This window comes from Blastochloris sulfoviridis (assembly GCF_008630065.1).
Taxonomy (GTDB): Bacteria; Pseudomonadota; Alphaproteobacteria; order Rhizobiales; family Xanthobacteraceae; genus Blastochloris; species Blastochloris sulfoviridis.
The window spans coordinates 1-41,652 of the sequence record NZ_VWPL01000030.1; the positions used below are offsets into that span (position 1 = coordinate 1).

Annotated in this window: 37 protein-coding genes, 2 tRNA genes and 2 pseudogenes; 16 read left to right on the top strand and 25 right to left on the bottom strand. The window is 68.9% G+C overall.

Going from position 1 to position 41,652, the window contains the following annotated elements; genetic code table 11:
- Positions 1–46 precede the first annotated feature (46 nt).
- The gene (locus F1193_RS17810) at positions 47–475 is read left to right on the top strand and encodes a transposase (protein WP_425457242.1); all 429 of its coding nucleotides are present in this window, start codon (positions 47–49) and stop codon (positions 473–475) included.
- A 534-nt stretch (positions 476–1,009) separates the two neighbouring features.
- On the opposite strand, the gene F1193_RS13690 is transcribed toward F1193_RS17810, so the two are convergent.
- The 9 genes from F1193_RS13690 to F1193_RS17685 form a co-directional block, all read right to left on the bottom strand.
- Entirely contained in the window at positions 1,010–1,705 is a 696-nt protein-coding gene (locus F1193_RS13690) for a response regulator (RefSeq protein ID WP_150098368.1), read from the bottom strand.
- Positions 1,702–4,440, bottom strand: coding sequence for a sensor histidine kinase (locus tag F1193_RS13695; protein WP_150098369.1), 2,739 nt, complete (start codon positions 4,438–4,440; stop codon positions 1,702–1,704). The genes F1193_RS13690 and F1193_RS13695 overlap by 4 nt, the downstream gene beginning before the upstream one ends.
- 3 nt (positions 4,441–4,443) lie before the next feature.
- The gene (gene kdpC / locus F1193_RS13700) at positions 4,444–5,031 is read right to left on the bottom strand and encodes a potassium-transporting ATPase subunit KdpC (protein WP_150098370.1); all 588 of its coding nucleotides are present in this window, start codon (positions 5,029–5,031) and stop codon (positions 4,444–4,446) included.
- A 15-nt stretch (positions 5,032–5,046) separates the two neighbouring features.
- Positions 5,047–7,086, bottom strand: coding sequence for a potassium-transporting ATPase subunit KdpB (gene kdpB / locus F1193_RS13705; protein WP_150098371.1), 2,040 nt, complete (start codon positions 7,084–7,086; stop codon positions 5,047–5,049).
- 8 nt (positions 7,087–7,094) lie between these two features.
- Entirely contained in the window at positions 7,095–8,786 is a 1,692-nt protein-coding gene (gene kdpA, locus F1193_RS13710; RefSeq protein ID WP_150098372.1) for a potassium-transporting ATPase subunit KdpA, read from the bottom strand.
- A gap of 10 nt (positions 8,787–8,796) precedes the next feature.
- The gene (gene kdpF / locus F1193_RS13715; protein ID WP_150098373.1) at positions 8,797–8,889 is read right to left on the bottom strand and encodes a K(+)-transporting ATPase subunit F; all 93 of its coding nucleotides are present in this window, start codon (positions 8,887–8,889) and stop codon (positions 8,797–8,799) included.
- 1,437 nt (positions 8,890–10,326) lie between these two features.
- Positions 10,327–12,132 (bottom strand): site-specific integrase, encoded by a 1,806-nt coding sequence (locus F1193_RS13720; RefSeq protein WP_150098374.1) that lies wholly within the window; start codon positions 12,130–12,132, stop codon positions 10,327–10,329.
- Between the two features lie 268 nt (positions 12,133–12,400).
- Positions 12,401–12,477, bottom strand: a tRNA-Met gene (locus F1193_RS13725).
- Complete coding sequence (locus F1193_RS17685; protein ID WP_281287254.1) at positions 12,468–12,602, bottom strand: hypothetical protein; 135 nt, start codon at positions 12,600–12,602, stop codon at positions 12,468–12,470. Before F1193_RS17685 ends, F1193_RS13725 begins: the two co-directional genes overlap by 10 nt.
- Before the next feature lie 82 nt (positions 12,603–12,684).
- Between F1193_RS17685 and F1193_RS13730 the strand changes: the two genes are divergently transcribed.
- The 3 genes from F1193_RS13730 (at position 12,685) to F1193_RS13740 (ending at position 15,490) form a co-directional block, all read left to right on the top strand.
- Positions 12,685–13,668, top strand: coding sequence for a FecCD family ABC transporter permease (locus tag F1193_RS13730; protein ID WP_150098401.1), 984 nt, complete (start codon positions 12,685–12,687; stop codon positions 13,666–13,668).
- Positions 13,665–14,459, top strand: a complete 795-nt coding sequence (locus F1193_RS13735) for an ABC transporter ATP-binding protein (protein WP_150098375.1) — start codon at positions 13,665–13,667, stop codon at positions 14,457–14,459. The genes F1193_RS13730 and F1193_RS13735 overlap by 4 nt, the downstream gene beginning before the upstream one ends.
- Positions 14,460–14,581: 122 nt before the next feature.
- Positions 14,582–15,490 carry a helical backbone metal receptor gene (locus F1193_RS13740; RefSeq protein ID WP_425457241.1) on the top strand — a complete coding sequence of 303 codons (909 nt, stop codon included), beginning with the start codon at positions 14,582–14,584 and terminating at the stop codon, positions 15,488–15,490.
- 55 nt (positions 15,491–15,545) lie between these two features.
- Here the strand turns inward: F1193_RS13740 and F1193_RS13745 are convergent, their stop codons facing one another.
- Both F1193_RS13745 and cobD read right to left on the bottom strand, forming a co-directional pair.
- A complete protein-coding gene (locus tag F1193_RS13745) occupies positions 15,546–16,892 on the bottom strand; it encodes a lipopolysaccharide biosynthesis protein (RefSeq protein ID WP_170263655.1) in 1,347 nt (448 codons plus the stop codon).
- 383 nt (positions 16,893–17,275) lie between these two features.
- Positions 17,276–18,367, bottom strand: a complete 1,092-nt coding sequence (gene cobD / locus F1193_RS13750; RefSeq protein WP_150098378.1) for a threonine-phosphate decarboxylase CobD — start codon at positions 18,365–18,367, stop codon at positions 17,276–17,278.
- Between the two features lie 17 nt (positions 18,368–18,384).
- On the opposite strand from cobD, the gene cbiB reads away from it, so the two are divergent.
- Positions 18,385–19,374: an adenosylcobinamide-phosphate synthase CbiB gene (gene cbiB / locus F1193_RS13755; protein WP_150098379.1), complete on the top strand. Its 990-nt coding sequence runs from the start codon at positions 18,385–18,387 to the stop codon at positions 19,372–19,374.
- Here cbiB and F1193_RS13760 read toward each other — a convergent pair.
- Positions 19,358–20,887 carry a cobyric acid synthase gene (locus F1193_RS13760; RefSeq protein ID WP_150098380.1) on the bottom strand — a complete coding sequence of 510 codons (1,530 nt, stop codon included), beginning with the start codon at positions 20,885–20,887 and terminating at the stop codon, positions 19,358–19,360. The genes cbiB and F1193_RS13760 overlap by 17 nt on opposite strands.
- A gap of 178 nt (positions 20,888–21,065) precedes the next feature.
- Between F1193_RS13760 and F1193_RS13765 the strand changes: the two genes are divergently transcribed.
- Genes F1193_RS13765 through cobJ form a run of 3 tightly spaced genes read left to right on the top strand, consistent with a single transcriptional unit; the run spans position 21,066 to position 23,215 of the window.
- Positions 21,066–21,695 (top strand): precorrin-8X methylmutase, encoded by a 630-nt coding sequence (locus F1193_RS13765; RefSeq protein WP_150098381.1) that lies wholly within the window; start codon positions 21,066–21,068, stop codon positions 21,693–21,695.
- Between the two features lie 45 nt (positions 21,696–21,740).
- A complete protein-coding gene (locus F1193_RS13770) occupies positions 21,741–22,466 on the top strand; it encodes a precorrin-2 C(20)-methyltransferase (protein WP_150098382.1) in 726 nt (241 codons plus the stop codon).
- A complete protein-coding gene (cobJ, locus tag F1193_RS13775; RefSeq protein WP_150098383.1) occupies positions 22,463–23,215 on the top strand; it encodes a precorrin-3B C(17)-methyltransferase in 753 nt (250 codons plus the stop codon). Before F1193_RS13770 ends, cobJ begins: the two co-directional genes overlap by 4 nt.
- A gap of 30 nt (positions 23,216–23,245) precedes the next feature.
- On the opposite strand, the gene F1193_RS13780 is transcribed toward cobJ, so the two are convergent.
- Complete coding sequence (locus F1193_RS13780; RefSeq protein ID WP_246164403.1) at positions 23,246–24,517, bottom strand: DNA polymerase IV; 1,272 nt, start codon at positions 24,515–24,517, stop codon at positions 23,246–23,248.
- Positions 24,518–24,536: 19 nt separating this feature from the next.
- Positions 24,537–24,806, bottom strand: coding sequence for a DUF3572 domain-containing protein (locus tag F1193_RS13785; protein WP_246164405.1), 270 nt, complete (start codon positions 24,804–24,806; stop codon positions 24,537–24,539).
- Between the two features lie 166 nt (positions 24,807–24,972).
- Between F1193_RS13785 and F1193_RS13790 the strand changes: the two genes are divergently transcribed.
- From F1193_RS13790 to F1193_RS13800, 3 genes are all read left to right on the top strand, one after another.
- Positions 24,973–25,344 (top strand): response regulator, encoded by a 372-nt coding sequence (locus F1193_RS13790; RefSeq protein ID WP_150098386.1) that lies wholly within the window; start codon positions 24,973–24,975, stop codon positions 25,342–25,344.
- A gap of 8 nt (positions 25,345–25,352) precedes the next feature.
- A complete protein-coding gene (locus tag F1193_RS13795) occupies positions 25,353–26,726 on the top strand; it encodes a PleD family two-component system response regulator (protein ID WP_150098387.1) in 1,374 nt (457 codons plus the stop codon).
- A gap of 538 nt (positions 26,727–27,264) precedes the next feature.
- Positions 27,265–27,504 carry a hypothetical protein gene (locus tag F1193_RS13800; protein ID WP_170263658.1) on the top strand — a complete coding sequence of 80 codons (240 nt, stop codon included), beginning with the start codon at positions 27,265–27,267 and terminating at the stop codon, positions 27,502–27,504.
- Between the two features lie 212 nt (positions 27,505–27,716).
- Here the strand turns inward: F1193_RS13800 and F1193_RS13805 are convergent, their stop codons facing one another.
- Both F1193_RS13805 and F1193_RS13810 read right to left on the bottom strand, forming a co-directional pair.
- A complete protein-coding gene (locus F1193_RS13805) occupies positions 27,717–28,067 on the bottom strand; it encodes a helix-turn-helix domain-containing protein (RefSeq protein WP_150098389.1) in 351 nt (116 codons plus the stop codon).
- A 319-nt stretch (positions 28,068–28,386) separates the two neighbouring features.
- Positions 28,387–28,848: pseudogene (locus F1193_RS13810) on the bottom strand (MT-A70 family methyltransferase); the annotation flags it as partial.
- A gap of 278 nt (positions 28,849–29,126) precedes the next feature.
- On the opposite strand from F1193_RS13810, the gene F1193_RS13815 reads away from it, so the two are divergent.
- Positions 29,127–30,977, top strand: a complete 1,851-nt coding sequence (locus tag F1193_RS13815; RefSeq protein ID WP_150098390.1) for an HAD-IIIC family phosphatase — start codon at positions 29,127–29,129, stop codon at positions 30,975–30,977.
- Positions 30,965–31,735 (top strand): ChbG/HpnK family deacetylase, encoded by a 771-nt coding sequence (locus tag F1193_RS13820; RefSeq protein ID WP_150098391.1) that lies wholly within the window; start codon positions 30,965–30,967, stop codon positions 31,733–31,735. Before F1193_RS13815 ends, F1193_RS13820 begins: the two co-directional genes overlap by 13 nt.
- Here the strand turns inward: F1193_RS13820 and F1193_RS13825 are convergent.
- The 6 genes from F1193_RS13825 to F1193_RS13850 form a co-directional block, all read right to left on the bottom strand.
- The gene (locus F1193_RS13825) at positions 31,723–33,051 is read right to left on the bottom strand and encodes a lipopolysaccharide biosynthesis protein (protein WP_150098392.1); all 1,329 of its coding nucleotides are present in this window, start codon (positions 33,049–33,051) and stop codon (positions 31,723–31,725) included. The genes F1193_RS13820 and F1193_RS13825 overlap by 13 nt on opposite strands.
- A gap of 23 nt (positions 33,052–33,074) precedes the next feature.
- Positions 33,075–34,010 carry a glycosyltransferase family 2 protein gene (locus F1193_RS13830; RefSeq protein ID WP_150098393.1) on the bottom strand — a complete coding sequence of 312 codons (936 nt, stop codon included), beginning with the start codon at positions 34,008–34,010 and terminating at the stop codon, positions 33,075–33,077.
- Positions 34,011–35,429 (bottom strand): O-antigen ligase family protein, encoded by a 1,419-nt coding sequence (locus tag F1193_RS13835; RefSeq protein ID WP_150098394.1) that lies wholly within the window; start codon positions 35,427–35,429, stop codon positions 34,011–34,013. It abuts the gene before it with no gap.
- A 264-nt stretch (positions 35,430–35,693) separates the two neighbouring features.
- On the bottom strand, positions 35,694–36,884 hold the full coding sequence (locus F1193_RS13840; RefSeq protein ID WP_150098395.1) for a glycosyltransferase family 4 protein: 1,191 nt from the start codon (positions 36,882–36,884) through the stop codon (positions 35,694–35,696).
- A gap of 343 nt (positions 36,885–37,227) precedes the next feature.
- Positions 37,228–37,303 (bottom strand) — tRNA-Lys (locus F1193_RS13845).
- A 266-nt stretch (positions 37,304–37,569) separates the two neighbouring features.
- Entirely contained in the window at positions 37,570–38,373 is an 804-nt protein-coding gene (locus F1193_RS13850) for an enoyl-CoA hydratase (RefSeq protein ID WP_150098396.1), read from the bottom strand.
- Between the two features lie 80 nt (positions 38,374–38,453).
- Here F1193_RS13850 and cysE point away from each other — a divergent pair, with 80 nt between their 5' ends.
- Together cysE and F1193_RS13860 are read left to right on the top strand one after the other, a co-directional pair.
- Positions 38,454–39,305, top strand: coding sequence for a serine O-acetyltransferase (gene cysE / locus F1193_RS13855; protein ID WP_150098397.1), 852 nt, complete (start codon positions 38,454–38,456; stop codon positions 39,303–39,305).
- Between the two features lie 37 nt (positions 39,306–39,342).
- Positions 39,343–39,555 (top strand): DUF3126 family protein, encoded by a 213-nt coding sequence (locus F1193_RS13860; RefSeq protein WP_150098398.1) that lies wholly within the window; start codon positions 39,343–39,345, stop codon positions 39,553–39,555.
- Between the two features lie 238 nt (positions 39,556–39,793).
- Here the strand turns inward: F1193_RS13860 and F1193_RS13865 are convergent, their stop codons facing one another.
- A complete protein-coding gene (locus F1193_RS13865) occupies positions 39,794–40,090 on the bottom strand; it encodes a HigA family addiction module antitoxin (RefSeq protein ID WP_126398744.1) in 297 nt (98 codons plus the stop codon).
- Between the two features lie 10 nt (positions 40,091–40,100).
- The gene (locus F1193_RS13870) at positions 40,101–40,382 is read right to left on the bottom strand and encodes a type II toxin-antitoxin system RelE/ParE family toxin (RefSeq protein WP_150098399.1); all 282 of its coding nucleotides are present in this window, start codon (positions 40,380–40,382) and stop codon (positions 40,101–40,103) included.
- Between the two features lie 156 nt (positions 40,383–40,538).
- Between F1193_RS13870 and F1193_RS13875 the strand changes: the two genes are divergently transcribed.
- Positions 40,539–41,078, top strand: a complete 540-nt coding sequence (locus F1193_RS13875; RefSeq protein WP_150098400.1) for a lipocalin family protein — start codon at positions 40,539–40,541, stop codon at positions 41,076–41,078.
- Positions 41,079–41,416: 338 nt separating this feature from the next.
- Here the strand turns inward: F1193_RS13875 and F1193_RS13880 are convergent.
- A pseudogene (locus tag F1193_RS13880) lies at positions 41,417–41,652 on the bottom strand (IS256 family transposase); the annotation flags it as partial.

Below are 41,652 nucleotides of genomic sequence, written 5' to 3' on the forward strand. Positions count from 1 at the left end.
TGGCGGCGGAACGGCTCGGGCCGTTGATACCTCCGGCCTCGCCCGGCTGCCCCGCAAGACCAACATGCGCGCTGCGATGAACGCGATTCTTTATCTGCTGCGCACCAAGTGCCCGTGGCGCGACCTGCCGAAAGACGGCTTTCCGCCCGCTCGACCGTCTAAGGCGCCTTCCGCAAGTTCCAGCGTGAGGGTGTGTGGGACGCGATCTGGACCGAGTTGCACTTCGCGGTGCGCCAACGTGGTGCGCCAACGTCTCGGACGCGAGGTCAGCCCACGGCTGCGATCATCGACAGCCAGTCGCCGAAGTCGGCGGAAAAAGGGACGGCAGAGACGACGCGGTGAGCGAGGCGGCGGCTCCTCACGAACGACGAATCGAACCACGCCTTTCATTCGAGCGCCTGCGCGACCTGCGGATCGAGGTCGACTTGCTCATCAACTTCCTCCGGTCGGTTTCGAGAGGGAAGACAGTCGATGAAGCGGGCGTGCAAGAATCGGCAGGGCGATGCAAAGCCCGGTCATGACGGCAGCAACCCGGCTGGAATTGAAATCTCGGAACGGAGGATGTAGCCGTGATACATCCCTCGGGATCAACCGATGGGCGATCACGTCGAGATATTTCAATGATTTAGGTTGGATTTGGTAGCGGAGGAGGGATCCGCTATCCTGACCTGAACTTTCCGAGCACTCTCGCCACGTTGCGCGGCAGACCGTCTCGAATGCCCGTCCCTTTTACGTTTCCTGGGTCTGTATCGCAAGGCTGTAGAGATTCGCTATCTCGAGACCAGCGTGCCTGCGATGTATTGTGGAATTGCGTGCCAATAACATTCACTGCGTTATGCGAGAGCACGCACGGGAGCAGGAGGAACGTCGCGGCCGAGGCCTGAAACTCTCCAGACTCCGGCGCTGGAGATGCACGTCACATTGACGTCGGAGGACGAGTGACCGTCAGCGGCTCAGGAGTCCGCTTCAAGGGAACGCCGCAGGCTCGACCGCGCCCCTTTGTGGCGCGTCAGTCTCCGAGCAGCCGGTAGCCGACGCCCGGTTCGGTGACGATGAACTCTGGCGCCGCCGCGTCGTCGCCGAGCTTGTCGCGGATGTGGCCGACGGCGATGCGCAGATAGTGCGCATCCGCCTCGTGCGCCGGCCCCCACACCGTGGTCAGAAGCTGCTTGTGCGTCACCAGCCGCCCGGCGTGGCGGGCGAGCAGCGCCAGGACGTCGAACTCCTTCTTCGTCAGCTTCACCTCCGCCCCGTCGACCAGCACGAGGCGGCGGGCGAGATCGACCGTCAGCCGGCCGGCCTTGAACACAGCGCTCTCGCTGTCGGGCGCCCGCCGGCTGCGCAGCAGCGCCCGCAGCCGGGCCAGCAGCTCGCCGGTGGCGAACGGCTTGGTGACGTAGTCGTCGGCGCCGGCGTCGAGGGCGGCGATCTTCTCGGCCTCGGCGTCGCGCACCGACAAGACGAGGATGGGAACGCGCGACCATTCGCGGATCGCGGCGACGACCGCCTTGCCGTCCATGTCCGGCAGGCCGAGGTCGAGGACGATGGCGTCGGGCGCGGTGGTGGCGGCGCGCTCGATGCCGGCGCGGCCGTGGTCGGCCTCCTCCACCGCGAAGCCGGCAGCCGGCAGCGCGATCCTGAGGAACTTGCGGATCGCCGCCTCGTCCTCGATCACCAGGATGCGCCCGCCCGCCGCCTCGGTCATTTCGACTCCTCCGGCTCCGCCTCTGCGGTGTCCTCCGGCTCCACCTCGGGCTTTGCCGCCGGCAGCGCAAGCTCGATGGTGGTGCCACGCCCGTCCGTCCCCGGCACGGCGCGGACCGTGCCGCCGTGCGCCTCGACCAGGCCGCGCACGATGGACAGCCCGAGGCCGGTGCCCGCCGGCTGGCCGTCGCCGTGCCGCACCCGGTAGAACAGATCGAACACCCGCTCGGCGTCCTCGGGCGGAATGCCCGGCCCCTGGTCGCTCACCGCGACGAACACGGAACCGTCCACGGCCCAGCCGGCGATGCGGATCGGCGATTGGGGCGGGGCGTACTTGGTGGCGTTCTCGACAATATTGACCATCGCCTGGCCGATCAGCACGGCATCGGCGTCGAGCGGGGGGAGGTCGCGCGGGATGTCGACCTCGATGGGATGATCGGCGATGAGGCGGGCGAGGTCGGCCCGCACCTGCCCGACCAGCTCGCGCAAATCCACCGGCGTGCGGCGCAAGGTCAGCGCGCCGTAGCCGAGCCGGGTCATGTCGAGCAGGTTCTGGACGAAGCGGTTCAGCCGCCGTGCCTCCTCAAGGGCGGTCGACGTCAGCTCTCGGCGGTCGGCGGCCGTGAGGCCGTCGTCATCGGCGAGGCCGGTGAGGGCGCCGATGACGCTGACCAGCGGCGTGCGCAGATCGTGGCTGACGGAATTGAGCAGCGCCGAGCGCAGCTTCTCGCTCTCGGCCGCAAGGCGCGTCGCCTCAAGATCGGCGGCGAGCGTCAGCCGCTCGACCGCGACGGCGACCTGGTCCTCCACCGCAATCAGCAGGCGGCGCGTGTCCGGGTCGAGCGTGCGCGAGCGGTCGCGAAACCACACGCCGACGACGCCGATCGCGCTTCTGGCGGTGGCGAGCGGCACGAACAGCCACTCGGTGGTGGGCAGCGTATCGGTGCCGGCGCCGGCCGGCTCGTTCCTGTCGAACGCCCACTTGGCCGCCATTTCGGCGCGCGGATCGAGATTGTCCTCGATCGAGGGGTGGCCCTGCACCTGCTCCAGCCGGCCCTCGGCGCTTGGCATCAGGATCAGCGAGCGGCAGTCCAGCGTGGTGGCGATGTGGGCGGCGGCGGCCCACAGCACGTCGTCGGCCTTGGTCGCGGAGGCGATCTTGCGGGCGAAGTCGTAGAGCGTCTCGGTGCGGCGCTGGGCCGCGCGCATGCTCTCGACCTGGGCCTTGAGGCGGCCGGCCAGCGTGCCGGTGAACAGCGAGCTGACCAGGAACACCAGCAGGGCGACGATCGACTCGTTCTGCTCGACCTGGAACGAGAAATAGGGGGTGGTGAAGAAGAAGTTGTAGGCGAGGAAGCCGGTCACCGCCGCCAGCAGGGCGCCCGGCAGGCCGCGGCGGACGCCGATCACCAGCACGCCGAACAGGTACACCACGGCCAGCGACGCCACCGGCACGAGGTTCCACATCGGCCAGGCGAGGGCCGTGGACAGCGCGGTGACGAGTAGCGTCTCGATGCTGATCCGCGCCCATTCGCGCCAGCCCGGTGCGAGCAGCGTGGCCGCGAGCGCCTTCTTGCGCTCTGCACGGGCCTGCGGGGTGACGATGGTCACCTCGAAGTCGGTGGCCTGCTTGACCAGCCGCTCGAACACCGGCTCGCGCAGCCAGCGCAGCACGGCGCGCCAGCCGGCCTGCCGCGGGCGGCCGATGACGAGGCGGGTGACGTTGCGCTTGCGGGCATAGGCCAGCAGCTCGGCCGTGACGCCGGATTCGGCGTACAGCGTCACGGCCTCGCCGCCGAGCTGTTCGGCGAGGCGCAGCGCCGCCCGGAGGCCATCGCGGGTGTCGTCGCCCAGCGTGTCGTGGCGGGGCGTCAGCACAGTGGTGGCGATCCATGGGATGCGGGCGCGGTCGGCCATCCGCCGGGCGGTGCGCACCAGGGTCTTGGCCACCGGCGCGTCATTGAGGCAGACCAGGAGGCGATCCTGCGTCGGCCACGGCCCGCGCACCGCATTGGAGCGCATATAGGCGATGACGTCGGCATCGACCCGGCTCGCGGCGGTGCGCAGCGCCAGTTCGCGCAGCGCGGTCAGGTTGCCCTTTGAGAAGAAGTGGTCCAGCGCCCGCCCGGCCTGGCTGGGCACATAGACCTTGCCGGCCTTGAGGCGTTCCGTCAGTTCCTCGGGCGTCAGGTCGATCAGCTCGATGTCGTCGGCGCGCTGCAGCACCTCGTCGGGCACCGTCTCGTTCACGCGGATGCCGGTGATGCGGGCGACGGCGTCGTTGAGGCTCTCGATGTGCTGGACATTGACGGTGGTGACGACGTCGATGCCGGCGTCCAGCACCTCCATCACGTCCTGCCAGCGCTTCGGGTGGCGACCGCCCGGCACGTTGGTGTGGGCCAGCTCGTCGATCAGCGCGACCGCCGGCTTGCGGGCGAGCAGGGCGTCGATGTCGAGCTCGGCCACCATCCGGCCGCGATAGAGGACCGAGCGGCGCGGAAGCTGCTCCAGCCCCTCCAGCAGGGCCGCGGTCTCGGGCCGGCCGTGGGTCTCGACCAGGGCCACCACGACGTCGACACCTTCTCGCTGACGCGACCTTGCCTCCTCCAGCATGGCGAAGGTCTTGCCGACGCCGGGCGCCGCCCCGAAAAACACCTTGAGTCGACCGCGCCCGGCCCGGTTCGCCTCCGCGAGCAGGGCGTCAGGGTCGGGGCGGTCGTGGTCGGAAGGCGGCATGGCTCAGGGCTTCATCTCGTCCAAGGCGAGGTTCAAGGCCAGCACGTTGACGCGGGGCTCGCCGAAGAACAACTCCCGCGGCTCGATCGAGCGTTCGACCAGGGCGCGGACCTCGGCCTCGTCGAGGCCGCGGGCGCTGGCCACCCGCTCGACCTGCGCCAGGGCGCCGGCCGGCGAGATGTGCGGGTCGAGGCCCGAGCCCGAGGCGGTGACGAGGTCGGCCGGGGCCGGCTCCAGGCCGAGCGCGGCGGCGCGGGCGGCGATGGCATCCTTCAACGCCCCGGAGCTCGGCCCGAGGTTCGAGCCGGTCGAGGCGCTCGCGTTGTAGGGCGCCTCGACCGTCTTGGTGGCATCGGTCGGATCGGCGGCGGCGGTCGCCGACGGCCGGCCGTGAAAATAGCGCTCCGAGGTGAAGGACTGGCCGATCAGGCTTGACCCCACCACCTCGCCATCGCGGACGACGAGGCTGCCCGCCGCCTGGTTCGGGGCGATCATGCCGGCAAGGCCGGTGATGGCGAAAGGATAGGCGAGGCCGGTGAGCGCCGTCAGCAGGACGAGGAGCACGATGGCGGGGCGCAGGATGGCAAGCATGGGTGCTTTCTTCCCTCAGGCGAGATGCAGCAGGTCGACGACGAGGTCGATCGCCTTGATGCCGGCGAACGGCGCGACGAGGCCGCCGAGGCCGTAGACCAGCAGGTTGCGCGACAACAGCGCCGACGCCGAGGCCGGCGTATAGCGCACGCCCTTCAAGGCGATCGGGATCAGCGCCACGATGACCAGCGCGTTGAAGATGATCGCCGACAGGATCGCCGACTGCGGCGAGCCGAGCCCCATCACGTCGAACACCGCGAGGCCCGGATAGGCCACCACGAACAGCGCCGGCAGGATGGCGAAATACTTGGCGACATCGTTGGCGATCGAGAAGGTGGTGAGCGCGCCGCGCGAGATGAGGAGCTGCTTGCCCACCATCACGATCTCGATCAGCTTGGTGGGGTCGGAATCGAGGTCGATCAGGTTTCCCGCCTCCTTGGCCGCAGGCGTGCCGGAATTCATGGCGACGCCGACGTCGGCCTGTGCGAGGGCGGGCGCGTCGTTGGAGCCGTCGCCGCACATGGCGACGAGGCGGCCCTCGGCCTGCTCGCGGCGGATCAGGTCGAGCTTCCGCTCCGGCGTCGCCTCGGCGAGGAAATCGTCGACACCGGCCTCGGCGGCGATGGCGGCGGCGGTCAGCGGGTTGTCGCCGGTGATCATCACGGTGCGGATGCCCATCCGCCGCAGCTCGGCGAAGCGGTGGCGGATGCCGGGCTTCACCACGTCCTTGAGGTGGATGATGCCGAGCACACGTCCGTCGCGGGAGACGGCGAGCGGCGTGCCGCCGGAGCCGGCGATGCGCCGCACCACGGCATCGAGCGTGGCATCCGCTGGCCGGCCGGCGTCGCTGTTGATGGCGTCGACCGCGCCCTTGCGGATGCGTGTGCCGTCGGCGAGATCGGCGCCCGACATGCGGGTGTGGGCGGTGAACGGCACGAAGCTGGCCGTCGCCTTCGCTGCGTCGTCGTGGAAGCCGAAGCGCTTCACCGCGAGGTCGACGATCGACTTGCCCTCCGGGGTGTCGTCGGCGAGCGACGACAGCCAGGCGGCCTCCGCAAGTTCGCGCTCGGAGACGCCCGGCGCCGGCTCGAAGGCCGCCGCCATGCGGTTGCCGAAGGTGATAGTGCCGGTCTTGTCGAGCAGCAGCACGTCGATGTCGCCGGCCGCTTCCACCGCGCGGCCGGACTTGGCGATGACGTTGGCCTTCACCAGCCGGTCCATGCCGGCGATGCCGATGGCCGAGAGCAGGCCGCCGATGGTGGTGGGGATCAGCGTCACGAACAGCGCCACGAGATAGATCATCGGCACGGTGGTGCCCGACCAGCCGGCGAAGACCGGCAGCGTCACCACCACGAACAGGAAGACGAGCGTCAGGCCGGCCAGCAGGATGTCGAGCGCGATCTCGTTCGGCGTCTTCTGGCGCCTGGCGCCTTCCACCAGCGCGATCATGCGGTCGAGGAAGGTCTCGCCCGGCTTGGCGGTAACCTTGACCTTGATCCAGTCCGACACGACTCGTGTGCCGCCGGTGACGGCCGAGCGGTCGCCGCCCGATTCCCGGATCACCGGGGCGCTCTCGCCGGTGATGGCGCTCTCGTCGATGGAGGCGATGCCTTCGATCACCTCGCCATCGGTCGGGATCGTCTCGCCGGCCTCGACCAGCACGAGGTCGCCGGGCTCCAGCAGCTCGGCGTCCTTGAACTCGTAGAGATCGCCGACGCCGAGCAGCACCTTGGCGCCCGTTGTCGTGCGGGTGGCGCGGAAGCTGTCGGCCCGCGCCTTGCCGCGGCCCTCGGCCACGGCTTCGGCGAAATTGGCGAACAGCACGGTGATCCACAGCCAGGCGGTGATCTGCAGCCCGATCCACAACGCCGGGCCGCCGGTCATGGCTTCACGCGCCACCAGGATCGTCGCCAGCGCCGAGACCACGGCGGTGGTGAAGATCACCGGATTGCGGGCGAGGCTCCGCGGGTCGAGCTTCCTGAACGCCTGGATCGCGGCGGGACCGAGGATCGCGGGCGCGAGGAGGGCGATGTCGGCAGGCGGGTGCTTGCTCATGGAACGCCTCAGAAGCTCTTGCCGGCCAGGATCGACACCTGTTCGGCGATCGGGCCAAGCGCGAGCACGGGGAGGAAGGTGAGGGCGCCGACGATGACGATCGTGGCGACCAGCAGCGTGACGAACAGGGGACCATAGGTCGGGAAGGTGCCGGCGGACGGCGGGGTCGTCTTCTTGGCGGCGAGCGAGCCGGCGATCGCCAGGATCGGCACGATGTAGCCGAACCGCGCAAACAGCATCGCGATGCCGAGGAACGTGTCGTGCCATGGGGTGGCGGCGTTGAAGCCGGCGAAGGCCGAGCCATTGTTGCCGGTTGCCGAGGAATAGGCATAGAGCAGCTCGGAAAGCCCGTGCGGCCCGGCGTCCTGCACCGAGGTCTGGGCGGTGCCGGCGGCGATCGCCAACGCCGCGAGAACCAGCACGCCGATCGGCATGATCATCAAGGTGAGGGCGGCGAGCTTGACCTCGCGCGCCTCGATCTTCTTGCCGAGATATTCCGGCGTGCGCCCGACCATCAGGCCGGCCAGGAACACGGTGAGGATCACGAACAGCAGCATGCCGGTGAGGCCGACGCCGACACCGCCGAACACCACCTCGCCGAGCTGCATCTGCAGCATGGCGACCAGCCCGCCGAGCGGTGTCAGCGAGTCGTGCATGGCGTTGACCGAGCCGTTTGAGGCCGCGGTGGTGAACGCCGCCCACAGCACCGAGCCCACGATGCCGAAGCGGACCTCCTTGCCCTCCATGTTGCCGCTCGCCGGATCGATCAGCCCCGCGTGCAGCGGATTGCCGATGCGCTCGGCGGCGTAGAGGCCGGCGACGGCGACGACGAGCATCACGCCCATGGCGGCGAACAGCGCCCGGCCCTGGCGGGCATCGCCCACCATGCGGCCATAGGTGAAGCAGAACGCCACCGGGATGAGCAGGATCGAGATCAGCGTGAAGAGGTTCGAGATCGCGGTCGGGTTCTCGAACGGGTGGGCGGAATTGACGTTGAAGAAGCCGCCGCCATTGGTGCCGAGCTGCTTGATGGCGATCTGGCTTGCCACGGGACCGAGCGCGATGGTCTGCTCGGCGCCCTCCAGCGTGTTCGCGCTCACCGAGGCGTCGAGCGTCTGCGGCACGCCGAGCAGCACCAGCGCCAGCGCCAGCACGATCGCGAGCGGCAGCAGCACGTAGAGGATCGAGCGCACGAGGTCGCGCCAGAAATTGCCGAGGGTGCGCGCCTGCCGGCTGGCGAGGCCGCGGGCGACGGCGGCAGCCACCGCCATGCCGCTCGCCGCCGAGACGAAGTTCTGCGTCGTCAGCCCCACCATCTGGGAGAGCAGCGACATGGTGGTCTCGCCGCCATAGCTCTGCCAGTTGGTGTTGGTGACGAACGAAATCGCGGTGTTGAAGGCGAGGTGGGCCGGCAGCCCGTCGAAGCCCTGCGGGTTGAGCGGCAGAAGGTGCTGGAACCTGAGGATCAGGAACAGCACGGCGAAGCCCGCTGCGGTGAAGGCGAGCAGCGACAGCGTGTAGGTCGTCCAGTGCTGCTCGGCCTTGGGCGTGACGCCGGCCGGCCCCAGCAGCGCCCGCTCGGCGAAGCTCAGATAGGTGATCTCGCCAGTGTAGACCTTGGCCATATAGAGGCCGAGCGGCATGGCGAGCACCACCAGAAGCGCGAGGGTGAGGACGATCTGGGTGAGGTCGGCGATCATGGTTCGCTCCTCAGAACCGCTCGGGGCGCAGCAGCGCCAGCACGAGGTAGGCCGCAAGGCCGAAAGCGACGGTGAGGCCGAGGGTGATGTCGAAGCCGGTCATGACCCGCCTCACAGTCGCTCGGCGGCGAACACCGACAGGCCGAAGAGGCCGAAGCCGGCGAGGCCACCGATTAGGAACACGATGTCGAAAACCACGGGTGGCTCTCCCATTGACGATGGCGGGAGGCTAGGCGGAGCGACCGTAAAGGCGCGATGGGGAAAGCGGCCAGCGGCCGTAAAGCCGGCGTAACGAGCTTATGCATCCGCCCAAAGCTGAACGCGATGCGTCAGCGGGAAGAGGCCGCGAATTTTGCCGACGCCCAAAGTGAGCAGCATCTGGTGGCCCCAGCGAACGCGCCGCAGATGCCATTGGCCACAGCCCTGCCTGCATCCTGTACCCTGCATCCTGCGATGCACAGGTGTGCCCTCTTCAGCCCTCTTCAAAATGCAACAAACCGCAACAATTCGTAGCAATTCGTGGCAAATCTATTCAAAAGCATTCGAAGGGTTTCGAAGGGTTTCGAAGAAGACGGGGAAAACCTCGATGAGGCGGTCTCGGCGGATGGGTTGGTGGTGAGGCCGGCGGAAGAAAAGGCATCGCACTGGCAATTGCGGAGCGTCTCTGCCGAATGCTTGGAGGGCGCAAAAACCCACTTCCCTCTCGTCGAGACGAGGCGAGCAAGGTTCGCGCACCTTCCCGCGGCGCGCTTGCCGAGCGCTTGCCACGGCGCTGGCGGGGCGGTCAAGGCGCCCGCCCGCGAAGCGGCGCACCGCAGGCGCGGCCTTGACGGCCGCCGCCGCGCCGTGGGCCGATGGCAGGCACGCGCCTGCCGTGGATCCGCGACCGTCTTCCGTCAGGCCGGCGAATTCTGCACGCAAAGCGCGTGTGTCCTATGCCGCCGGTCTGCGGGTACCGAAGTTACGCCGAACCAAGGTAATCTGCGGGCGGGCAGCGCAGAGGCTGCGTTTATCTTGCCGAACAATTAAAGATAGCAAATAGTCTGCATTTTGCGCTTAGGGCGGCGATTTGCACTCGAAGTGCGTGTGGTGTGGAGGGGGTAATTTTTTGGGTTTTTTTGGTGTCTCGATTGGGGCATTGGGGCGCGTTGGTGTCGGTTTAGAGGTTTCCAAATACCCTCGCGCCGTGAACCATGATCAAGGCGCGTTGCATGCCGCAATTCGAACCGGGATCTTCGCCAAGCTCCCTTGAAAGTGCCGTTTTACCTTGGGGTCCACGGGGGCTCGCCCCCTGGCATTCCTGTGGGCACAGCCCACATGCCTTGCAACCGCTGACGGTGCTCTTTCGTGACCTAAGGATCCGGCGCCGGCCAAGTGATGATCTTTGCCATCGGAGAATCCGGCGTTGATTTCAACCGCGGCGGCCAATGCCAGAGGCGGCACGCGCCTCCATCTTACGACCACTCGCCAAGTGTAAACGACAACCGGAACAAACCCGTCGGAACCGGCGTGGAGAGCCGCTCGACGTCTGAGCCAATTTCTATTCCTCGGGCCCGTCGGCGGCGATTTCAAGCGCGATCAGATCCAAAACATCGACCTTTTTCAGTTCCCCCTTGTCGGCGCGCGACTTGGCATCAAGGAGCAAATTCGAGATCACGTCGAGCGTCGGATCCTCGATGCTGTTGATGACCTTCGCAATCCCCAAGGACAATTTGCGTGCCCCGTAGGTCAGCCGAGACCGCCCGTCGTGTGCATGTCCCATGACGAGGTGGCGGGACCGTTCCGCAAGCTTGCCCGCCTCATCAAGGCGTTGAGCGAAGGTGTGCCGCGCCGAGTAGAGCGACAGCCCCTCCCGCGTGAAGCCGAATAGCGTCCGAACGTATTGCCAACTGCGCGACAATGCGTGGCCGGGCTTCGTCTCGCCGGTCCGCTTGGTCAGAAGCTGCCACTCGGGGAATAGGCGCGTGTGGCCCGCGGCCGCCACGGCGTCACGCCGCTCGATCAGCCCAAGTTCGATAACCCAGGGCAAGATCGGGATCATGCGCCGGGAACTGGCTGTCTTGACCTTGTGGCGCGTGAGATCGATGAACCAGACGCTGCCGTCCTCGTCGGGAAACTCAAGGAGGTTCTCGCAATCGATGATTGCGATCTCCGACGGCCGCATGCCGGTGGTGAACGCGAGCAGATATCCCCAGTACTGGGAATTCTGAACCAGAAGGTCGCCGGGATTCCAGATGCGGTGCGGCGTCTCGCAGCCGCAGAACAGCGGAAGCCTGAAGAAGCGTTCTGCCTCTTCAGGCGCGAAGACGTCGCGGTCCTTGGGCTTCGGATTGTCGTTGGTGACGGTCTGGAACCGATAGGGCTCTTCCGGCAGGGCCTCCTTGTCATAGAGCCAGCGGAAGAACGTATTCAGCGCCGAGTGATAGCGGTTCTTCAGGGTCCCTTCGGAGAGGCGTCGAAGTCCTGCCCAACCGTGCTTCCGCGCATACAGATATCGGGCCATGAGCGAACCGCGGTGGCCGTCCGGAACATCCTTGTCATGGGGCACATCCGCCAGCATGATATCGGCTCGCGCGAGGTCGCGGCGCGTCACGTCCGCGACCGCCTTGTCGCCGACGGCGGCGATGATGAACGGAACGGCAAGGCCGATGCGTTCCCGCGCACGATCGTCGCCGAAGCGCTTCTTCTCCTTGTTGAGGAATTTCTCGAGGGCTCGTGACAGCGAATCATTCGGCTCGGGCAGGAACTCATCGATTTCGGCCAAGTCGATCTGCCGCGGATCCGTAGCGTCGTGATCGGTGGCCGGGCATTCTGCCGGCGCGTTCCCCGCCATGTCGCCTGCGAACTCACTGTGGTCCTCGCCGGGCGCGACCAGGTCGCTGCCACTCAATGAGACAGGCGCTGTGGTCGCCTCCAGCAGCGCGATTTCCTGACCGTAGACGGCCGTTTCGGAGAGGCTGTCGGGATCGAACGGCAGGCGGCGAGGGGAACTCGGGCTCGGCGCGCTCTCGCAGGGGGGCTCGCCGGTCTCAGCGGCGGATCGCATCCCGCGACGGAACGCCTGCTCGACGGCGGTCTTCTTGTGGGCGTCCTCTGCGGCGACGTTCTCGTCGACGAAGGACTTCCACGTCTGGAAGAAGCCGGCGCAGGCCATCTCCGGGGGCAGGTTCGCCAGCCGGCATTCCGTCAGCCAAGTGCGAACATAGTTTTCGAAGGTAACCCGGGCGGTGAGAACATCCGGATCAATGGGAAATCCTCGCTTGCGGAAACTATTGATCTGTTGGTTCAGCAGCTCCCCGCGCCTGGAAAGCTCCGGGTTGTCCTTGAATTCGACGATCCAGTCCATGCAGATTGATATTCTCCGGCGCGCCGTCTTGAAGCAAGATGTGCCGAGCGCCGAACGGAACACACGTGAGCGCGTGGTCTTTCCGTCGAAGGCGGGCATGCGCACTTGAAGATAGTACCGACCGTCGCGACGGTGAAGGAAGCTGATGCGGGCCAAAGTCAGGGTCTCCTCGATGGGAGACGGTCCCTGGTCACGTGTCACGGCAGCTGATTCGCTACCCTGACACAACATACTGGCGATGCAGGGGAAATTTCAGGCCAAGAATGCATGGTAGCGGAGGAGGGACTCGAACCCCCGACACGCGGATTATGATTCCGCTGCTCTAACCAGCTGAGCTACTCCGCCACGCCAAGGCCGGCCGGAACCGCCAGCGCCGTGCGTTTGGCGATATAGGGAAGCGGCCGAACCGGTGTCAAGGACGGAAAGGCAGCCTTGGCCAGATCGGCCATCGGGTCTATGAGCGCCACCATGCATCAAGCCCGATCCCGCTCCGAGGCGGCGCCGCCGGCTCCTCCCAATGTCTGGCGCGCTGTCTGGCGCGCCCGCGCGGCGATGCCGGTGCTGGCGGCGCTGGTGCTGGTCCTGTTCGTGGTCTCGCTCGGCACCGGGCCGGTGGCGATCGCGCCCGGCGATGTCCTGGCGACGCTGAGCGGCGCTGGGAGCGAGGCCGAGCGCATCATCGTGCTGGAGCTGCGCCTGCCGCGCGCCATCCTGGCGCTCGCCATCGGCGCCATTCTCGGGCTTTCGGGCGCGGCGCTGCAGGGCCTGCTGCGCAATCCGCTGGCCGCGCCCTCGCTGTTCGGCGCACCGCAATCGGCGGCGTTCGCGGCGGTCGCCACCATCGCGCTGGGTCTCGCCGGCACGCTGTCCTACGCGCTGCCGGTGGCGGCGATCGCGGGCGCGTTCCTGTCGGTGTTCCTGCTGGTGGCGGTGGCCGGGCGCAATGCCGGCCTTCTGCTGCTCATCCTCGCCGGCCTCGCCATCTCGAGTCTGGCTGGCGCCGCCACCTCGCTGGCGCTCAATTTGGCGCCCAACCCGTTTGCGGCGCTGGAGATCGCGTTCTGGCTGCTCGGCTCGCTGGAGGACCGCAGCCTGCAGCACGTGGCGATGGCACTGCCGTTCATCGTCGCCGGTGGGGCGATCCTTCTCGCCGCCGGCCCGGCGTTCCGGACTCTGACGCTCGGCGAGGAGGCGGCGCAGAGCCTCGGCGTCAATGTGGCGCGGCTCCGGCTGGTGGTCATCCTCGGCGTCGCGCTCGGCGTCGGTGCCTCGGTGGCGGTGGCCGGCACCATCGGCTTCATCGGGCTTATCGCGCCGCATCTGATGCGCGGGATCATCGGCTACGACCCGGCGCGGCTGCTGGTGCCGAGCGCGCTGGCCGGGGCGGCGCTGCTCATGGCCGCCGACATCGCCGTGCGGCTGATCCCGGCCACCACCGACATCAAGGTGGGGGTGCTGACGGCGCTGATCGGCGTACCGTTCTTCCTCTATCTCATCGTGCGCGAGCGCGGCCGCCTCGGCGGGGGGATGGCATGACCGCGCCGGGAGTGACCGCGCCGTTTTTCGAGATTGCCGGGCTGTCGGTGGCGCTCGGCGGTCGCACGGTGGTCGATGCGGTGTCGCTCGCCTTGCCGCGGCAGGCGCTGGTCGGCATCGTCGGGCCGAACGGCGCCGGCAAGACCTCGCTGCTGCGGGCCATCGCCGGCCTCGTGCCGCACGCCGGGCGCATCGCGCTGGAGGGCGCCGAGCTTGCGGCGCTGGCGCCGGGCCTGCGCGCCCGCCGCGTCGCCTATCTGCCGCAGGGCCACCCGATGCACTGGCCGCTGCCGGCGCGCGAGGTGGCGGCACTCGGCCGCTATCCGCACGGGGTGCGCGATCCCGCCCGGCTCGATGCCGCAAGCGAGGCCGCGGTGCTGAAGGCGATGCGGCTCACCGATACGCTGAGCCTCGCCGACCGGCCGGTGACGGAGCTGTCCGGCGGCGAGCGGGCGCGGGTGGCGCTGGCGCGGGTGTTCGCGGTCGAGGCGCCGCTGGTGCTGGCCGACGAGCCGACCGCGGCACTCGACCCCCGCCACCAGATCGAGCTGATGGCGGCGCTGCGGCGGACGGCGGAGGAGGGCGCGCTGGTGCTCGCCGTCACCCACGACCTCGCGCTGGCGGCGCGGTTCTGCCACCACATCGTGGTGCTCGACCAGGGGCGGCTCGCCGCCAGCGGGCCAGCGTCGGAGGCGCTGTCGGGCGCGGTGCTGGCGGCGGTGTTCGGGGTGCGGGCGTTCGAGGGCCGGCAGGACGGGCTGCCGGTGGTGGTGCCGTGGGCGGTGCTGTGACCGAAGCCGCGATCCGTCGTCCCCGGCGAGCGCCGAAGGCGCGAGGGAAGGGGACCCATGGACCTCGACCTTCGCTGCTGAAGTCGGCAAGGCGGTGGCTCGCGCACGCATTGATCGGCGGTGTGATCTCTGGGTCCCCTTCCCGCACACGGCTGACGCCGTGTGCGCCGGGGACGACCGGTTGTGCGCCACGCCGCTTCTGGATTCTTGCGCTGGCAGCTGTTCTTTCGAGCGCCTGGATAGCGCCCGCCGCCGCCGGGCCGCACCCGCGCGTCGTCTCCATCAACATGTGCACCGACCAGCTGGTGCTGGCGCTGGCCGATCCCGACCAGATCCTCGGCCTCAGCGCCTATGCGCGCGATCCCCTGCTGTCCTTTGCCGCCGCCGCGGCCGCGAACTATCCGTCGCTGTCGGGCGGCGCGGAGGAGGTGCTGGTGCTGCAGCCCGACCTCGTGCTCGCCGGCCGCTATACGCGCACGGTGACGCGCGGCTTCCTCAAGGCCAAGGGCATCCCGCTCGCCGAATTCGACGTCGCCCGGTCGATCGCTGACGCGACGGCGCAGATCCGCCGGGCCGGCGAGCTGCTCGGCCAGCAGGCGCGGGCCGAGGCGGCGATCGCCGCCATCGACGCGGCGGTGGCGCGGGCCGAGGCGGCGCCGTATCGCCGGCTGAGCGTGCTGCCGCTGCAGCGGCGCGGCTGGGTGGCGGGCGGGCGCACGCTCACCACCGACCTCCTGGAGACGCTGGGGCTGGCCAATGCCGGCGCGGCGTTCGCCGCCACCGGCGGCTTGGTGCCGCTGGAGCGGATCGTCGTCCAGCGGCCGGATGCCCTGCTGCTGACCCGCGAGGCGGTGGCCGCCGAGGACCAGGGCTCGGCGCTACTCGCCCATCCGGCGCTGGTGGCTCTCTATCCTCCGGAGCGGCGGATCTACCTGCCCGAGCGGCTGACGGTGTGCGGCGGGCCGATGCTGGCCGAGGCGATCGACCGGCTTGCGGCGGAAGTCGATCGGCTGGGGCGGCTCGCGAAGTAGGACAGCAGCGTATTCCGCCGGTTCTGGCTGGTGCAATACGCTTCGCTATTGCACCCTACGAAGAGGCTTTCGGCGCGAAGAACACGAAGGCGTGCAGGCCGAGCCTTTGGCGGACGGTGCGGTAGAGCAGGGCCGCCTCCACCGTCATGCCGATGCACACCGCCATGGCCGCGCCATACATGTGCCAGGTGGGGATCAGCGCGAGGCAGGCTGCGAGGTTGGCGGCGAAGGCCGCGGCATAGATCAGCGTGCAGCGCTGCTGCTCGCCGGCCATGTTGAGCAGGCGCTCGGCCGGCCCCACCGAGGCGCGGATGATCAGGCCCGCCGCCAGGATGAACAGCAGCGGATAGCCGTCCTCGAAGCCCGGGCCGAACAGCCGCAGCATCGGCCAGCCGAGCGGCAGCAGCACGGCGATGGCGCCGACCGACAGCCAGAAGGTGCCGCGCACCGACTGGGCGAGGAGTTGCCGCTGCGCGTCGATGGCGCCGGAGACGTGGTGCTCGGCGAAGCGGTGGGCGACCGCGGCCAGCACCGCGAAGCTGATGAAGGCCACCGGCGCCAGCGTCTTCACCGCCGCGAAATAGGTCGCGACCTCGGCCGAGGGCCGCAGCAGCTGCAGCACGATGACGTCGGTGTAGATGAACAGCGAATAGAAGCCGAACACCAGCAGGATCGGCGCCGACACCTTCGCCCAGTGGCGCGGGTCGTAGGCGCGCGGCCCCGGCTCGACCACCCGCGCCAGCCGGTGGCGCAGCACGACGAGCTGCACGGTGGTGGTGAGCCAGGTGGCGATGAGCGCGGCGCCCATGCCTGAGGCGGCATCGGGCGCGAAGCCGGCGAGCGGCGCCGCCAGCGCCACCAGCATGATCAGCAGCGGCCGCAGGATGTAGGGCGGCACCAGCGCCAGATTGACCCAGTTGTAGGTGCGGGCGATGCCATCGACCAGATTGTTCAGCGCGTAGAACGGCAGGGTGGCGAAGGCGAGGTAGAACGGGATGATCTCGGCGCCCTCGATCCACGGCGCGAACGCATGCACGCCCGCCACCCCGAGCGCGGCCACCGCGGTCGAGGCCAGGAACACGAACCACGGGGCGGCGCGCAGCAGGCCGCGCAGCCGGTCGTGGGCCTGGGCCTGGGTGTATTCGGGAATGAAGCGCTGCACCGAATAGGCGAGGCCGAAATGGGCGAGGTCGCCGATCACCAGCGTCCAGGTCCACACATAAACGTAGATGCCGAACTCGGAGCGGCCCATCCAGCGCGCCAGCACGATCTGCATGGCGTAGGCCAGCACCGCCGAGGCGACGCGGATCAGGAAGGCGGTGGCGGCTGCCCGACCGGCGCCGGCCGCGGTCACCCGCTCGATCAGGCCGGCGGCCCGTGCCCGCCACCCGCCGCCCGCCATGGGTGGCCGGCTCCCGTCCTCGTCAACCGCCGCCATGGATGGTCCTTAAGTCGAGGATCCTTGGATCCCGTTCGCCCGGCGCAATGCGGCTTCCGCGCCATTGTTCGGAATAGCCGCCGGCCGGAAGCCGCGTTCTTGCCCTCTCCCCTTGTGGGAGAGGGTGCCGAGCGATCGAATGATCGCGAGGCGGGTGAGGGGTGAATCTTCAAGCGCGCGTCTGCACTTACCCCTCACCCGGCTCGACCTCGCTGACGCTCGGCCTCGCCACCCTCTCCCGCAAGAGCCCGCGCCCGGGCGCGCGCAAGCGCGGCCCGGGTGGGAGAGGGAATAAGAGAGCCGAGCCGATCGCCCGAAGGCGGTATTGTGCTCGAAGAAGGTTAGCGTCAGGTGCCGCCCGGCGACGAATCGAGCGCGGCGCAGGCGTCTTCGAGCCGCCGCCACGCCGCCGCATCGCCCGGCAGGCCGAAGCGGAGGCGGTGGGGCATGCCCTCGAAGCCGCGCACCAGGAGGCCGCGGCGGGCGAAATGATCGGCGAGGTCGGCCGCGCCCGCGGGCGGGGCAGGGCGCTCGGCCAGCCGGAACAGATCGGTGCCGCCGAGCACGGTGAAGCCGGCGCCGGCGAGCAGTTCGTCGAGCCGCGCGCGCTCGGCCGCCAGCCGGTCGCGGGTGGCGGCGATCCAGGCGGTGTCGTCGAGTGCTGCGGCGCCGACCGCGCAGGCCGGTCCGGACACCGGCCAGTCGCCGAGCGTGTCGGCAAATCTTCCGGCCAAAGCATCGTCGGCTGCGACGAAGCCGAGTCGAAGCCCGGCGAGGCCGAAGAACTTGCCGAGAGAGCGCAGCACGACAACGCGCGGCGGCAGCGCCGGCAGGGTGAGCAGCGACACGCCGGGATCAGTATCGGCGAACGCCTCGTCGACGATCAGCCAGCGGCCGGCCGCGCTCCAGGCGGTGGCCCAGCCGAGCAGGTCGGCGGCCACCCAGCGCCGGCCGTCCGGATTGTTGGGGTTGACCACCACGAGCGCGTCGAGATCTCGGGCGTCTAGATCTTGGGCGTCTAGATCTTGGGCGTCGAGATCGATAGCCGGAAGCGGCAGCCCGGCGAGGGTCTCGACGGCGCAGCCCGCGGCCTGCCAGGCCGCCGCGTGCGAGCCATAGGTGGGGCCGACGATGCCGACGCGCTGAACGCCAAGAAGGCGCGGCAGCAGGCGGATGGCCACCTCGCTGCCCGGCACCGGCAGGAGGCTCGTCCCGGCCGGCCGGCCGTAGCGGGCGGCAGCGGTCGAGGTGAGCCGGTCGAGGTCGGCGGCCAGCGGCAGGCGGTGCCACAGGACGGGATCGACCGGCGCCACCGGGTAGGGGTGCGGATTGATGCCGGTGGACAGATCCACCCAGGGCTGCGGCGCGGCCGGATACAGCCTTGCGGCGGCATCGATCCGGCCGCCATGAGCGCGTAGGCTCGCCGTCGACTCGTTCAACCAACTCTCCCAAACCGATGCCCGATCCGACCGACCGATTGCTGATCCTGACGCTGGCCTTGGCGATCGAGGCGGCCATCGCCTATCCCGGCGCTCTGTTCCGCGCAATCGGCCACCCGGTTTCCTGGATCGGCGCGCTGATCGCCATCTTCGACCGGACTCTGAACCGGAGCGAATTCTCGTTTTCTCAGCGGCGCTTGACCGGGATTGTCACGATTTCGAGTCTGGTCGCGGTTTCGCTCGCAGCCGGCGTGGCGATCGAGGCGCTGGCGCGGGCCGGCGGGCTTGCCGGCTTCGCCGTGATGCTGGTCGCGGTCGCAACCCTCATCGCGTCCGGCAGTCTCGACCGGCACGTCGCCGCGGTGCCGCGCGCGCTTGCCGCCGAGGGACTCGCGGGCGGCCGGCGGGCGGTGTCGATGATCGTCGGGCGCGACCCCGAGACGCTGGACGAGCCGGCGGTGTGCCGCGCCGCCATCGAGAGCCTGGCCGAGAACGCCTCCGATGGCGTCACCGCCCCGGCGATCTGGTTCCTGGCCGGTGGACTGCCCGGCATGGTCGCCTACAAGGCGATCAACACCGCCGATTCGATGATCGGCCACAAGAGCGAGCGCCACCTTGCGTTTGGCTGGGCGGCGGCGCGGCTCGACGATCTGGTCAATCTGCCGGCCTCGCGGCTGACCGCGCTGCTGTTCATTGCCGCCGCCGCCGTGGTGCCGGGGGCGTCGGCGACGGGCGCGCTCGCAGCAGTGCGGCGCGATGCCGGCCGGCACCGCTCGCCCAATGCCGGCTGGCCGGAGGCGGCCATGGCCGGCGCGCTGGGGCTGCGGCTCGCCGGGCCGCGCTCCTATGGCGGCGTGATGGTCGACGACCATTGGATGGGCGACGGCCGCACCAAGGCGAGCGCCGACGACGTGCGCCGGGCGCTGCGCCTCTACCGGGTGGCCTATTGCGGCGCCGGCGCCGTGGTGGCGGCGCTGGCGCTGCTGCCGCTCATCGCGCGAGGCTGAACAGGGCGTCGATGTCGAGGTGGGCGGCCAGATGGTCGGCCAGCGCGTCGAGCGTCTCCTCGATGCACGCCTCATAGTCGAGCGGGCTCGGCCCGGCGCCAAGGCGGGCGAGCCACGCCGTGCGCTGGCGGTCGTCGGTGAACAGGCCGTGGACGTAGCAGCCGGCGATGCGGCCATCGGCTGAGACCGCGCCGTCGAGGCGGCCATCGGCGAGCCGCACCAGCGGCCGCTCGGTCGCCGGGCCGCCGGTGCGGCCGACATGCATCTCGTAGCCGTGGAACGGCACGCCGTCGGCGACCGTCTCGCCCTGCACCGCCTCCAGCGCCTTGTCGGGGCGCAGCACGGTCTCGACGTCGAGCAGGCCGAGGCCGGGTGCGGTGCCGGGCGTGCCCTCCAGCCCGTCGGGGTCGGCGACCGTGCGCCCCAGCATCTGGTAGCCGCCGCAGACGCCCAGGATGCGGCCGCCGCGGCGGGCATGGGCGATCAGGTCGGCGTCCCAGCCCGAGGCCCGCAGCACCGCGAGGTCGGCGATCACCGCCTTCGAGCCGGGCAGCACCACAAGGTCGGCATCGGCCGGCAGCGGCGCACCGTCGCGCAGCAGCACCAGCTCGACCGCCGGTTCGAGCTTGAGCGGGTCGAGGTCGTCGAAATTGGAGATGTGCGGCAGCAGCGGCACCGCCACCTTGATGCGGTTGGGCGGGGTGACCTCGGCCGGCGGCTCGATGGAGGCGAGGGGGCCGGCGGTGATCCAGGCGGCGCGGGTGCGGCCCGGCTCGGCCGAGCCGAGCAGCGCCAGCGCATCCTCGGCCGGCAGCCGGTAGGCCAGCTCGAAGAACGGCACCAGCCCGAGCGACGACCAGCCGGTGCGGGCGGCGATGAACGCCATGCCATCGGCGAACAGCAGCGGGTCGCCGCGCATCTTGTTGACGATGAAGCCCCGGATGCAGCGGCTGTCCTCGGGTCCGAGCACGGTGCGGGTGCCGACCAGGCTGGCGATGACGCCGCCGCGGTCGATGTCGCCGACCAGCACCACCGGCGCGCCGACGGCGCGGGCGAAGCCCATATTGGCGATGTCGTCGGCGCGCAGATTGACCTCGGCCGCTGCACCCGCGCCCTCGACCAGCACGAGGTCGCTCTCGTCGCGCAGCCGGGAAAAGCTGTCCAGCACGTAGGGCAGCAGCGTCTTCTTGGCGGCCTGGTAGTCGCGCGCCTTGGTCTCGCCCCACACCTTGCCCTGGACGACGATCTGCGCGCCGGTCTCGCCCTGCGGCTTGAGCAGGACCGGGTTCATGTGCACCGAGGACGGTGCGCGGGCGGCACGGGCCTGCAGCGCCTGGGAACGGCCGATCTCGCCGCCATCGGCGCTCACCGCGGCGTTGTTGGACATGTTCTGCGGCTTGAACGGCCGCACCTGCAGGCCACGGCGCGCGAACAGGCGGGCAAGGCCGGCGACCAGCAGGGACTTGCCGACATCGGAGCCGGTTCCCTGCAGCATGAGTACACGGGCGGACATGAAACCTCGATCCTTTTGCGACCCGGTAGGCGCACAGCAGCGTCATCGCACCGCCAGGTCACGGCCGATTGACAGTGTTGTCGTTCCAGATACCAGATTTGTTCGCCAATGGTGCCCCGCCTCGGTGCGGGACATAAGCCGGTTGACGCCGCCGCCGCCGTCCTGTCGAAAGGCTCCGATGACATACGAGTATGAAAAGGACGGCGCGGCGATCTACGTCCGGTCGTTTTCCATCATCCGCGCCGAGGCGCAGCTTGGCCGCTTCGATGCCGACGAGGAACGGGTTGCGGTGCGCGTCATCCATGCCTGCGGCATGGTGGAGATCGCCGACGACATCGCGTTCGCGCGCGGCTTCGCCGCCAGCGCCAAGGCGGCGCTGCAGGCGGGGGCGCCGATTCTGTGCGACGCGCGCATGGTGGCCGAAGGCATCACCCGCTCGCGGCTGCCGGCCCGCAATCCGGTGATCTGCACGCTCGGCGACCCGCGGGTGCCGGGGCTCGCGGCCGAGCTCGGCACCACCCGCAGCGCCGCGGCGCTGGAGCTGTGGCGGGGAAATCTCGGCGGATCGGTGGTGGCGATCGGCAACGCGCCGACCGCGCTGTTCCGCCTGCTGGAGATGCTGGACGAGCCCGGAATCGACCCGCCGGCGGCGGTGATCGGCATGCCGGTGGGCTTCGTCGGCGCCGCCGAATCGAAGGAGGCGCTGCTGGCCCAGGGGCGGGTGCCGGCGGCGGTGGTGCGCGGCCGGCGCGGCGGCAGCGCGATGACGGCCGCCGCCGTCAACGCCGTGGCCTGCGACAGGGAATAGGCGCGCCGGAGCGGTCGATATCGCGCGGCGAGGAAAGGCAAGACAATGACCGGAACCATCCATGGCGTCGGGCTCGGCCCGGGCGATCCCGAACTGATGAGCGTCAAGGCGGCGCGGCTGGTGCGGCAGGCGGCGATCGTCGCCTATTTCCGCAAGCCGGGCCGGCCGGGCGTCGCCCGCACCATCGTCGAGGGCCTGCTGGCGCCGGGCTGCGCCGAGATCGCCATGGAGTATCCGGTTACCACCGAGATCCCGGCCGACGATCCGGCCTACAATGAAATTCTGCGGCCGTTCTACGAGAAGGCGGCCGACGACCTCGCCGCGCAGGCCGCGGCCGGGCGCGACGTGGTGGTGCTGTGCGAGGGCGACCCGTTCCTCTACGGCTCCTTCATGCACCTCTACAGCCGCCTCAGGGAGCGCGCCAAGGTCGAGGTGGTGCCCGGCATTCCCGGCATGTCCGGCTGCTGGACCGCGGCCGGCGAGCCGATGACCTATGGCGACGACGTGCTGGTCGTCCTGCCGGCGACGCTGGAGGAGGGCACGCTGGTCTCCCAGATGGAGATCGCCGATGCGCTGGTGGTGATGAAGCTCGGCCGCAACCTCGGCAAGGTGCGCCGGGCGCTGGAGATCGCCGGCTTCCTGGAGCGGGCGCTCTATGTCGAATACGGCACCATGGCCGAGCAGACGGTGATGCCGCTTTCGGACAAGGGCGACGACGAGGCGCCCTATTTCTCGATGGTGCTGGTGCCGGGGCAGGGGCGCCGGCCGTGAGCGGACGTCTGGTCATCGCCGGGCTCGGACCGGGGGCGGCGCGGCTGGTGACGCCGGAAGTGAGCGCGGCGCTGGAACAGGCCACCGATCTGGTCGGCTACGGCCCCTATCTCGCGCGCGTGTCCGAGCGGCCGGGCCAGACGCGCCATGCCTCCGACAATCGCGAGGAGATCGACCGCGCCCGCCAAGCGCTCCAGCTCGCCGAGGCCGGCCGCAGCGTGGTCATCGTGTCGTCGGGCGACCCCGGCGTGTTCGCGATGGCGGCGGCGGTGTTCGAGGCGATCGAGACCGGCGAGGCGGCATGGCGGGCGGTCGAGGTCGAGGTGCTACCCGGCATCACCGCCATGCTGGCGGCGGCGGCGCGGGTGGGGGCGCCGCTCGGCCATGATTTCTGCGCCATCAATCTGTCGGACAATCTCAAGCCGTGGGAGCTGATCCAGCGGCGGCTGATGCTGGCGGCGGAGGCCGACTTCGTCATCGCGCTCTACAATCCGCTGTCGCGCGCCCGGCCCTGGCAGCTCGACCGGGCGTTCGGCCTGCTGCTCGGGGTGCGCCACCCGGCGACGCCGGTGGTGTTCGCCCGCGCCGTCAGCGAGCCGGGAGAGCAGATCGAGATCGTGCCGCTCGGCGGCGCCTCGGCCGAGCGCGCCGACATGCGCACCGTGGTGCTGGTCGGCTCGTCGCAGACGCGGGTGGTGACCCGCCGCCGCGGCCCGTCCTATGTCTACACGCCGCGCCGGGCGGGGTGAGGGACGCTTCGCGGCGAGGGGCTTTTCCCCTCAGCGCCGCGGCCGGCCGCTGCCGAAGACGATGCCGCGCTCCACCGCCCCGGCGCCGAACTTCGCCCGCAAGGTGTCGACCGCCGCCTCCATGGCCGCGGTGCGCGGACCCGAGACGTCGACGAGGTCGGCCGGGTCGGCCTCGGCGATGTCGCTGAGCTCCGAGACGCCGATGCCGATCAGGCGGAAGCGGGTGCCGTCGGCCTCGCGCGCCAAAAGGTCGCGGCCGGCGTCGAAGATGCGGTGGGCGAGGCGGGTCGGGTGCGGCAGGGTGCGGGCGCGCGTCCGCAGGCGGAAATCGGCGCTCTTGAGCTTGAGCGTCACGGTGTGGCCGCCGAAGCCGGCGGCCTTCAGCCGCGCCGCCACCTTTTCCGACAGGCGCCACAGCACCGGTTCCAGTTCGTCGCGGTCGGCGATGTCGGCCTCGAACGTGGTCTCGGCCGAGATGCTCTTGGTCTCGTGCTCGGCCACCACCGGCCGGTCGTCGCGGCCGTGGGCGAGCCGGGAAAGGCGCAGCCCCTCGGCGCCGTAGAGGCGGGCGAGGTCCGTCGCGTCGGCGGCCGCGAGATCGCCGACCAGACGGAAGCCGTCGGCGGCGAAACGCTCGGCCGCCACCTTGCCGACCCCCCAGATGATCGACACCGGCTTTGCGGCGAGGAAGCGCTGGGCCTCGGCCGAGCCGATCACCGAGAAGCCGCGCGGCTTGTCGAGGTCGGAGGCGATCTTGGCCAGGAACTTGTTGGGCGCGAGGCCCACCGACACGGTGATGCCGACCTCGCGCTCGACCGCGGCGGCGAAGCCGGCGAGCACCCGCGCCGGGCTCATGCCGTGCAGCGTCTCGGTGCCGTGCAGGTCGAGGAACGCCTCGTCGATCGACAGCGGCTCGACCAGCGGCGTCAGCGCCAGCATGCGGGCGCGCACCTCGCGGCCGACCCGCGCATACTTGGCCATGTCGGGCCGGACGACGGCCGCGTCGGGGCACAGTTTCAGTGCCTTGAACATCGGCATGGCCGACTTCACGCCATAGGTGCGGGCGATGTAGCAGGCGGTCGCCACCACGCCGCGCCGGCCGCCGCCGATGATCACCGGCCGGTCGGCAAGGGCGGGGTTGTCGCGCTTCTCGACCGAGGCATAGAAGGCGTCGCAGTCGACATGGGCGATCGCCAGGGCGTCGAGCTCGGGGTGGCGCAGCAGGCGCGGCGAGCCGCAGTGCGGGCAGCGTGGCGCCGTTTCGGGAGCCGGGGCGAGGCAGTCGCGACAGAAGGCGGGCATCGCGTGTCCTGGCGCCCGCTCAGCCCGGCGCCGGGCCGGCGAGGATGTCGCGGGCGCCGACCACATGGGCCGGGGCGATATCGGCGGCGCGGGCGACCGCCATCACCAGGTCATCATCGCCGATCACGAATTCCAGCACGGCGACCAGGAACGCGGGCTCGGCCGCGGCGGCGCGGAGCGTCTCCGGCCCCAGGCCGCTCAGCGCCAGGAACAGGCCGAGCCGCTGCGGGTCGCCGGCGACGACGCCGAGCGCGGTCGCCGCGACACTTTCGGCCGCCGCGCGATCCATCGATTTGGCCCGATCCATCGATTTGGCCCGAGAACGGAAGGGATCCATTTGCCTTTCCGTAACAGTTCCACCACTAGACTGGCGAGGTAGGCTCTCCCCGTGCCGCTGCCCCGCGACACGGCGAACCCGGGGCTCAAAGTCTACAGGGCGACCCGGAGTCATGATCATGCCGAAAACCGTGCTCATCGTCGAGGACAACGAGCTCAATATGAAGCTCTTCCACGACCTGTTGGAAGCGCACGGCTATGCCACCCTGATGACGCGCAAGGGGATCGACGCGGTCGATCTGGCCCGTCAGCACATGCCCGACCTCATCCTGATGGACATCCAACTGCCCGAGGTGTCCGGGCTCGATGTCACCAAATGGATCAAGGACGACCCCAAGCTCAAGTCGATCCCGGTGGTCGCGGTCACCGCCTTCGCCATGAAGGGCGACGAGGAGCGCATCCGCGGCGGCGGCTGCGAGGCGTATCTGTCCAAGCCGATATCGATCGCCAAGTTCATCGAGACGGTCCGTCATTTCGTCGGGGAGGCCTAAGGCTTTCCATGACCGCGCGGGTTCTGGTGGTCGACGACGTTCCGACGAACGTGAAGCTGCTGGAAGCGCGGCTCAACGCCGACTATTTCGAGGTCCTGACCGCCGAGAGCGGACCGGAGGCGCTGGACATCTGCGCGCGCGCCCAGTGCGACATCGTGCTGCTCGACGTGATGATGCCCGGCATGGACGGGTTCGAGGTCTGCCGCCGCCTCAAATCGAATCCGCTCACCCATCATATTCCGGTGATCATGGTCACCGCGCTCAGCGACATCGCCGACCGGGTGCGGGGGCTCGAGGCCGGCGCCGACGACTTCCTGACCAAGCCGGTCGAGGACATCGCGCTCTTGACGCGGGTGCGCTCGCTGGTGCGGCTGAAGATGGCGCTGGACGAGCTGCGGATCCGCGCGGTTTCGACCCGCGACATCGGAATCGCCGATCCTCTGGCCGAGGCGGCGATCGAGAGCGGCCTGGGCGGGCGCGTGCTGATGGTGGACGACCGCGGCGCCGCGGCCGAGCGCATCGCCGCGGCGCTGAGCCACGAGCAGACCGTCGAAACCGAACCCGACGCCCGGCGGGCGCTGTTTCGCGCCGCCGACGGCAATTTCGACCTGGTGATGGTCAGCCTGGGGCTCGACGGCGTCGACGGGCTCAGGCTGTGCAGCCAGCTCAGGTCGCTCGACCGCACCCGCCACGTGCCGCTGCTGCTGGTGGTCGAGGCCGAGGACAATGACCGCCTGCTGCGCGGGCTCGACCTCGGGGTCAACGACTATCTGGTGCGGCCGATCGACCGGCAGGAGCTGCTGGCGCGGGTGCGCACCCAGGTACGAAAGCGCCGTTATGCCAGCCGCTTGCGCGACAATGTGCAGCATTCGCTGGAGCTTGCCATCAGCGACGCGCTGACCGGCCTGCACAATCGCCACTATCTCGGCAGCCACCTCGGGGCGGTGATCGAGCAGGCCGCCGCCCGCGGCAAGCCGGTGTCGCTGCTCTTGATCGACATCGATCATTTCAAGAGCGTCAACGACACCTGGGGCCACGACGCCGGCGACGATGTGCTGCGCGAGTTCGCGCTCCGGCTCAAGCGCTGCATCCGCGGCATCGACTTGGCCTGCCGCTATGGCGGCGAGGAATTCGTGGTGGTGATGCCGGAGACCGACCTCGGCGCGGCCGAGGCGGTGGCGGAGCGCATCCGACGCCAGATCGCCGCCGACCCCTTCGCCATCCACAAGGGCACCCGTCATCTCGACGTGACGATCTCGATCGGCCTGGCGTCCCGGATGGGGCCGTCGGATGGGGCCGAGGCGATCCTGAAGCGGGCCGACGAGGCGCTCTACCGGGCCAAGCGCGGCGGCCGGAACCGCGTCGAGGCCAACGCCGCCTGAGCGCCTGGGCGTAACCTTAAACTTTTACGCAGTTTCCGGCCCGCTGCGCCGGTGCCGCGTATTGCCATTGATTCCCGCACGCGTTGGGGTAGTTTCCCCAACGACGAGAGTCTTCGCAGGCCGCCCGCAACTGGCGCCTGCCGGCGGCTCTCCATCGATAACCCTACGGAATGCTCAGGTCCGCCGCATCTCCTGGGTCCGTGGGGTCTGGCCGGCCGGGCCGTGCGCGAGAGGCCTCCTTGCGCGCGATACCCGGCCGGCCTCCTTCGATTCCGGCCTTCTTCGAGCCCGGCTTCCTTCGAATACCGCTTCCAATCGCCTCCAGATCACAGCCCCTCGCACATCAGGCTCGTCCGCCGCGTCCAAAGCCGGGAAGGCTCGGCGCGTGACGGCTTGATGCTTGAAGGCTTGGCGGACAGGCGCTGTGTCATCATATGTGCAGGGCCGGAGGCCGGGCGCTGCCTTCGGCAGGGCGCAGGCAGACAAGGCGCTGAAGGACAAGGCGATGCGCGGGACAGCTCGAATCGGTGTGGCGGCCGTGGCGTTTGTGATGGCGGCGCTGGCCCTGCCGGCGTCGGCGCAGGTCGCCCAGCGGCCCAGCAACGGCGGGGTGGCGCAACGGCCGTCCGATTCGCAGATTTTCGGCAATCAATGGTCCAAGCCGAGCAACTGGCAGCAGGCGCCGATGCCCTATCGCAGCCCGTCCGATCGGCGGCCCGACCGGCCATGCCGGCTTGGCGAACGGCCCGACGCCATCAGCCTGTCGAACTGCCGCTAGCGCATTTTCCGCAAAAGTGGATACCGGTTTTGCGGAAGAAAATGCGACAAACCAGAAACTTAGAGCGTCCGATCTGATGCAGTCAGATCGGATAACGCTCTAGCGCATTTTCCGCAAAAGTGGATACCGGTTTTGCGAAAGAAAATGCGACAACTCAAATAGTTAAGTCAATCCGCGCGGCGCATGACACCGGGGTTTCAGCGCCGCGAGGGTCATTCGTCCTCACGGGCGGGGCCGTCCGGGTGCAGGCGCTCGACCTCCGCCAGCACGTCGGCGATGCGGCCGCACCGCATCAGTTCGATGGCGCTGGCGCCGGTCGGGCCCGACAGGGGCGCATGAAACCACGCCGACACCTCGCTGGCGGAGCGGGTGGCGGACAGGCGGTCGACGATGTAGTGCAGCTGGCCGATCGATGTGCGCGTTCCGAGGTCCGGGGCGGCCTCGCCGCGCATCCAGCGGGCGACCGTCGCCGGCGAGACGGACATGATGTCGGCGATATCCTCGCTGTGCAGCCCGCCGCGGTCGCTCAGATCGGCGAGGGTTCTCTGAACCGCCGGGGACATCGGTGCCTCCTGCCATCCTGGCATGTGCGAATGGCTTGCACACTTGTGTGTCGCGATGGCGACACTTGCATGTCGGCAGGCACATAAAGGGGTGCAGCGGGCCAAGAAGCGATGTTCTCACCCCAAGGTGGAGTTCCGGTCGGTCGCCGAGTTGTGGCGGTAGGTCGTCCAGCTCGGCGCGTAGGATCCGTCCGCCTCGTTGCCCCAGGTGGCCCAGGCCGGGCGGGTGCCGCGGCCGAACAGTTCGAGAAACGGCCCCGGCGAGCAAGGATTCGATCAGGGCGTATTGTTCGTCGGGCTTGCGGGAATGCTCGCGCTTGCGGGTGCCGAGATAGTTGACCTGGGTGCGGCCCGGTTCGAGCGTGCGGGCATGGCGGCCGCGCGTCCCGAACAGCAGCAGCTCGGTGACGTTGCGGAAATAGAAGCCGACGCCGCGGCCGTCGCTGCCGCCGTCCTTGCGCAGCTTGTGCCAGACGATGTTGGACTTGTAGGCGAAGCCCCAGGCGGCCATCACCGCCAGCCCCTCGGGCAGCAGCGCGTTGGGCACCCACAGATAGAGATGCGCGGTGGGCCGGACGATCCGCGCCACCGGCAGGGCCATGATCTCGGCCAGCGACAGCGTGCCGTAGCGCGACAGGCGGCGGTGCTCGGGGGCGACCTTGCCGGTGCGGTTGACGAACTGCCAGGGCGGATCGGCCAGCACGGTGGCAAAGGTGCCGTCTCCGGCGAAGCGCAGCAGGTCCGCCGCAGGCGAGGGCGCGGTGTCGCAGGATTCCGGCATTCGCGGGACTCCGCCGCCGAGGTTCGGGTCGGACCATCGCACACGGTGGTCCGCTCACCTATTTCATGAGCGCACGGGCGGCGGCGCAAGTCCAGTCGCGCAATCGCGCCCGCGTTTGGGTTTCCGGGTCACTGGAATGATACAGGTGTTCACTAAGACCGGATTGCGGATGATCCCTTCGGGATTTTCGGCGAACGGCATACGGCTCGAAGGCCTGATCGGCCGGCAGCATCAGATGCAGGCGCACGCCAGGATGCGGCTGCGCCCCGGGACGAAGCATGTATCAGGTCGATTGGACCCAGCGTGACCGCTGGCGGCATGAGGAGGCGCCGGCAACGCTGCCGGCGCCGCGGCTCGACCCCGCCGATGTGGCGGGCGTGATGCTGCTCCATTGGCAGGAGCACTGCGTCGAATGCGCGGTGCCGCTGTGCTATTCGAGCTGCCAGCTCTATGTCGCGCGGGCCGACCGCCGCTGCGCCCGCTTCGCCTATGGCATCGCCCGCGATCCTGCCGGAGGTGGGCCGCTCGGGTTCGGTGCCGACATCCGCTTCCGCCGCTGGGGCAAGCTGGAGGCCGAGATCACCGGCCGCCGCGTCTCGCTGCCCGCCCAGGCCGGTCTCGACCGCATCGATTTTGCGGCGGCGCGCCTCGCCGCGGCCGCGCGTCCGCTCGGCCGGCTGGTCGATCCCTCGCGCAGCATCGCCAACGACGTTCTCGACAAGCTGCGGGCGCAGGCGTTCCGCCGGATGGGCCGCCCGTGGCGCGACTACGACGCCTTCGTGATCGAGTGCTTCAATCCCGGCGAGACGGTGGTGCGGCTCAGCGTGACGATGTTCGCGGGCGCCGTCGCGGTGATGCGCCACGGCGTCGATCTTCATCCCGGCGCCAATTTCTGCGCGATCCCGATGGCGCTGCCGGCCGATCCCGGCGGCGATACGCCCTATCGGCTGATGGTTCATCCGGATGGCGACGCCGAGGCCCGGCTGATCTTCACCTGGCTCGATTTCGTCGTGCTGCGCGAAGGCGCACGCCTGCCCGAGGCCGCGCCGTCAAGGAGCGTTCCCGCCGCCAAGGTGAAGTGCGTCGCCTGGGATCTCGACAATACATTGTGGCGCGGCGTGCTGGTCGAGGACGGCGCGGCGGGCCTGGCGATCCGGCCCGAGGCGGTGGCGCTGGTCCACCGGCTCGATGAGCGCGGCATCATCCAGACCATCGTCAGCAAGAACAATCACGACGAGGCGATTGCGGTTCTGCGCGGCGCCGGACTTGAGGCGTATTTCCTCCATCCCGCCATCAATTGGGGCCAGAAGAGCGCCAATCTCCGCCAGATCGCCCAGCGCCTCAATATCGGCCTCGACACCTTCGCGCTGATCGACGACCAGCCGTTCGAGCGCCAGGAGGTGGCCAGCGCCCTGCCGATGGTGCGCACCTATCCGGAGGCGCCGCTCGACGCCCTGCTGGAGCGCCCGGAGTTCGACGTGCCGGTGACGTCGGCCAGCCGGCAGCGGCGGCTGTCCTATCTGACCGAGGTCCAGCGCGAGCGCGCGCTCGAAGTGTTCTCCGGCGACTATGCCGAGTTCCTGCGGTCGTGTGAGATCACGGTGCGCATCTTCGCGCCGTCCACCCCGCAGGAGATCGCCCGCTGCCTGGAGCTGATCGACCGCACCAACCAGCTCAATCTCTCCGGCCGTCGCCATGAGCCGCAGGCCTTCGCCGAGCTGCTGGCCGATCCGGCCGTGCTGTGCTTCGCCATCGAGTGCGCGGACCGCTTCGGCAGCTACGGCCTCGTCGGCTTCGCCAGCATCGCCGGCTGGGACAGCGTGCCGACGCTGCGGGACTTCGTGATGTCCTGCCGCGTCGCCCAGAAGCGGGTCGAGCACTGCGTGCTCGGCTGGGCCGCCCGCCGTGCCAGGGCGCGCGGCCATGCGAAGCTGAATGCCGACCTGCGCGTCACCGCCCGCAACACGCCGCTGACGAAGGTGTTCGAGGACATGCGGTTCGCCACCGAAACAGCGGAGGCCGACCGGCGCCTGCTGTCACTCGATCTCGCCCAGGCCGACCTCGACGATGACGGCATCATCGGGCTGGACAGCCGTGCGCTGGACGAGGTCGCCGCATGCGGCGCCTGATCGTCAATGCCGATGATCTCGGCCATTCGGATGCGGTCAATGCCGCCATCTTTGCGCTGATGGCGAGCGGCCACGTCACCTCGGCCAGCCTGATGATGAACGCGCCGGCGGTGGAGGCGGCGGTCCGCGAGATCGCGCGCTTCCCCGGCCGGTCGTTCGGCGTCCATCTCAACGCCACCGACTTTCCGCCGCTCTGCCGCGACGCCGGCCTCGCCGTGCTGTGCGACGGTACCGGCAGCCTGCATACGGAATGGGCGCGGGGCCGGCGCCATCTTCCCCGCCGCGCCCGGCAGGCGGTGTTCGCGGAATGGTGCGCGCAGGTCGAGCGCGCGCTTGCGCTCGGCGTACCGGTGTCGCACCTCGACTCGCACCATCACCTCCACACCCATCCCAGCCTGTTCCTGGTGCTCAAGCGCGTGCAGCGGCGCTTCGGCATCCGCAGGGTGCGGCTGGCGCGAAACCTGTTCGCGGCGGGCGAGCATGTCCGGCCGGGGTTCGCCGCCGGCACCGCCGCCTGGAACCTGGCGCTGCGGACGATCTACCGCACCCGCACCGCCGATGCCTTCACCGCCTTCCGGACGTTCCATGAGCGGGAGCAAAATGAGCGGGCACGGTCCGATCTGTCCTGGCAGGGCACGCTCGAACTGATGTGCCATCCCGGCGGCGAGATGTTCGCGGCGGAGACGCGCCTTCTCGCCTCCGACTGGCGCGAAACGCTGGCCGGCGGCGCCGAGCTCATCAGCTATCACGAGGTGTGATACGGGGCCTCGGCCACGGTGCCGGCCGCCGGCTGCGTCGCCCGCAGCAGAGCGACGCTCGACAGCGCCGCCACCGTGGCGATGGAGGCGACGATCGCCCACAGCACGCCCGCCGTGCCGAACAGCGGCGCCAGGACGAGGCCGGACGCCACGAAGACGGCGAGGCTCACCAGCCGGATGGTGAAGATCGTCCGCGTCCGCCCCAGCGCGAGCAGGCCGACGCCGGTTCCCTGGCTCGCCGCATCGATCAGCACGCCGATGGCCAGCGGCCAGACCAGCGGCGCGGCCGCGACGATCTCCGGCTTGCCGTAGATCAGGCCGAGCACCTCGGCCGGCCACATGAGCAGGACGGCGCAGTAGCCGGCCGCCAATATGACGAGGGGAGTGACGCTGAGGAATCCGAGGCGGCGCAACTGGGCGAGGTCGGACCGGGCGACCGCCTGCAGGAACTTGTGCGAGAACGCCACGATGATGGCGCCGTTGGCCTGATAGACCGGCGAATAGATGTTGATGAGGGCGCGAACCACGCCGCCGGCCGCCGGCCCGGCAAAGGCCGCGACCATCGGGATGACGCCCTGGCCGGAAAACCAGTGCACGATGTTGGCGGGCAGCATCCAGCGGCCGCTGCGCAGCATGGCCTGCGCATCGGCGATGAGATCGGCGCGGGAGACCCGGCGTGCGGGAATGATCCCGTGGGTGACGCCGATGCCCACCACCACCATGCTGGCCGCGGCCAGGGCCAGCAGGGCGGTGAGCGAGGTGAGCAGGTGCGTCAGCGCGAGCACCGCCGAAAGCACGAACAGCGTGGCGGCGAAAGAGCCGCCCGCGAGGGCGGCAACCGCCTGCCGGTCCGCCAGGTAGCAGAGCCGGCGGATCAGCGCGTGCACTCGCTGGATCGGCGAGACGATGGCGAGACACAGAAGCAGGCCGCCGAATTCCGCCGACCAGGTGAGCGCCACCAGTCCGAAGGCGGCGATCGCCACGCTGACGGCGCCGGCAAGCGCCAGATAGACCCAGAGCGCCGAGGCTCGCAGCGATTCGGTGGCCGCGGCCGCCGCCTGCGCCGCCGCTCCCTGCCGCCGGCCCAGAAGCTCGACCAGCGGATCGGCGACCAGCGAAGTGGTGACGACCTCGGCCAGAAGCGAGATCGTCCACACCACGCTGAACAGGCCGAAGCTCTCGATGGGCAGGATGTTGGCGAGCAGGATGACGAACAGGAAGTTCGCCGCGCTCGAAAATCCCTGGTCCAGGATGGCGAAGCTGATCCGCCCGCGCCAGTGGGCGACGAAGTCGCGGATGGCGGCGCGCCGGCTCATCGGGTGCGGCGGGGCCTCTTGCGTCACAGTTCGGCGGCCCGCTCCGGCCGGCCGCGGCCGAGCACGACGTCCTTGACGGCAAGGAGATTGCCGGCGAGCAGGCCGCGCCGGTCGCGCCAGGGGTCGCCGCCGCGCAGATGGCCCACCGCATTGCCGATGCAGCAGCGCAGGATGTTGCGCGCGGCGTAGTAGGGCGGCAGCACGCCCTTCCGCATCAGGTACCAGGAGTTCGCCACCTGCGAATAGCCGAACCGCACGCCCGGGATGCGTCCCGTCCGAGTGCCGAGGTGGACGCCCCACAGATAGTCGGTCCAGATCATGCTGTTCCATCTGACCCGGCTGTTCCACCCGGCACCGGCGGTGCGGAAGGAGAAGTCGAGATCTTCGAGCCAGCCGTAGAGCACGAGGCGCTCGTCGAACAGCATGTTCCGGATCGCCGCGGCGCGGAACACCATGTTGCAGCCATAGGGGCCGATGCCTGAGCGCACCGTGCTGCCGGCGAAGCTTGAGGGCAGCGCCGCGCGGTCGCGGGCCTCGACCAGCGCCAGGCCGTCCGCCCAGTCGATGCCGCCGAAGCCGGCGCCGTCCGCCAGCACGAGGCCGCTGGCGCTGACGATGTCGGGGCGGGCGGCCATCACCTGCTGCAGGCGCTCGATCCAGAAGCGCGACGGGATGAAGTCGTCGTCGAGGAAGGTGACGATGTCGACATCGTCGCGGATCGCCAGAAGGGCGCGGTTGCGCTGCGCCGTGAGGCCGGCGGCGCCGAAGATGATGTCCACCGGTGTGCCGGCAAGGGTCCGGGTGGCGGCCGCGTCGCGTGCGGCGATGTCCTCGGGGCCGGTGGCGGAGACGACGATGCGCGCCGGGGGAACCGATTGGGCGCCGAGGTGGGCCAATAGCCGGCCCAGGACCTCCGGGCGGCCCTTGGTGGCGATGATGAGACCGGTTCGCAGGGCCATCTAGGTCACCATCGGCAGGTTGGCGGATTTGTCCGTGCCGCGGTCTGCGCCGCTGAGAAAGGCAGGTCTCGGCTCCGGCGGCCTGAGTGGCGATGGGGTGGTGCGCAGGCGATGTCTGCTGGGCTTGCGCTGCAGATTTCGGTACAGCGCCGACACTTTGAAAAACATCGTGAAGAAGATCACGGTCGAAAATCCATTGTGCAACGGGATGTCGCTTTCGCCGAACGCATGAACGCAAAGGCCGACCAGGACCGCGAACGGGAACGTGGTCAGCGCGTGGTGCGACCGGATCGCGACGACCGCGCCCCGCCACAGTCCCAGTGCCGTAATCAGGCAAAACAGCGACAGGCCGATGACCCCGGTCTGAATGCCGATGTCGAGAAGGGAATTGTGGAAGTTGGCGATGCCGCCCTCAAGCGAAAGCCTGCTGGCGAGAATCTTCACCGGACCGCCGGGGACGAAGAACCCCGTGTAGCCATAGCCGATCCAGGGCTTTTCCAGGAAGGACTCCGACCACCACGCCCACAGGACCGTTCGCCCGGTGAGGTCGGAAGACCGGCCCAGAAGGCCGAGCGCCCAGTCCGGATCGTAGGCGACGGCGATGGCGCCGCAGAGCGCCACGACGCCGAGGGCATTGGTCCAGATGGCTCTGCGCGTATTCAGCGACGACATCCAGATCATGACGCTGAAGATGACGACCACAACGATGATGGCGAGGGCCGCACCGGTCAGCAGCAGGCAGAGCCCGCTCAGGACGAGGCCGGCAAACAGGAGCTTGCGGTTGTAGCGCTGGCTGCGGTCGAGCAGGAGCGTGAGAAACAGCGCGACACCGACCGCGAAGGCAAGGCCGGCCAGATTCTTGTGGCCGAACAGCCCGGACAGGGACTCAAAGCCGAGCAGCGTCTGACGCTGGATGACGTCATCGGATCCGTATTTCGTCCCGAACAGGATTAGATTGACGACATGAACCGGGATGACGGCAAACATCACGTAGACGAGCAACCGGACGATCTTTTCCAGCGAAAACACCGCCGCCAGCCAGGCGCAGAATGCAAACGTGAAGTACAGCGACAGCAGGCGTATGAGATCGCCGTGCTCATCGGAATTGACGATCTCGGACAGCAGGTAGGCCAGCGCGAACAGCGTCACCGGAAAATTGAAGGCGAATACCGGCAGAACCAGCCGGAAGCGGAGGGCGATCATCCACCCCACCAGGAAATAAAGGGTCGCCCACACCATCTTGTAGAGACCCGACTGGCCGATGCCGGCGCTCGATTCCGTGCTCAGGCCGAATGCGCCGTATAAGACGCCGGACATTAGAAACAGCGTGACGAACGCAAAGGCATATTCGAGAGGACGCGCGTAATTACGGTCATTCATATCCGCGTTTCCTTCGAACATCTCGATCTTGGCGCGCATCGCGCCGGCGGCGAGGCCGCATCGGCAAGAGGTGTCGTCCGGTGTCCGGTCGCTCTAAGTTCTTGGTTTGTCGCATTCTCTTTCGCAAAACCGGTATCCACTTTTGCGGAGAATGCTCTCGAGCGTCCGCCGATCTGATTGAACCGGATGAGCGCTCTAAGTCTTTGAGTGGTCGCATTCTCTTTCGCAAAACTGGTATCCACTTTTGCGGAGAATGCTCTAGCGGTTATGGGCAATCTCGATCCGTCCTTCCGGCCGCGGTCGTCAATTGTGGGCCGTGTTGCTCTTGCTATCGGAAGGTGTGCCGGCAGAACTTTTGGTAGAGATCGGACGTCTTGCAGTGGAATGTCTTGCAGTGGAGAGCGCCGACATCGGCAATGACAAGCCTTTGATATATTCGTTGGTGGAGTCTTCCAAGCTGTAGCGGCCGGCTGCCGCCCGGGCCGCTTGCGAACACGCCTCCCACCGCGGCCGGTCGGTGACGGTGGCGGCGATGGTGGTGGCCCACTGGTCGACGTCGAAGCCGCGGACGAAGCCCGAGGCGCCGTCGACGACGAGGTCGCCGGCCGCGCCGGTGAAGGGCGACACGATGCAGGGCGTGCCGCACTGCATCGCCTCGTTGCAGACCAGGCCCCAGGCCTCGCTCGACGAGGGCAGGGCCAGCATGCGCGCCGATGCGAAGGCTGTGGCGATCTGGTCCGGCGGGATGAAGGGGGTGTAGTCGAATTGCAGCCCGGCATTCGACAGCGCCTGCAGCGCCGCGTGCGGCGGGGTGTTGCTGTCGGCGACGATGTGGAGCCGCAGGTCGGGGATGCGGCTCTTCAGGGCGAGCGCGACATCGAAGAAGAACGGCGCATTCTTGCGCGGGTCGTCGATGCGCGCGCACCACAAGAGATGATGGGGCCGCCGGTCGAACCCCGGCACCTCGGCCGGGCCCGACCAGGAGGGGATGATGTGGGCGACGAAGATGCGCTGCGGCTCGATGCCCTCTTCCAGGAAATACTGGCGCCCCTTTTCGCTTGAGCAGATGACGGCGGCCGATGTCCGCAACACCAGCGGGCGGACGGCGCGGTGAAGGGCGCTGTCGGGCATGATGTGGCGCCAGCCATCGGTCATGAATACCAGCGGCCTGCGGTGGACGACGCTCCACAGCGCGGCGATCAGCATGGTGGGGTAGAGCCCGTTGACGGCGACGACATCGGGCGACAGGCGGGAGAGCGCACGCCAGATGCCGGGATTGAGGTGAGCGATCCGCCGGTCCTTCAGCGCGTGCGAAAAGCCGCGCAGCACGATGTGCTGGTAGTCCGAGGCATAGTCGCTCGTCCAGTTCCTGTCCTTTTCGCGCTCGGTGCACGACAGGACGGAAATACGCAGATCGGAGCTGCGGACGACGGAATTGAACAGCCTGTTCGTGTAGGGCGTCACCATGTTATTGCAGATTGCAACGTGCACCATGAGATTGCCCTGAGTCCAAATCTGCTGCCTTTGGCGCGGCAACGACGAATTCCGCTTGGGCGGCCGGCACCGTCAGCGACGGGTGCCAGCGTTCGTCGTCTGCGGTCGCACGCCGCCACCACGGTGGTCTTCCGATCGACCTTTGTCACGGACCGGCGTGTTTGAACGCCCGATCATAACGGGCGGATGATGACCGAAAGACATCTCGATGACGTCGCCGGCCGGCGGCGTCTGGCCGCGAGGGACGTCTGGCTGCGACGGCAGCGGCCGCCCGGCGCTGCCATGCGCGACAGCTCCGCACCGGTGCGGAGCCTCGCTAGGCGGGAACTCGCAAGGTGGACAATGGTGAGCCCGCTGGGACTCGAACCCAGGACCCCAAGATTAAAAGTCTCGTGCTCTACCATCTGAGCTACGGGCTCGGCCGGGGTGGGCAGGACATACGGATGCCAGCGCGCCGGGTCAATAGATGGCAGCGACGTTCGGGCTGCTCGGCGCTGGCGCCGGTGCCTCGCGATCGCGGCGCGCGGGCGGGCGGGCACGGCCCCAGCGTCTTGATGCGCCGCGTGAATTGGAACAAAAACGCGAGTCGAACGAATCGGTTGCGAAACGTTCTTGAAGTTCCGGATCCGGTTGAGAAGCGGGCCGGCGCGGGCTGCGCGCGCCGGCTGCCGCGATCGCAGGACGGCTACGCCCCGCGAAACTGCGGAGCCCGCTTTTCCAGGAAGGCGATGCGCCCCTCGGCATAATCGGCGCTGTCGAAGCAGGCGTCGGCGAGCGCGCGCAGCGCCGCCGGGACGCGGTCGTCGAGACCGGCGGAGGCGTTGATCGCGGCCTTGGCGGCCCGCAGCGTCAGCGGCGCGTTGGCGGCGATGCTCTCGGCGAGCTGGCGCACCTCGGCCTCCAGCGTGTCGTCGGCCACCACGCGGGTCAGCAGGCCGGCCTGCAGCGCCTCGGGCGCCTTGATGCGGCGGGCGGTGAAGAACAGCTCCTTGGCGCGCATCGGCCCCAGCGCCGCCACCACCTGGACCATGGCGTCCGGCGGATAGCCGACGCCGAGCCGGCCGGCGGGGATGCCGAACTCGGCGCTGTCGCCGGCGATGCGCAGGTCGGTGGCGATCGCCAGCCCCAATCCGCCGCCGAGGCAGAAGCTGCGGATCATCGCCACCGTCGGCTTGGCGGCGCGGCTGAGGCCGGCGAACGCCTCGGCGTTGGCGGCCTCGTAGGCGCGCGCGCCTTCGGCGGTGGCGCGGACGGTCTCGAACTCGGAAATGTCGGCGCCGGAGGCGAACGGCCCGTCGCCCGCGCCCCGCACCACGATCACCCGCACGTCGGGGTGGGCGTCGAGCGCGGCGACAAGCTCGGGCACCGCCCGCCACATGGCCAGCGTGAGGGCGTTGCGGCGGGTGGGATTGTCGAGCACCAGCCAGCCGATATGGCCGTCGATGCGGGCTGTGAGCTTGTCGGTCGGGGAGGGCAGGGTCTCGGGCATCAGGCGTCCTTGGTGTCACCAACAGGTTCGGGAGCTGTGGTAGGTTATGCTGAATCGAGTGGCAATTCGCGGAGGTTTTCATGCCCCACGGGGTCAGGCGCCGTCCGGCGGCGCTGCCCAACGCCGACCCGGTGTGGGAGCGGCTGCGCAGCGAGGCGGAGGCGGTGATCGCCGCCGATCCGGTGCTGGCGGCGTTCGTGATGGCGACCATCCTCAATCACGATACGCTGGAGGAGGCGGTGGCGCACCGCCTCGCGGCGCGGCTCGACCATCCGGACGTCTCGGACGAGCTGATCCGCCACGCCTATGCCGAGGCGATCGACGCCGATCCGTCGATCGGCGCGGCGTTCCGCTCGGACATCGTGGCGGTGGCCGACCGCGACCCGGCGACGACGCGCTTCATCGAGCCGGTGCTGTACTACAAGGGCTTCCACGCCATCCAGACCCACCGGCTGGCGCACTGGCTGTGGGGCGCCGGCCGGCGCGATTTCGCGCTCTATCTGCAGAGCCGATCCTCGGTGATCTTCCAGTGCGACATCCACCCTGCGGCGCGCATCGGCCGCGGCATCTTCCTCGACCATGCCACGGGCCTGGTGGTCGGCGCCACCGCGGTGATCGAGGACGACGTGTCGATGCTGCACTCGGTGACGCTGGGCGGCACCGGCAAGGAGCGCGGCGACCGCCACCCCAAGGTGCGCCACGGGGTGATGATCGGCGCCGGCGCCAAGATTCTCGGCAATATCGAGATCGGCCACTGCGCCCGCATCGCCGCCGGCTCGGTGGTGCTGCGCGACGTGCCGCACAACACCACGGTGGCCGGGGTACCGGCGAAGGTGATCGGCGATGCCGGCTGTCTCGAACCGGCACGGCGGATGGACCAGATGCTGGACGACACCTCGACGGCGCTTGCCCCGCCGGCCATGGGGGCCTAGGGTCCGCGCGAACCACTCACGGGTAGGAGCGCACGGCGTGGACGCAAAGGAAATCTCCAAGCTTGACCGCTATCTGAAGCGGCTGTTCAACAATACGGGCGTCAAGGTGCGCGCGCGGCCGCAAAAGAAGGATTCGGCCGAGCTGTATATCGGCGACGAATTCGTCGGCGTGCTGTTCCGCGACGATGAGGATGGCGATCTGTCCTACAATCTGCAGATCGCGATTCTCGACAGCGACCTCGACGACTGACCTTCTCTTCTGACGGCGTGGGTTATACGGTTTCCGGCCCCTGCGGCGGGAAACCGTATCCCGGTTGCCGATAATCCTGATGCCGGTCAGGACGTTGCGGCGGGATTGTCACCCGAGTCCCGAGGGATGATCGGGGCGCTGCCCCAGAGAGTGCGGTGGCGAGGCGAACTCGCGCCGGTTTCCCGCACAGTGTCCGGTTCGCCCGTATGCTGTCTACCGGTGAACCCGGATGCACCGCTCATGCAGCGGCATGGTGAGGGTGGATTTCCGAGAGGTCCGGGAGATTCGACGCGGTGGTCGCAATGTCATAGGCGGTCTGGAGGTTCATCCAGAACTCCGGGCCGGTGCCGAAATAGCGGCCAAGGCGCAACGCGGTGTCGGCCGTAACGGGCACCTCCTCACGCGCCAGGCGCTCGATACGCGTCCGCGGCACCCGCAGCGACTTGGCGAGGCCGTAGGGCTTCAGGCCCAGGGGGAGAAGGAATTCTTCCCGCAGGATTTCCCCCGGATGGACGGCAGGGGTCGGGCCGATCATGGCTCCCTCCTCAATGGTAGTCCGTGATTTCGACGTCGGCGGCATTGCCGTCACGCCAGACGAAGCACACGCGGAATTGGTCGTTCACGCGAATGGCGTACTGGCCGGCGCGATCCCCTTTCAGGGCTTCCAGCCGGTTGGCGGGCGGAACGCGGAGAGCATCGATCGTGACGGCGGCGTTCAGCATGGCGAGCTTGCGTTGCCCCACCCGCGCGAGGTCCGCCGGGAAGCCCTTGCCGACAGCGCCATTCCACACCGCTTCCGTCAGCTTGTCCTTGAAATTCAGGATCATCCCGCATCCCGTCTCGGCGAGATAACGTATCGTGTCGCGATACGTTCGGCAAGGCGGCGTATCTTGCGGAGATACGTTTCTGGTGTGCTGGTTTCAGCAAAAGTCGCTATAGTCGCAGGCGTCGCTGTCGGGTCACCATCGAATCCGGGGGCAAGGATGTCTGCGAGCATTGCGCGGTTTATGCGCCGGATCGGCGCGCTTGTGGTCATGGCGCTCGGGGTCATCGCGCTCGGGGTCATGGCGCTCGGGCTGATGCCAGCCGCTGCCGGCGCGATCTCGCCGGAGCGCTTCCTCGGCACCTGGCATGAGATCGCCCGCACTGAGCCGCTGTTCGAGCGCGGGCTGGTGCGCGTCAGCGCCACCTATGGCCGGCTGCCGGACGGGCGGATCTCGGTGTTCAACCGCGGCTTCGACCCTGTGAGCGGCCAGTGGCGCAGCATCCAGGGGACGGCGCGCTTCATCGGCGATCCGCGCGAGGGGCGGCTGGCGGTGACCTTCTTCCCGCCCTTCTCCGCCGGCCTGAACATCGTCGCCGTCGCGCCGGATTATTCCTGGGCGGTGCTGACCGGCGACGGGCGGCTGTTCGCCTGGCTCTTGGCGCGCTCGGCCAATCCGTCGCGGGCGGTGCGCCAGCGGCTGCTGGCGGCGGCGGCCAAGGCCGGCGTCGCGGTCGACCGGCTCACCTTTCCGCAGTGAGCCTCAAGGGACACGTGCAATGAGCGGATGCAGACGGAGCCCTGCATCCTTCCTCAAATGAAGCTCCTATTGGGGACCATCAGCTCATCGAAGTCTTCAAGGTCTTCGATCACTGGAATGGCTTAGACTGGCGCTCGAGCTATAAGGGAATCTGGGTGATGACGGGGTGAGAGAGGCGGCGTATCGGGGCGGGGAACCAGCCTGCCCAATCCCTCCAGAGGAGAGCGATACGCCATGAGCGAGACGACCACTGTCGTTCGGCTGCGTCAGCCCGACGAGATTGACGATCCCCTGACCGAGGTGCTGCGGAGCTATGCCGGAATGTGGGTGACGGGCGATCAGGCGGCGTTGGTGGACGACGTGGCAACGACCTCGCACCCGTCGGTGAATCTGACACCCTCGATCAGCTTGGGCAACTGAGTCTGGCCCTTCAGCCGGCGCCAGGTTTTCGAGGCGGCCTGCACCAGCTTGAACACCATCGTCTTCGCCGTCTTCGGCGACAGCGCGCCCTTGGTGCGAACCGTGCGATGACGCACCGTCGCGAACACGCTCTCGATCGGGTTGGTCGTACGAA

Bases quoted from the DNA above. Each gene is read 5' to 3' on its own strand.
- F1193_RS13760 (WP_150098380.1), bottom strand. From the start codon at position 20,887: ATGTCCGCCCGTGTACTCATGCTGCAGGGAACCGGCTCCGATGTCGGC.
- F1193_RS13815 (WP_150098390.1), top strand. From the start codon at position 29,127: ATGTATCAGGTCGATTGGACCCAGCGTGACCGCTGGCGGCATGAGGAG.
- F1193_RS13875 (WP_150098400.1), top strand. From the start codon at position 40,539: ATGTCTGCGAGCATTGCGCGGTTTATGCGCCGGATCGGCGCGCTTGTG.
- F1193_RS13820 (WP_150098391.1), top strand. From the start codon at position 30,965: ATGCGGCGCCTGATCGTCAATGCCGATGATCTCGGCCATTCGGATGCG.
- cbiB (WP_150098379.1), top strand. From the start codon at position 18,385: ATGCCCGATCCGACCGACCGATTGCTGATCCTGACGCTGGCCTTGGCG.
- F1193_RS13790 (WP_150098386.1), top strand. From the start codon at position 24,973: ATGCCGAAAACCGTGCTCATCGTCGAGGACAACGAGCTCAATATGAAG.
- F1193_RS13825 (WP_150098392.1), bottom strand. From the start codon at position 33,051: ATGAGCCGGCGCGCCGCCATCCGCGACTTCGTCGCCCACTGGCGCGGG.
- kdpC (WP_150098370.1), bottom strand. From the start codon at position 5,031: ATGCTTGCCATCCTGCGCCCCGCCATCGTGCTCCTCGTCCTGCTGACG.
- F1193_RS13720 (WP_150098374.1), bottom strand. From the start codon at position 12,132: ATGGACTGGATCGTCGAATTCAAGGACAACCCGGAGCTTTCCAGGCGC.
- F1193_RS17685 (WP_281287254.1), bottom strand. From the start codon at position 12,602: ATGGTGGCGCTCATAGACCCGATGGCCGATCTGGCCAAGGCTGCCTTT.
- F1193_RS13695 (WP_150098369.1), bottom strand. From the start codon at position 4,440: ATGCCGCCTTCCGACCACGACCGCCCCGACCCTGACGCCCTGCTCGCG.
- kdpB (WP_150098371.1), bottom strand. From the start codon at position 7,086: ATGAGCAAGCACCCGCCTGCCGACATCGCCCTCCTCGCGCCCGCGATC.
- F1193_RS13870 (WP_150098399.1), bottom strand. From the start codon at position 40,382: ATGATCCTGAATTTCAAGGACAAGCTGACGGAAGCGGTGTGGAATGGC.
- F1193_RS13850 (WP_150098396.1), bottom strand. From the start codon at position 38,373: ATGCCCGAGACCCTGCCCTCCCCGACCGACAAGCTCACAGCCCGCATC.
- F1193_RS13865 (WP_126398744.1), bottom strand. From the start codon at position 40,090: ATGATCGGCCCGACCCCTGCCGTCCATCCGGGGGAAATCCTGCGGGAA.
- F1193_RS13745 (WP_170263655.1), bottom strand. From the start codon at position 16,892: ATGGCGGGCGGCGGGTGGCGGGCACGGGCCGCCGGCCTGATCGAGCGG.
- F1193_RS13805 (WP_150098389.1), bottom strand. From the start codon at position 28,067: ATGTCCCCGGCGGTTCAGAGAACCCTCGCCGATCTGAGCGACCGCGGC.
- F1193_RS13735 (WP_150098375.1), top strand. From the start codon at position 13,665: ATGACCGCGCCGGGAGTGACCGCGCCGTTTTTCGAGATTGCCGGGCTG.
- F1193_RS13835 (WP_150098394.1), bottom strand. From the start codon at position 35,429: ATGCGCGCCAAGATCGAGATGTTCGAAGGAAACGCGGATATGAATGAC.
- kdpF (WP_150098373.1), bottom strand. From the start codon at position 8,889: ATGACCGGCTTCGACATCACCCTCGGCCTCACCGTCGCTTTCGGCCTT.
- F1193_RS13765 (WP_150098381.1), top strand. From the start codon at position 21,066: ATGACATACGAGTATGAAAAGGACGGCGCGGCGATCTACGTCCGGTCG.
- F1193_RS13770 (WP_150098382.1), top strand. From the start codon at position 21,741: ATGACCGGAACCATCCATGGCGTCGGGCTCGGCCCGGGCGATCCCGAA.
- F1193_RS13840 (WP_150098395.1), bottom strand. From the start codon at position 36,884: ATGGTGCACGTTGCAATCTGCAATAACATGGTGACGCCCTACACGAAC.
- F1193_RS13795 (WP_150098387.1), top strand. From the start codon at position 25,353: ATGACCGCGCGGGTTCTGGTGGTCGACGACGTTCCGACGAACGTGAAG.
- F1193_RS13690 (WP_150098368.1), bottom strand. From the start codon at position 1,705: ATGACCGAGGCGGCGGGCGGGCGCATCCTGGTGATCGAGGACGAGGCG.
- F1193_RS13730 (WP_150098401.1), top strand. From the start codon at position 12,685: ATGCCGGTGCTGGCGGCGCTGGTGCTGGTCCTGTTCGTGGTCTCGCTC.
- kdpA (WP_150098372.1), bottom strand. From the start codon at position 8,786: ATGATCGCCGACCTCACCCAGATCGTCCTCACCCTCGCGCTTCTGGTG.
- F1193_RS13830 (WP_150098393.1), bottom strand. From the start codon at position 34,010: ATGGCCCTGCGAACCGGTCTCATCATCGCCACCAAGGGCCGCCCGGAG.
- cysE (WP_150098397.1), top strand. From the start codon at position 38,454: ATGCCCCACGGGGTCAGGCGCCGTCCGGCGGCGCTGCCCAACGCCGAC.
- F1193_RS13785 (WP_246164405.1), bottom strand. From the start codon at position 24,806: ATGGATCGCGCGGCGGCCGAAAGTGTCGCGGCGACCGCGCTCGGCGTC.
- F1193_RS13780 (WP_246164403.1), bottom strand. From the start codon at position 24,517: ATGCCCGCCTTCTGTCGCGACTGCCTCGCCCCGGCTCCCGAAACGGCG.